This is a genomic window from Nocardiopsis quinghaiensis, assembly GCF_008638365.1.
Lineage (GTDB): Bacteria > Actinomycetota > Actinomycetes > Streptosporangiales > Streptosporangiaceae > Nocardiopsis > Nocardiopsis quinghaiensis.
Genome location: NZ_VWVU01000003.1, coordinates 1 through 57,294, shown reverse-complemented (window position 1 = coordinate 57,294; position 57,294 = coordinate 1). Strand labels below are relative to the sequence as shown.

Here is a 57,294-nt window from a genome sequence, read left to right as displayed (position 1 = left end):
TGGCGATGTCGTGGAGCAGGCGCCGGTCCTGCTCGTCCAGCGTCTCGCAACGTCCCAGGAAGTGGTCCACCATGGCCTCGACCCCCTCCTCCGGCAGGGTCCCGTGCTCGCGCAACTGCTCCTGGTAGGGGGCCATGGCCAACAGGAGGTCGGCGATCTGCGCGCTGGGCCCGGGAGGCCGGAAATCGGGGCGGCCGACCAGCACCTGGGGGTCGGGATCGACCAACAGGGCGTGCGTGGCGCTTCCGTCAGCGACGAGCTCGGCGCCCGCACCGGCCGCGCTGTCGGGGGCGACCACCAGGTCCACGCCCGTATCGGGCAGGACTGCGCGCGCCGCGGCCTCGATGTGCTCGGCCTGGTCGGCCGGGGCGAGCCGACTGGTGGGTCGCTGCTCCACCACCAGAGCGCGGACCCACGACGGTAGCGCCTCGGTGAGGCGCCGCCACACGCGCCGGTCACCAAGGTCGTGAACGAAGCAGACCACCGGGGTCTGGGCGTCAGGCATGTCGGCCCTCCTGGGGCGGGGCGCGGGCACGCGTCACCCTCGTGCCCGTGTCGGTCCGTTCCACACGCGAAGCCGGAGCGAGGTGGAACCGAAGTCGGTTCGAAGCCGCTCGTGCCACAGTCCTTCGGGCATCCGCGGGAAGCGGGTGCCCGTACCTAGGACGGAGAGTTCCCATGTTCAGGAGGTTACGAACCACTGCCCTGCTCGCGGCCGGGCGTGCGTGTCGGGGCAGCCCCGGCTTCGACGCCGGGACGGTGTACCCGCGCTGGTCCGGTCCCTCTGCGGGAGCTCGACGGCCCGGTAGCGCACGGCGGACGGGCGGGAGCCGACACACGAGGTCCCGCCGGTGGGTGCGTCCGTCGAGGGCGGGCGGAACCGGTTCGGAGCCGACCGGGCGAAGCGGTGCGGGGGCGGCTCGGCGACCGCCCCCACCGCCTCGGGTCCTTGAACGGATGGTCCGGCCGCGGGGCGGCCTCCGGACCGGTCCCCGTGTCCCGTGTCAGGCCGGCGTGCGCAGGGTCTCGGCGACCGGGGTGGTCGGGCGGCCGATCAGGCGGGAGAGCTCGCCGGTGGTCATGGACAGCTCGCCGTCGCGGATGTTGGCGTCCAAGGCGGCAACGAAGCGCGCGGTGCCCTCGTCCAGTCCGGCACCGGTCAGGGCCGCCACGTGCTCCTCGGTGGTGAGGTCGCGGTAGAGGACCTCGCGGCCGAGCAGTTCCCCCAGGGCCGCGGCGAGTTCGGCGTGGGTCCACGCGGTGTCGCCGGAGAGCTCGTAGACGGCGCCGGCGTGCGCCTTCGGGTCGCGGAGCACGACGGAGGCGGCCTCGGCCAGGTCCTGGCGCGAGGCGCTGGCGACCCGTCCCCCGCCCGCGCTGCCGACGAAGGCGCCCGTCTCGCGGGCCTGGTCCAGCTGCTGCTCGAAGTTCTCGTTGTACCAGCCGTTGCGCAGGACCGTGTACGCCAGGCCGGAGGCGGTGAGGATCTCCTCGGTGGCCTTGTGCTCGGGGGCCAGGACCAGCGTGGTGTCGGTGGCCTTGGGGGCGCTGGTGTAGACGACGTGTCCGACACCGACCGCCCCGGCGGCCTCGATCGCGTTACGGTGCTGGTCCACCCGCTTGCCGACCTCGCTGCCGGAGACCAGGAGGAGGGTGTCGGCGCCCTCGAAGGCGTCCCTGAGCGAGGCGGGGTCCCCGAAGTCGGCGCGGGCGGTACGCACGCCCCGGTCCGCGAGGCCGGTCAGCCCGCCGGCGTCGCGACCGGTGGCGGTGATCCGTTCGGCGGGGTGGCCCTTGGCCAGGATGTCCTCCACGACGAGGCGGCCCAGGTGGCCGGTGGCACCGGTGACGACGACGCTGCTCATGGGACTCCTTTCGTTCGGTCGGCTGCTCCGGCCGTGCGTGAGTGCCAACCACCCTGTTCACAGGCACATTCCAGAAGTGGGGTACCCACCTTTTGGTAAGTTGGCGCCATGCGCTCCTCCGGATTCCACGCCAACGCTCCGACCCGGGGCCAGGTGCTGTCCGCCGCCTGCCCCTCCCGCCGGCTGCTGGGCGACATCACCAGCAAGTGGGGCGTGCTCGTCCTCATCGCCCTGTCCCGGGGCCCCTCGCGCTGGAGCGAGCTGTTGCGGGCGGTCGGCGGGATCAGCGAGAAGATGCTCGCCCAGACCCTGCGCACCCTTGAGGAGGACGGCCTGGTCCTGCGCGAGGCCAGGCCGGTCGTCCCGCCGCACGTGGTCTACAGCCTCACCGGGGAGGGGTGGCAGGTCACCGGCCTGCTGGTGCCGTTGGTGGAGTGGGTGCAGGACCACGTCGGCGCCGACGACGCGGCGGAGCGGAACGGATAACCGCCGGGCTGGCCAGAGAGGTCCAGCGGCCCGCGCCGCGGACCCGCCCGAGCAGCCCGCAGGTGCTTCGACACCGTGTTCTCGGGCAGGGGCCTTCAGCAACACGGCGACGCGGTTCCCCGCGTCACCGACCGCAGGCCGAGGAGAGGAGTCCCGTGAGCGGACGCACCGAGGACACACCGCCGGAGGCCGAATTCCCGCGTCCCCGTGTACGCACCTCGCCGGGGAGGGTGCCCGGCCCCAGCAGGTCGGAGCTGGAGGCGGCCCGGAGCAAGGTGGTCCCCGACCTCCTGGCGGAGCACCTCGACGTGCTCTTCTGCGGGATCAACCCCGGCCTGGCCTCGGGTGCCCTCGAACACCACTTCGCCAATCCGGGCACGCGCTTCTGGCCCGCCCTGCACGGGTCCGGCTTCACTCCGCGCCGGCTGAAGCCCGACGAGGAGGACGCGCTCCTGTCTCTGGGCCTGGGGATCACCAACGTCGTCGACCGGACCACGGCCCAGGCGGACGAGCTGAGCCGGGAGGAGATCGTGGAGGGCGGGCGGACGCTGCGGCGCAAGGTCCTGCTGTGGCGTCCCCGGTGGCTGGCCGTGCTGGGCGTCACCGCCTACCGGCAGGCCTTCGGAGACCGCGGCGCGAAGGTGGGGCCCCAGGCCATGGAGATCGGCGGCACCCGGGTGTGGCTGCTGCCCAACCCCAGCGGCCGCAACGCCCACTGGCAGCTGGGGGCGCTCACCGAGGAGTTCGCACGCCTGCGGCGGGCCGCCGGGCTGCCGGAGCGCTCCCCCGACACCTGAGCCCACGGGTCTCCCCTTCCCGGCTCGGAGCATGCCGTGGGCGGTCCGGGGACACAGTTCCTGGGCGGCCGCGTCCGCGGCTTCGTGCCTCAGGAGCCGGCACGGCCCCGGCCCAGGCGGGCCAACCAGGCGGCCACGCGCTTCCACGGGGAGCGCAGGAGGAAACGCGCACCGGGAGCCCGCAGATGCGGCCGGACCGGTACTGGGGAGCGGTGGGCCCCGGGGGCCCGGACCGTGAGGAGATCCCCGGTGTACTGGACCTCCATACGGTCCCACGCCACCGGCTCGGGGAACGTGACCTCGCGCAGCAGCGCCCCGCTGGGGCGGAAGACCAGCAGCAGCCTCCGCCCGTCACGGACCAGGGCCAGGTGCGAGGGGGCGGCCGAGGGCCCCACGCTTACCTCGACCAGGTGGGCGCCGTCCTCCCGCCCCTGGTCGACACGGGCCACCTCCGGGAGTCCGTGGCCGGGCGAGGCCCCGGCACGCGGGGCACCGGTGAACACCGATGACGTGGACGGCATCTTGTGGAGGACATGGCGAACCCGGTTCCGCAAGCGATGGTCTAGCTCGGGGGCATCGATCTCGGCCACGAACCCGGCAGCTGTCATCAAAGTATGGATTCCGGTCACATTCGTGTAGCGGATACACCAAACAAACCCTGACAAAAAGAACCCCCTGGCAGAAGAGTCGACTACCGCGGGGGTCTGCCGCGCCAAGGGCTCTGATGCTGTCCTGCGCGAACTCCGCCGAGCAATGTCCGCCGAGGCTGAGACGATCAAACAGATCGAGTAACTCGCCTCGGCCAGGGATCTCGAAGCCTTTGCGCGAAGGGGTCCGCGGGTACCGGACTCGCGTGATCAATGTGCGGCCAGCGAATCTCGCCACCGTGGAGTATCCTCGATCGAAGCCCGATCCAGGAGATCACCCCCCGATGAAACTGCGCCCCATGGCCACCCAGGTCGACGTCTCCGGATCGACCATTCTCCGCGACCGCCCCCTGGACGAAATCCTCGATTTCTGCCGGGACGACTCCGACCGCTCCGGGAGCCTCATCGTCCACGGTCCCTCCGGGAGCGGCAAGACCACCCTGCTCACCCAGTCCAACGAGATCATGCGGCTGGTCACTCCTACCGCATTCGTCAACTGCAACGAATACCGCCCGGAGACCGTGCCGGACCTCTTCCGCGATATTCGGGACCAGTTGAGCGCCAAGATACCGGGACTGCCGCGTTGCCATTTTCCGAGGCTGGACCTGGTGCTCACCGCATTGCGAGACGATCTCACCCCCGTCAGTGACTACACCAGATTCTGGCCCGAACTGGTCAGACACTGGAGGCAGCAGGTACGTTCCAACCGCGGAACCCGACGCGAACGTCGCGACGGCGCCGCCACCTCCGTCAGCCTCGTGGTAGAGGTGAATCTGGTCTTCGTCAAGTTCCAAGTCGGCGCCGTCCGTCCGGTCGGCCCCGCCCTCGCGCTGCCGCGCAGGAAGATCGACACCGCCGTGGAGCAGTGGTTCAAGACCCGAGCCTGGGGCTCGCTCATCAACCCCTATCCGGAACACGCCGGAACCGAGAAGGCGGAGCGGGACCGCGAGACCGAGTGGAGGATCCAGACCAGCCACAACGAATGGCTCGTCCACGCCTTCCTCGCCGATCTGCGCGACCAGGCCGAAGACGCCGACCAGTACCGGCGCGTGGTCTTCCTGGACGACGTCGATGCTTTGAAGCAGCCGGCCAGCAGGGGCGGCGGGCTGCTCGCACTGTTCCGGTCCGCCCAGTCCTCGCCTGCCCACCAGGGTGCCGGTCGGACACCACTACTGCTGGTGAGCAGTACTCCCGAGAAGCCTCTCCTGACCAGGGCGAAGGCGGTCCCGGCCCCGGACTTCAGTCCCACCGAAGTACGCGAGCTGGCGGACCGCACACCGCACCGCATAGACGACTACTTCCCCGAGCTCATCTTCGGACTCACCGGGGGATACGTGGCCGCCACCAGCTATCTGCTCCAGGACCCGGCGATCGATGGGCTGCGCGCCTACAACGGACTCCAGCACCTGCTCCGGCAGAAGCGCGGCGGCGCCGAGGACGCCCCGACACTGAAGGAACACCTCGGCGACACCCTCATCAAGGCCCTGCTGAAACACTCCGAGCTCGACCTCGCGAGCCGGACGCTCGAAGCGCTGACCATCTGCTCGCTCGCCAAGGACCTCCAGGACGTCGACTACCTCATCCGGACCTACGACCTCGGTGAGGACCTCACCGGGCTCGACGACCGCCGCTGGCTGGCATGGAACGAGAACTCCGGGGCGGCACGCTCGGCCCGGGCACTGATGATGCGGTTGCTGCTGCGTCGCTGGCAGAAGGAACCGACATGGGTACGCTGCGACCGCGATGAAGCGTTCCGCCGGCTCGCGAGGCGGTCCGACGAGGGCACGAGCGGTCGCACCCCGAACTGGTACTACTACACACTCGGGTCCGGCGACCTCATGGCGGTGTGCCGGGAGCTCGACGCGCTGCTCGACCTGCCGAGCCGTGAGTCCGAGGTGCTCGACCTCATCCGCCACACCACGTCGGTACCGCAGCCGCCGATCGACGACCCCGGTGCGGACGGCTTCACTCCGCTGCAGCGATACGGATTCCTCGTCCGAAATCGGGGGCCTCGTCGGTCGGACGGAGCTCCACTGGGCCACCGGTTGTCGAGGATCCTCCGCATTGTCGCTGGCAAGTGGGTCATCGAGGACCCCTTCGAGAGCATGTACACCAGGGACGTGCACCTGCGCGTGAGGACCGCGTTCCAAGAACTGGGAGCCGTCTGCGAAGACTCCCACCCGTTCCAGTCCGAGGCCGAATTCCACGAGAACATCTCGCTGGAGCGCCCGGTGAACCCGCTCGACGCCGATATGGACTTCTGAGAAGGAGCATTCATGGAACAGGGCCGATCCCCCATCGGCGACCTCGAGTTCCCGCTCACCCGATCCGAACTCGTGCGCAGGATCGGTTCACCGCTCCAACGGCGGCGGTTCAGGCGAGCCCGGGCGGCCGTGGTCCTCTCGACGACCGTGGCGATCGCCGCCACCGTGGTCGGGGGTGTGTTCGGCTGGCCGCACCTGGTCTGCGGGACGGGCCTACAGCAGATCCGGGGCGAATGTGTCGGCGTCAACGACGGCTCCCATTCCTTCGACGCGGGTCTCGAGTGGATCACCGGCCGGATCCACAGCATGAACACCGAGGTCGAGGAGCTCGCCTCCTCCCGGGACGACATCGAGGCCTTCCGTATCGTGATGATGACTTCGTTCTCGCTCGGCGGGAACGCGGACCTGAGCGAGGAACAGATCATCCGCGCCGTCGAGGGGACCTATGTCGCGCTCATGCGACAGAACGGGTTCGCGGAGACCGGATCCGGCGTCGAGGTGGTCGCCGAGGAAAGCCGGATCTTCCAGCTCTACCTGGCCAACGAGGGGAGCGTGCAGCAAGGCACCGATGCGGTCGTCGACGACCTCGAATCGATGGTCGACGACGACATTCCCCTGTCCGTGGTCATCGGGCAGTCTTCGACCACCACCGAGACCGAGGAAGTCGCCCGGGAACTGTCCGAGCGCAGGATTCCCATGGTCGCCAGCTCCTCGACCTCCACCACGATCAACAATGTGCGCTCGCCCGGGCTCATCCGATCGGCTCCCAACAACGAGGACTTCGCGGCGGCTCTGCGCCACCACCTGGACCGTCAAGCCGAGTCGGACCAGGAACCTGTCAGGGGCCCGCTGCTCGCCGACGAGAACGAGGCCGACGCCTTCTCGCTGGATCTGGCCGATCAGTTCCGCCGATATCTCGATCCCTATCTCGTCCAGAACTCGCTGACGTTCCACGGCAGCGCCGGCTCGGGGAACACGACCGTCTACTTCGATCACATAGTCAACGAGATCTGCGCGGACCCAGGGACCAATGCGGTGTTCTTCGCCGGACGGTACTCCGACCTGGGGACCTTCCTTCGATCCCTGGAACGGCGAGGTTGCAGGGCCGAATCCGACGTCCCGATCACGGTGTACTCCATGGAGCTCGGGCTGCTTCCGGACATGGTCAGGTCCTACTCCGGCACGGAGTGCGAGCCCGCCGACGACGACTCGGCCCCGGAGCACTACCGCCTCGTCCAAGCGAGTGCCTTCGATCCCTCCTGGCTGGAGGAGGACGCTTGGAGCCCGGCGGGATTCCACGACTACGAAGCGGCCATCACCAAGACGGTGAAGGCCGAGACGGAAAGCACCTCCGCTCGGGAGGACTTCTACAGCGGCTACAGCCTGATCTACTACGACGCGGCCACGATCGCGACCCGCGCGACGCTGCTGGGCTTCGAGGCGAGCGACGAGGGTACCCTGGCCGCGAGCGTCCGGAACCACCTGTTCCGGGTCACCCGCGAACCGACCGGCAGCGGACGTCTGGACTATCTGGAGGAGTTGGAAGGCCGGGTGACGGGCCGACACATCCCGATTCTCAGTTCCGACTGCTCAGTGAAGACGTTGGACGCGGATCCGTTCCGGACACCCGACGTCCCCTACGACGAGCTGTACCCGGACCTGGCGGACTGATCGGCCGCCGACCCTTGCACCCCTTGACGTCGGTTCCGGTACCCCGAACCCCCACGCTGATCGAGTGGGCGCAGGCCAAGCCGTTTCCCACATGCCCGTTCCAGGCTGTCCGGGGTCCAAGCGTGGCGTGAGGTCGAGCGGGAACAGGGCCGCGCGCCGCTCGACCCGCTCCTCAGCATGGAGCGCGTCCAGACAGCGCTCCCAGTCATCCAGGTCCTGGGATGACAGCAGCACACCGAGCCGACCGTTGACGAAGCCGCTCTGCAGCACGATGTGAGCGGCGCAGTACCGTTCCTGGCCTCGTGGCAAAGGGTCGCCGTGCCCGATCTCAACGGCGATGCTCTGCCCAGGATCCGAGAACCGGAGGAGTTCCCACGTCCGTGCTTCGTCTGCCACGACTACCCCGTGAGTTCTCGATGGATCAGGTTGTCCCTGATCCTCTCGCACGGCAGTGACAGTGCCCCCGGCCTGCGGAAATTCCCTAGGGTGGTCGGTGGCTGCTCCGAACGACGACGAGAGCGGCTACAAGGGCCTGAAGGCGTGCCCCAGAAGGTCCGTGTCGTTGCCCTGGTCCGTAGCAAAACCAGAACACTCGCGACCGGCTCCTCCAGCGTGAGGCGGAGCAGCGTTCTCGCGAGAACCTCGCGAGGTGCCATCGGACACCACCAGGGGCCGATGTGTGCTCCGTTCGTGTTCCGCGGTTCCGCACTGGCACGACACCGGGCGGCACCTCTCGACACGAAACGATGGCGGTGATCGGAGGCTTCTCATCCGATGGTCGCAGGTTCGAATCCTGCCGGGTGCGCCACAAAACACCAGGTCATACTGGATGCGTTACCTCATCTTCGAGGAGCCATCGCACTGATGGGACCGAGGTGGGACCAGAACCAGGCCCCGCCGACCACACCCCTCGTATGTCGACCGGTCCTCCTGGCGTCCCGGAACATCAGCCACGCGGTCCGCTCCGCCGCTTCTCGCGCCACCTCCGGCAGCACGCTGGCATAGGTGTCCATGGTCAGCACGATGCTCGCGTGTCCCAGCACCGTCTGGACGACTTTCAGCTCCACTTGTTTCGTACCGGGTGTGATGGAGGCTCTGGCGCGTCCTGCGTTTTTCGGAATCGTCGATACCCGATAGCGTCATGACATTGGTGACGCGTCCACTGTAGAGCCGCGCCGCACCGGCGCGAAGGTCCGCTTTGAGGAGCTACCGAAGATGTTCCAAGGGCTGGCGCGGTATGTGCCCACGGTGAATGACGCGACAGTGCGCGGCATGATCTACCCCCGGCGGTCCCTGGTCCTGGTCGCCGGGGTACCCGGGGCCGGGAAGAGCACCCTGCTGCGGCGGCTGTTCGGGCTCCGCGGAAACGAGGAGCGGACCGTGCTCACTGCGGAGGGTGTGCGGGTGATCGACTCGCTACAGTCGCGGTACCAGCTGGGACCCTTGCTCGGTCGGGTCCCCTACCCACTGTGGCGCTGGGTGGTGCACGTACTGCACCTGGCCCAGGTGGCCGCGGCGCTGTGCGGCGGCCCGGTGGTGGTGCACGAGTGCGGAACGCGGAGCCCGGTCCGCGTGCTGCTCGCCCTGCTCTGCCGACTCCGCCGGTACGAGATGCACGTGTTGATGATCGACGCCACTCCGCAGGAGGCCCGGAACGGGCAGAACTCCCGGGGGCGGCGGGTGACCGAGCGCAGCCACCGGGCGCATTCGCGGCGCTGGCGACGGCTGCGCGCGGTCACCCGGCACAGGCCGGCGGCATTCGCACCGGGCGCGCGCAGTCTGCTCGCACTCGACCGGCGCCGGGCGCGGGAGCTGGCCTGGATCCGGTTCGGCCCCTGCGCGAATACCCGTAGTCCCCTGCACGCCGCGATGGAGCCGCCCCCTCCCCAGCTTGAACTCGTGATGTCCGATACCTAGTGGCACTGGCTGGTTGAACTCACGCAGTTCGGATCCTGGGTCTTCACCCACCGGGCCAAGGAGTCCGGACTGATGCCCTCGATGGGGTCGATCGGGGACTGCTACGACAACGCGGTCATCGAGTCGTTCTGGTCGCGCATGCAGGTCGAACTGCTGGATCGGCGCAGGTGGCGGACCCGGTTGGAGTTGGCCAACGCGATCTTCGAGTACCTGGAGATCTTCCACAACCGGCAGCACCGGCACTCGGCGATCGGCTGGCTGACACCCATAGAGTTCGAGAAGAGACAACCGAGCACCGTGGCCTGAGAATCCAGAAACACGGCTCCACCAAACTCAGTACACGCCACAGCCTCCATCACACCCGGGACGAAACACGGTCCCACCTTGTCAGGCGTCACGGACCCGGCGAACGTTCCCGGTCAACCCGCTGGAGGCCACCGACTTCACCTGTCGCTCGCCTCTGCTGGGATGCGGACGGCGAGCAATGCGGCATCGTCGTCATTGGTACCTGGCCGTGCGCGCTCCAGTAGGCGATCAGCGAAGGAATCCAGGGAGCGGTGCGCAAGGGCCGCCGCGTGCTGGCGCATGCGTCTCAAGCCTGTGTCCAGTGACTGCCCTCGGGCTTCGACCAGGCCGTCCGTGTAGAACAAGAGCGTCGATCCGGGCGGCAGGACAACGCGCGCATCGGCACGCGGCCGCGACACCCCCGCACCGAGAAGGACCCCGCTTCCCTCTTCGAGATAGTGGGTTATGCCGTCATGATGAATGAGCAGGGGCGGGGGATGACCAGCGCTCGCCCACAGCAGTTCCCACTGTCCGACCTCGTTGACCTTCAGATGGGCCAGGACGAGGGTGGCCATGAAGACATCACTGATGTGCTCGAGGGCTTGATCCAGGCGCTCGATCGTGCAATGAGGGGCTTGCTCCTGGGCCCAGGTATAGGCTCGGAGCATATTGCGAAGCTGAGCCATGCCGGCCGCTGCTTCCAAGTCGTGACCGACGACATCACCGATGACCAGAGCCGTGTCGCCGCAGGGCAGAGGGAACGCGTCGTACCAGTCACCGCCGACGTGTGAGACGTCCGGAGCAGGCAGGTACCGAGCTGTCATCTCCAATCCCGGCAGCTGCGGGAGTTGGGGCAACAGGTAGCGTTGCATGGTCTCGGCGACCTGGCGTTGGCGCTGGTAGTGGCGTGCGTTCTCCAGGGCGATGCCGATGCGCCGGGCGATGTCCTCGAGAAGAGCGAGGTCGCTCCGGGCAAAAGGATGATGCGAGCCCACGCGCCCCAGGGTCATAGCGCCCAGCACTTCGCGGGGCCCGCGGATGGGAGCGATGGCCGCGGTGTTGATACCTGTCACCTCGAACAGCTTGCGCTGCTCCACCGCGATACCCGTATCGGGCGGCCCAGAGTAGATTTCACGGTTGACGAGGGTGGAAGCGGCGCCTCGCAAGGCTTTGGACAGGGGCATACCCGAGGTTTCGGGCACCGGAGGCATCGGCCCCTGCAGGTCTTCGCGTACTGTGATTCTCCCGTTATCCGCGTGGGCCACCAGAGAGCGGGAAACCTCGTCGCCCTCGGCGATCAAGTCGATGACCACCCAGTCCGCGAGGCGTGGAAGTATCAATTCCACCACCCGCAGCAAAGACTTTTCCGCATCAACGTTGCTGATCAGATGTGCGGTGGTGTCGGCCAGCAGAGCCAGTCGTTCTGTTTCCGACAGTGTCCGGCGGGAGAAGGCGGACCGCGCGGGGTCCCCCTCGTCCTGCCCGACGGCCTGGAAGACGATCAGCTCGGCGACCTGAGAAGTGTCGGAGACACAGGGAACAGCGGACCACGCCACAGGAAGAAGCGTGCCGTCGCCTCGCTGGAACCAGGCCTTTCCGGCGCGGGAGAAAGGACTTGACAGCTCCCCATGGGAAACGTCGAGTTTTTTCTTGGCGACCATGTTCCCTTGGGCGTTACGGTGCAGCAGTTCCTGGGCGTCGTGCCCGAGCATGTCACTGGCGGAACGTGCCAGCAGTTGCAGAGCAGTGGCGTTGACCGCGACGAGGCGCTCCTTCTCGTCGACGGCGTACACGCCCGCGCTTACGCAGTCCAGCGCCTCTTCAAGGAACCGGCGTCGATCTGACACATCGGCCGAATCGCTGCATGTATCAGAATTATCGCTCACAGCGACTCCTTATCTCATGGACCCGCCCGCACACCTACCCTGGTCGAGGAGCGAGCGTACCCGGCGCCTACCCGATACGCCTACGAAGGGCCACCCTGCGCAGGCGGGAAACCAGAGACACTCATGTCTGTCTCGTGTGCGAGACAAGTCTCACGACGGCCAGTACTGGTGAGGCTCCGGCGTTCACGGCTCTTCTCCGACACCGGCCTACAGCCGACCATGAAAACCTCGAACAACTTACGATACGACAACCATGTGCAGTGATCTTGGCTCGCTTCGGTAGACGCAGAAGAGCGTGCGGCGTCGGTCCGCGTACCCTGGTCAACTCCCAGACTCCCGAGGCAGCCGTCGTCGCGGTGACCGGTGACCTGTTCGAACAGGACGTCTCCACCTGGCACTGGAAACACCCGTCCCCTGTCCTGCTCCGGGCAGATCGCGATGAGCGGCGGCGGTGAGCCCCAGCACGCCGGGGACATGGCGGCGCAGTTGGCGCTGAGCCCAGAGAACCTGAAGGCCGTTCTCGGCGAGGCTGGCACGTCCCTCGCGAACCTCGTCCGGCTCAACGTCTGCATCACCAGTCTCCCCGAGCAGGGCTAGGAGCAGCCACTGTGCAGGTCAGAGCTGGTCGAGCTACTCCCCCAGCCTTCCTAACGATCACCGAGTGACAACAGGCATCCCGGCAGTCTCCAGAACCTCCCCCTCTCCACAGAACACAGAAGTCACCAGGAGCCAGGCACAACCTGTCGCCGGGAAAGAGCCAGCCTGCGTCGTTCTCGATCGACTTCGACGACGGCCACCGCGAGCTTCTCACCGACCCGGACCACCTCCTCCGGAGCTTCCACCGGCACTTCCGTCAGCTCTCGCAGATGCACCAGACCCTCGACACCGTCGGCCACCTCCACGAAGACACCGAACGGCACGAGCTTGGTGACGCGCCCACACAGCACCCGCCCCTCCCGCACACTGTCGGCGAACACCTGGAACGGGTCGGGCTGCATCGCCTTCAGCGACAACCGGGCCTCTCCGTTGGATGTGTCGAAACCGAGGAACTCGCACGAGACACGCTGACCGACCCGAACGATGTCCGAAGCCGCGTCGAAACGGCACCAGGACAAACCGGAGTACGAGATGAACCCGACACCGGGGAAGGCGGGGTGGCCGGGCCCCTCGTCCAACGCCACGAACACGCCGAACGACTCGATCGACGCGATCACACCGGACAGGACCTCACCGCGGCGGAGCCCTTTGAGGAATGTCCACAGTCGCGGGTTCTCCGTCGCAGCCATCGACAGCCGAACCCGGCCCGCATCCCGATCGACGGCGATCACCTCAGCCGTGACACGCTGCCCGACCTCCACGACCCTGGCCGCGACCGCGAACCGGACCCAGGAGAGGTCCAACGGCCCGATCACACCCAGCGGGCGCCCAGGAAATCCGTCCAGGGCCACTGCCACGGCACCGTCGCGAGTCAGCTCGGTGACGGTCCCTCCGCAGTGGTCACCGATGTGAACCGTTGCCAGGAAAGCCTGAGCAGCCTGATCGTCCGACGCTTCGTACATGACGCCCCAGTCTGTCAGAAGAAGCCCCGAACCGGCCTGCTGATGTGCTTCGCACCGCAGTCGCGGCCACTGGACCTGAGATCGACGTACGTGGCGGCAACCGGGGAGTGGGTGGGGCGTCGAACGTGGAAACCCCCTGCGCTGAGGAGAGATCCGTGTCCCCCGTCCAGATCATCCGCACGGTGGCCATCGCTTTGATCGCCGGTGGCGGGGCCCTCGGGTTGGTCCCCGGCCGGCCGTGCGGGGCGGGCTGGTGGGCTCCGTCCAGCGGCGACGAAACCTACGGGTGGTTCGCCTACGGGGAGCCGCCGCCCAACATGGTGACCGGTGTGTGCTCCGTTCGTGCTCCGCGGTTCCGCACTGGCACGACACCGGGCGGCACCTCTCGACACGAAACGACAGCAGTGATCGGATGGATAGAGACGAAACGGCACCCTGCGGCACGTAGAGACACCAAAGCGCCGGACTTCTCATCCGATGACCGCAGGTTCGATCCCTGCCCGGCACACCACAAAACCCTCGGCTCACATCCCCGTACCATCGCGGATCAGCGACGTCCCTACCGAGGAGGTCGGCCTGGAACCGGGGGCCTGCCCACGCCTCGCTGGTCTGCCCGGAGTCGCGAAGCACCGGTTACGCGGTCCTCTCGGCCGCCTCCCACGCCATCTCCGGCACACCGACGCAGGCTGGCCGCGCGCGGGGCCCCACGTGCCACGGAACCTCGGTCCGCCCGCGCGGTCCCCCGCCCGGGCGGACCGACCGGGTCCGAATCGCCTATCCCCCTCCTCCGCCTGGCGGGTCGGCCTTCGGCCGCCACTTGCGCAACCGCCCGCACATACCGAAGCGCCGTGGTCCGGGCAGCGGTTCGGTACGCGCCAGGGCCGCCTCGTGCATGACGCCGGGATCGCCCCGGGCCAGCGACGCGAACTGCCGCCGGGTCAGCTCCAGCTCCTGTTCCACGTTCTCGCGCCAGATCTCCCGCCACTCCCCCACACGGGGGCGGACCACCTCCGCCGCGAGCCGGTGGAACTCCCGCAGGGCCGCCCCGCCGTCCTCCCCCACCGACTCGACGAGTTCCAGGTAACCCTCCACGGCCAGGTCGCGGCGGGTCGCGGCCCGGCGGGCGCGCTCCTCCTCGGAGGCGTCCTGGGACAGGTGGGCGGCGGCCTCGTAGGCGGCGCGGTCGGCCATCACCTCACGTGGGAAGGTGAAGACCGCGTCGCCCGCCTCCGGAAGCCCGGAGTTCTGCATGACCACGGTGATCTCGAGCCCTCCGTGGTTGACCAGGCGGTGCACGGTGCCCGGACCGAACCACAGGACGGTACCGACCGCCAGCGCGTCGGCCGCGACACCGTCCGGGGTGATGGTGTGCACCTCTCCGCTCCCGGCGACCACGACGTAGGCCTCCGACGACGCGGTGTGCACGTGCGGTGTGCCGCCGTGCAGACCGTCCGGGGCCTGCCGGTCGTAGACCTGGAGGTTGCTGACGGCGGTGCCTCCGGGGAAGCGGGGTGTCCTCATGGCGTGTACTCCCCGGCGAGTGCCTCGATCTCCTCGGTGGCGCACATCCGGTCGACGAACACCAGCCGGTGCCGGAGCTTGAGGACGTCGTCCGGATCGAGGGTGACCGTCTCGTCGAAGGACGGCGAGGGGCTGAACACGGGGAAGGGCTCCGAGCGCACGAACCACTTGACCGGCGTCGATCCGCTGGTCGTACCGGCGAAGCAGAGGATGGTCGCTCCGCCGTCGATCTCGTCGTGCCGCCCGGTGAAGGCGATCCAGTCCGCCCGGGTGCCCATGACCTCCGCGCCGGTGCGTCCGGTCGAGCTGAGCACGTCGCCTCCGGTCCACGACCGCGGGCCGCGCCAGAACAGTCCGGTGTAGCCCGCGGCGTCGCGGCCCGCGGTGGTGGGACTGCCCAGTTCGAGCGTCTCGCCCCGCACGTTGGTCAGCGAGGTCGCGAAGTCGAGCGCCCACAGCCCGCGGCCGGGGTCGACGGAGTGGAACCGGTGCGTGCGGGCCTCGGCGATCCACCGCTCACCGTCCGGGGTCCACCAGCTGAGGCGCTCGGTGAGGGAGACCTCGTCGTCGCGTTCGCCGACGTCCTCGAAGTGCTCGTGGCGGATGGAGCCGACGTTGTCGAGCCACTCGTAGCCGCTGCCGTGTACGTAGGTCGGACCGCCCCAGAAGTTCTGCCCGCTGACGTGGGACCAGGTCATCTGCAGGCCCTTGTGCCAGCGGTGGTCCCACGGCCGTGTGGCGCTCAGCGGTGCACCGCTGAGCGTGCGCAGCGGGTGCAGGAAGGGTTTGGGGGCTTCGACGGCCGGAGCGTCGGGCCTCAGTACGTAGCGCGCGATCTCGGTACCGTCCACCGTGACGGTGAGCGCGTCGTCGCCTCTGGACAGGGTGGGTTTCTCAGACACCGGTGCTCGGCTCCCTTCGGGTGAGGACGGACGCTGCGGCTCGTGCGTCGCCCCCGTACATGGAGTGGTAGAAACCGCTGGCGGGGGTCAGGTCCCGTCGCCGTACCGTCCCGCCGAGTACGGCGGACTGGTACATCCCGGCGACGAGTTCGAGCGCGCGCCGTCCGTCGTGGCCGCTGGCACGGGGGCGCTCACGGCGTTCCATCGCGTCGAGCAGCGATCTGAGCTGGGCCTTGTGCGAACTCGGCACGTTCTCCTCCGGCTGCCAGGAGGCGGCCGCCTCCGCGTCGGCGTGCGGTGCCGGCGTCCAGCGCCAGTGCGCGTTGTCGTAGCCGTAGAGGTGCTCCAACTCGACCGTGGCGTTCTCGAAGTCGAAGCGCAGGTAGCTGGTCTCCCGCGGTGAGAGCAGGCTGTTGGCCATGGAGACGGTCGCGCCCGACTCGCAGCGCACGATCGCCATCGACACGTCCTCCGTCTCGATGGACCGCGCGGTCGTGGACATCACGGACGTGACCTCGGTCCAGTCGCCGAGCAGCGAGAGCATGAGGTCCATCTGGTGGATGCCGTGCCCCATGCTCGGGCCTCCGCCCTCGGTGTCCCACCGACCGCGCCAGGGGGCCTCGAAGTACTCCGCGTCCCGGTACCAGAGGGTGTTGCACACGCCCACGAGCGGACGTCCGAGCGTGCCCTCCGAGAGGTGGCGGCGCAGGCGCTCGGCACCCGAACCGAACCGGTGCTGGAACACGTAGCTGGCGAAGGGGCCGTGCTCGCCCTCGTGGGCGCGGATCCGGTCGTACTCGGCGAGTGAGAGGGTCGGCGGCTTCTCGCACCACACCCAGGCACCGGCGTCCAGGCTCGCGGTCACCGTGTCCTTGTGCGCGGCGGGCGGGGTGCACACGATCACGAGGCCGGGCCGCTCGGCGGCGAGCATGGCCCCGACGTCGGTGTACCGGCCCCGGACACCCCATTCAGCCGCGGTCGCCTCCACGAGCGCCTCGTCGAGGTCGACCAGGGCGGTGACATCGACCCGGTCGCCCATGTCGGCCAGCGCGGGAAGGTGGACGCCCCTGGCGATTCCGCCGCTGCCGACGACGGCCACACGGATCGGGGGACTGGGTTCGGACACGGGCACCCCTGGGGACTCGAAAAAAGTGAACGTTCACTATCTGTGGCGGGGCCTAAGATAGTGAACGTTCACACTCTGGGTCAAGGGTGCTTCCGCGTACGAGAGAGGGTCCGATGGCAACGTCCGACACACCGCAGCGACGGCCGACCATCAAGGAGGTCGCCCGCGTCGCGGGGGTCTCCCACCAGACGGTCTCGCGCTACCTCCGTTTCAACGGAGGGCTCAAGGAGTCGACCAGGGCCCGGGTCGACGCCGCGATCAGGGAGCTCGACTACCGGCCCAACCTCATCGCGCGGTCGATGCGCACACGGCGGACCGGGCGCCTGGCGATCCTGCTGCCCAGCGTGAGCTCCTTCAGTCCGGACCGGACGCTCGCCGGCGCCATCGCCGTCGCTCGCGCGGAGGGTTTCGTGGTCGAGGTCCTGAGCGTGGACGGCGGCCCCGGGGCCCGGGGCGAACGCACGCTCGAACTCGCCGGCTCGGGGCAGGTGGAGGGCGTCCTCTCCCTGGCTCCGCTCGCTCCCGGCGGTGACCGGGGACCAGGCGCGGGCGCCCCCGTCGTCGTCTCCGCCGACTTCGACGACGACATGCGCGGCATCGGCGGGCTCGCCGACGGTTCGGTCGTGGCCGACCTCGTCGAGGGCCTGGCCGGGGCCGGCCACCGACGCTTCCTCCACGTCTCGGGCTCCCCGGAGTTCGCCTCGGCCCGAGGGCGCAGGCAGACGTACGTGACCACGATCGAAAGCCTCGGCCTGGAGTCCCACGGCGTGGTCGAGGGGGACTGGTCGGCCGAGTCCGGCCGCGAGGCCGTGCGCTCCCTGCCGGAGGGAAGCGGCGTCACCGCCGTCATCGCGGCGAACGACGTGGTCGCCGCCGGTGTGGTGCGCGGGGCCCTCGACCGCGGCTGGAGCGTTCCGGGGGACCTCAGCGTGACGGGCTGGGACGACAATCCGGTGGGCGCGTACCTCTCACCGGCGCTCACGACGGTCGACGTCGACCGCGAACGGCTGGGCGGCGACGCCATGCGGCGCCTGGTCGCCGCGATCCGGGGCACCGTGCCGGAGGCCTCGGACGCACCGCTCAACAGGATCGTCTGGCGTGAGTCCACCGGACCGGCGCCGAGGCAGGGGTGAACGGCACAGCAGCGTTCCCGGACGCACCCGGCCTTGCCCCTCCCGGCCACCCAGATCTACTATCTGCGTATGGATGCAGCTAGTAGAAAATGCGGACTCGACGAGAACAGCCCCTACGTCGAGTACGCCGTGGAGATCCTCACCCTGCTGGCCGACGCCACCCGGGTCCGGATCATCCTCGCCCTGCGCGGAGGCGAGCTGTCCGTCAACGAGCTGGCCGACCGCCTCGCCAAGCCCGGCCCCTCGGTCTCCCAGCACCTGGCCAAGCTCCGCATGGGCCGGGTGGTGGCGTGCCGCCGGGAGGGCAACCGGATGTACTACAGCCTGGCCAACGAGCACGCCCGCCAGCTGGTGGCCGACGCCGTCCACCAGGCCGAACACGTCCTGGACGTGGAACCCGCCCACCACCGCGCCAACGTCGCGCCGCCGGCCGAACGCACACGGGGCGGTGACGTGTGACCGCCAACACCGCCCCGCCGGTCCCCGCCGAACGCGCCCAGCCGCCTCCCCCTTCCCTGGTAGCCACGGGGACGCGCCTCGGCGAGGTGCGCTGGGCCGCCGCCGCGCTGGCCCTGTTCCTGGCCGGGTGGGCCGCCCAGTTCCTGGGCGCACCCGCGTGGCTGTGGTGGGGCCTGTACCTGGCCTGCTACGCCACGGGAGGGTGGGAACCCGCCCTGTCCGGCCTGCGCGCCGCCCGGGAGCGGACCCTGGACGTGGACCTGCTGATGATCGTGGCCGCCGTCGCCGCCGCCTCCATCGGCCAGGTCTTCGACGGTGCCCTGCTCATCGTCATCTTCGCCACCTCCGGCGCGCTGGAGGCCGTGGTCACCCAGCGCACCGCCGACTCCGTCAGCGCCCTGCTCACCCTGGCCCCCGAACGGGCCGTGCGCCTGACCGCCGCCCCCGACGGCGAGCGCGAGGAGGACGTCGACACCACCGAGCTCCGGGTCGGCGACACGGTCCTGGTCCGGCCGGGCGAGCGCGTGGGCGCCGACGGCACCGTGGTCGAGGGCGTGAGCGAGGTGGACCGGCAGGCCATCACCGGGGAGTCGGTCCCCGTCCCGCGCGAGCCCGGCGACGAGGTGCTCTCGGGCACCATCAACGGCACCGGCGCGCTGCGGGTCCGGGTCGACCGGGAGGCGCGGGAGTCGGTGGTCGCGCGCATCGTGGCCCTGGTCGAGGAGGCCTCGGCCACCAAGGCCAGGACCCAGCTGTTCATCGAGAGGGTCGAGCAGCGCTACTCGGCCGCCGTCGTCGTGGCCACACTGCTCGTGCTGGGCGTCCCCCTGCTGCTGGGCCAGGGCTTCGAGGAGGCGCTGCTGCGCGCGATCGTGTTCATGATCGTGGCCTCGCCGTGCGCGGTGGTGCTCTCCACCATGCCGCCGCTGCTGGCCGCGATCGCCAACGCCGGACGCCACGGCGTCCTGGTCAAGTCCGCCACCGTCATGGAACAGATCGGGCGGACCCAGGCGGTGGCCTTCGACAAGACCGGCACCCTCACCCGGGGTGTCCCACGGGTGACCGCGGTGGCTCCCGAACCCGGGCACGGCGCCGACGAGGTGCTCCTCCTGGCCGCGGCGGTCGAGCGCTACAGCGAGCACCCGCTCGCGCGCGCCGTCCTGGCCGCGGCCGGGGAGCGGGGGCTGGACGCGTCCCGGGCCCGGACGGAGGACTTCGCCTCGCTGCCCGGCCTCGGGGTCCGCGCCACCGTCGACGGCCGCGGAGTGCGGGTCGAACGGGCCGCCGCCGACCCAGACGGACCGGTGGGCACCCGGGTCACCGTGACGGCGGACGGACGGGTGCTGGGCGGCATCACCCTGTCCGACGCCCCGCGCCCCGAGGCCCGCGGCGCCGTGGCCGCGGTGGACGCCCTCACCCCAGCGCCGGTACTGCTGCTGACCGGCGACAACGCGGCCACCGCCGCGCACGTGGCCGCCGCCACCGGTATCCCACGGGTACACGCCGACCTGCTGCCTCAGGACAAGTCCGCCCTGGTGCGGGATCTGGAACAGGGGGGAACTCGGGTGCTGCTGGTCGGCGACGGCGTCAACGACGCCCCCGCCATGGCCGCGGCCACCACCGGGGTGGCCATGGGCCGACGCGGCTCGGACCTGGCCCTGGACACCGCCGACGCCGTCATCGTCCGCGACGACCTGACGACCCTGCCCCGGCTGATCGCGCTGTCGCGGCGCGCCCGTCGGTTCGTGGTCGCCAACCTGTGCGTCGCGGCGGCGTTCATCGCCGTCCTGGTCACCTGGGACCTGGTCGCCACCCTTCCACTGGCCCTGGCCGTCGCGGGGCACGAGGGCTCCACCGTGGTCGTCGCCCTCAACGGTCTGCGGCTGCTGCGCGCCCGTGCCTGGACGCGGTGATCCCGGTCGCCGCCCCTCCCGGGCTCGGGCCGGTTCGGACCGGTCCGGTTCAGTCGGTGCGGGCCGGCACGGGCGGTGGGGCCCGTCCCCCGGCACGGCCCCAGCCGCGGCGGGGCGGACGGGACGCGGGTCGGTCCCGGGGACAGGGGACCGGAAGCACGAACTCGGAGGCTCCGTCACGACTGCCCTCCAGGTGAGCCGGGTACCGGGGGGAAGGAGCGCAGGGAAGGGCGTCGCCCGCGCCGTACCGCCGGGAGCACGTACGGGCCCCGGCGGCGCGGGGGCCTCCCGGCCTCCGCGTATCCGCGTATCCGCGTATCCGCGGAACGCACCTTCGCCGGACGAGAGGCAGGACATGGCTGACGAACGAACACCCTCCCCCAAGGTCGCGGTGGGCGTCGACGGATCGGAGTCGGCACGCCGCGCGCTGGAGTGGGCGGCCGCCGAGGCCGAGCACAGGGGGGTGCCACTGTACGTCGTGCACGCCCTGTCCATGCCGCTGGTGGCGTCGGTCCACACCACCCCCACCCGCTTCCATCCCTCGCGCGAGATCGCCGAGCAGGGCCGCCGTTTCCTGGACGAGTCCGCCGAGCACGCGCGTGAGCTGCGGCCCGGGGTGAGGGTGGAGACGGAACTGGCCCTGGAGGAGCCGTCGCTGGCGCTGATGCTCCGCACCGGACGGAGGGACATGGTGGTCGTGGGCTCGCGCGGGCTGGGCTCGGTGCGCGCGGCGCTGGCGGGTTCGTCCGGGGTACGGCTGGCCGCCAGGGCGGAGTGCCCGGTGGTGGTCGTCCCCCACCACCGGGAACGCTCCATCCCGCACCCGGGGCCGGAGCGGATCGTGGTCGGCGTGGACGGCTCGGTGGACTCCCGGAACGCCCTGGACTTCGCGATGCACCGGGCCGCGACGCACGAGGGCTCCTCGGTCGTGGTGGTGCACAGCTGGGACGTTCCGCTGCCCTTCGACACCGGGTCCCTGACCGCCTCGGGGTGGGCCCCGCCCGACGACCTGCTGGAGCGCCACTCCGAGGAACTGGTGTCCGGGGTCCTGGCCGAGGTCGTGGACGACGCCACCGAGGGTGTGGACGTCAGCGCCGTGCGCACCCGGCACGCCCCGGTGGAGGCGCTGGTGGAGGCGGGCGCCGAGGCCGACCTGATCGTCATCGGCTCGCGGGGCAGGGGCGGCGTCCGCGGCATGTTGCTGGGCTCGGTCAGCCAGGGCGTCCTGCACGGCGCCACGGTGCCCGTCGCGGTACTGCCCAGGCACGCGGAGGCGGCCAACTGACCACTGGCGCCCGTGCCCGCCGGGATCAGCGCGGGGAGGCGTTCCTCCCGGCGGGAGCGATCTCGGCGATGAGCCCCTCGACGCGCTTCCTGATCTCGTCGCGGATGGGTCGGACCGCCTCCACGCCCTGTCCGGCGGGGTCGGTCAGGGTCCAGTCGAGGTAGCGCTTGCCGGGGAAGACGGGGCAGGTGTCGCCACAGCCCATGGTGACGCACACGTCGGAGGCCTCGACGGCCTCGACGGTGAGGATCTTGGGGTTCTGGTCGGTGATGTCGATGCCGACCTCGGCCATGGCCTCGACCACGGCGGGGTTGAGCGCGTCGGCGGGCGCGGACCCGGCGGAGCGGACCTCGACACGCTCCCCGGCCAGGTGGGCGAGCCAGGCGGCGGCCATCTGGGAACGGCCCGCGTTGTGGACGCACACGAACAGGACGGACGGCTTGTCGATGCTGGTCATGTCTACTCTTCTCGGATGCGGTGGTGGTGGCGGTCGGGACGGCCGACAGGTCAGGGGCTCACCGACATGCGCGTCGATCCCGTCGCGGATCGCGCGCGGACCGGCCGCTCGGAGCACCGTGGGGTCGGTGGTGGGCCGTTCACTTCGTATCAGCCGATGATGATGCGATAGTATCACCGCATGCTGATGTCAGTCGATGCTGATGCGATCAAGGCGGTGGCCGACCCGCTCAGACTGCGGATCGTGACCCTGCTCGCCCGCGAGACCCTGTGTACGACGCACCTGATGAACGAGACCGGTGCGCGCCAGACCAACCTGTCCAACCACCTGCGCATCCTGCGCGAGGCCGGGGTGGTGGAGACCGAGCCCTGCGGCCGTTTCACCTACTACCGGCTGCGCCCCGAAGCCCTGGAGTCGCTGTCCGGGGCACTCGCCGAACTGGCCCGGACCGCCCGCTCCACCTGCGCCCACGAGAACCGGAGGCCCTGCTGATGGCCGCGACCAACGAGAGGGCCGACGTCGCCGACTCCTCCGTCGTGGCGAAGCTGTCCACGCTGGACCGGTTCCTGGCGGTGTGGATCCTGCTCGCCATGGCCGTCGGCCTGGGCCTGGGGCGCCTGGTCCCCGGCCTGAACGAGGTCCTGGCAGCGCTGGAGGTCGGCGGGATCTCCCTGCCCATCGCCCTGGGCCTGCTGGTGATGATGTACCCGGTGCTGGCCAAGGTCCGCTACGACCGGCTGGACACCGTCACCCGCGACCGGCGGCTGCTGGTCTCCTCGCTGGTGGTCAACTGGCTCGTGGGCCCGGCGGTGATGTTCGCGCTGGCCTGGATCTTCCTGGCCGACCTGCCCGAGTACCGCACCGGACTCATCATCGTCGGCCTGGCCCGGTGCATCGCCATGGTCATCATCTGGAACGACCTGGCCTGCGGCGACCGTGAGGCCGCGGCCGTGCTCGTCGCACTGAACTCGGTCTTCCAGGTACTGGTCTTCGGACTGCTGGGCTGGTTCTACCTGGACCTGCTGCCCGGGTGGCTGGGCCTGGATACCGGCGGCCTGGACGCCTCCCCCTGGCTGATCGCCCTCAACGTGGTGATCTTCCTCGGCGTCCCGCTCCTCGCGGGGTTCGCCACCCGCACGCTCGGTGAGCGCCGTATGGGACGGGAGCGCTACGAGTCGGCGTTCCTGCCCCGGATCGGCCCGTGGGCGCTGTACGGGCTCCTGTTCACCATCGTGCTGCTGTTCGCGCTGCAGGGCGGCACGATCACCAGCCAGCCCCTGGACGTGGTACGTATCGCCGTCCCGCTGCTGGCCTACTTCGTCATCATGTGGTTCGGCACGTTCGCGTTCGGCAAGGCGATCGGGCTGGGCTACGGCCGCACCGCCACGCTGGCCTTCACCGCGGCGGGCAACAACTTCGAACTGGCCATCGCGGTGGCCATCGCCACCTTCGGGGTCACCTCCGGCCAGGCGCTGGCCGGGGTCGTGGGACCGCTGATCGAGGTGCCGGTGCTGGTGGGGCTGGTGTACGTGTCCCTGGCCTGGCGCAGGAGGTTCGCACCCGCACCGCGGTAGCGGCGGCGGTCGGGGCCCGCACGTGGTTCGGTGCGCGCGGGCCCGCGACGGCCGCGGGAATCGGAGTGAGGGCACGCGCGCACGCGCGCACGACGACGGGGAGAGCGGTGGAGACGAACGGCGCGGAGCACGTACACGACGTGGTGGTCGTCGGCGGCGGACAGGCCGGGCTGGCCGCCGGGTACTTCCTGCGGCGGGCCGGTCTGGACTTCGCCATCCTGGACGCGCGCGAGGAGCCCGGCGGCTCCTGGACGGAGTACTGGCACTCGCTGCGGCTGTTCTCCCCCGCCGGGCACAGCATGCTGCCGGGCTGGTGGATGCCCGCCGAGGAGGGCCGCGACTACCCCAGCGCACGGCACGTGGCCTGGTACCTGGCCGAGTACGAGCATCGCTACGGCCTGCCCGTGCGCCGCCCGGTCCACGTGGAACGGGTCGAGCGGGCGGACGGAGCGCTGCGGGTCCTCGCGCGGGAGGGAACGTGGCGGGCCCGGTACGTCGTCAGCGCCACCGGCACCTGGCTCGCGCCCCACGTGCCCGACGTCGCGGGACGGGAGGAGTTCGCGGGCGGGCAACCGCACACCGTCGACTACCGGGGCCCGGAGGAGTTCGCCGGGCAGCGGGTCGTCGTCGTGGGCGGCGGCAACTCCGCGGCGCAGATCCTCGCCGAACTCTCCCAGGTCGCCGAGACCACCTGGGTCACCCTTCGCCCGCCCCGGTTCCTGCCCGACGACGTGGACGGCCGCGCCCTGTTCGACATCGCCGCCCGGAGCCAGCGGGCCGGAGGAGACGGCGGCCGACCGGTGGAGGGCATCGGCGACCTGGGCGACATCGTGGTGGTGCCGAGCGTACGGGAGGCCCGCGAACGCGGCGCGCTCAAGGCCGAGCCGATGTTCGAGCGGCTCACCCGCACCGGGGTGGCCTGGGCGGACGGCACCGCCCTGGAGTGCGACGCGGTCCTGTGGTGCACGGGATTCCGGCCGGTCCTGGACCACCTCGCCCCCCTGGGACTGCGGGACGGCCGGGGCCGGATCGCCCTGGAGGGCACCCGCGCGGTGGCCGAGCCCCGCCTGTTCCTGCTGGGCTACGGCGACTGGACCGGACCCGCCTCGGCCACCCTCATCGGGGCCGGGCGCGCGGCCAAGGCCACGGTCGCCGAGGTCACCGGCGCCCTCGCGCAGGAGGGGTAGGGCGTCGGAGCCGCGGGTGCCGCCGCTCGGCGCCAGGTCAGGGCGCGGTGGGCCACCGGCGGCCCCGGGGCAGGATCCGCCGCAGCACGTGACGCGCGTCCCGGCCGACCCCGCGCAGGGTGGCCGAGGAGAAACTGCGCTGAAACTCCAGCCCCACGTACCCCAGCCCCGGAACGGTGGTGGAGACTCCGCCCCTGTGCTGCGGGCGCCCGCGCTCGTCCAGCGCCCCGGTGGGGGCCAGGGGGTCCAGGGCGGGCCGGTAGCCGGTGGCGAGCAGGACGGTGTCCACCCTCTCCACCGTGCCGTCGGCCCAGGTGGCCTTGTCGCCCTCCAGTCGGACGAACATCTCCCGCCGGTCGGGGTTGCCCGAGGCGAACGCCGTCCGGTAGCGGCCGTCGTCGCTGACCAGGGTCGGCCCCTTCTCCCACACCCGGCGCAGCGGGGCGGCGTCCAGACCGCTGCGCACGAACCACCAGTGGATGTCCCGGCCCAGGGGCCGCTGGTTCGCCCAGGCCACCGGCGACCGGGTGGCCAGGCTGACCCGGGCCGCCCCGGAGAGTTCGGCGGCGATCTGCACCCCGGAGTTGCCGCCCCCGACCACCACGACGCGCTGCCCCGCGAAGGGTGCGGGGGAACGGTACTCGGCGGCGTGCCGCACGGTACCGGTGAAGTCCTCCAGTCCCGGCAGGACCGGGCGGTGCGGGCGGGCGAAGCCGCCGGTGGCGGCGACCACCGCCGGGGCACGCACCCGGGACCCGTCGTCCGTGGTGAGAAGGAGGCCCTCCTCCGAGCGCTCGACCCGTTCCACCCGCCGGCCGCGGCGGATGTCGGCGTCCAGGTGGTCGGCGTAGTCGCGCAGGTAGTCCGTGATCTCCTCGCGTGACGGGTAGCGGTCCGGGTCGCCGGGCAGAGGCCGTCCGGGGAGGGCGGAGAAGCGCGCGGGGGAGAACAGCGTCAGGCCGTCGTAGTAGTGCGGCCACGAGCCGCCCACGTGGTCGGCGGCCTCCAGTAGCAGGGGGCTCACCCCGCGGCGGTTGGCGGCGTGGGCCGTGGCCAGGCCGGCCTGTCCGGCTCCGATGACCACCAGGGGCGCGTGTTCCATGGTCGAGCTCCTTCGTCGGTACGGGGAGGGGGTCCGTGCCGTCCCAACGTGGCGGCACGGTGGTGTGCGGTCGGATCAGGGCGGGGCCGGGAGCGGGCGGGGACCGCTGGCCAGCGCGGTCGCGGCGCCCGCGGCCGCCAGGGCTCCCAGCACGGTGAACGCCGCCGGGTAGCCGCCCAGGGGCCCGGCCAGGGCAGCGCCGAAGAGCCACAGGTCGCGTGCCGACGCCAGTACCGCCAGCGAGGGGACAGCGACCAGGGCGGCGGACGCCATGACCGGTCGTGGACCGCGGTGGTGCAGCCACCGCCCCACCGCGACCGTGCCCAGGCCGGCCATGACCTGGGAGGCCGAGAACAGCGCGGTGACCGTGGTCAGGGACCAGCCGGTGTCGGAGGAGATGGCCGGGGACAGGACCGGAAAGGCGTAGAACAGCACTCCGTAACTGGTGGTGACGGTGACGCACAGGGTCACCAGCCCCCGGTGTGTCCGCGCGGCGGTCAGAACCCGCGCGGGCACGCCGGACACGCCGGAGGCGCCGGAGGTCACGCGTGTCACGCCACCGGAGCCGACCGGCCCAGGTCGACCGTCTGCGGGGCGGGACCGCAGCAGCCGCCCTGTGCCTGGACCTCCTCCGGGGTGTCGGGCTCGTCGAACAGGCCCGCGCCGCCGCACACCCCCGTGTCGGGCAGGGTCAGCTCCACCCGGGCCGCGCCCTCCCGGTCACCGGCCAGATGGGCGGCGATACTGCGCACCTGCTCGTACCCGGTCAGGGTGAGGAAGGTGGGGGCACGCCCGTAGGACTTCATCCCCGCCAGGAAGAACCCCTCCTCCGGGTGCGCCAACTCCTCGGCCCCGTGGGGGTAGACGGTGCCGCAGGAGTGCACGTTGGGGTCGATGAGCGGGGCCAGTCCCACCGGTGCCTGCAGCGTGGTGTCCAACCCCAGCCGGATCTCCGACAGCGGGGACAGGTCGGGACGGAACCCGGTCAGCACCACGGCCTCCCCCACCGGTTCCAGCGCGCGGCCGCCCTCGTCCACCAGCACCAGGCGCCCGTCCCGCTCCGATCGGACCTCGGCGGTACGGAATCCCGTGACCACCCGGATGTGCCCGGCCTCCACGGCCTTCCTCGCGCGCTGTCCCAGGGCGCCGCGCGCGGCGAGCTGGTCGTCCGCGCCCCCGCCGAAGGCGTCGCCGACCTCCCCGCGCCGCAGCACCCACACCGCACGGGTGCCGGGCTCCTGCTCGGCCAGCGCGGCCAGGGAGACCAGGGCGGTCAGCGCCGAGTGGCCCCGGCCCACGACCGCCGTGGTACGGCCCGCGTGACGGGCACGCGCCCCGGGGTCTGCCAGGTCGGGAACGCGGTAGGAGAGGTGCTCGGTCACCGCCGCCTCGCCCAGCGCGGGCAGGCCGTCACCGCCCGCCGGGTTGGGCGATCCCCAGGTCCCGGAGGCGTCCACGACCGCGCGGGCCAGGATCCGCTCCTCGCCGTGGTCGGTGCGCACCCGGACGGTGAAGGGCTGCTCCTGCCGTCCGGCGTCGACCACCCGGTCCCGGCCCAGGCGGCTGACACCGGTGACCTCGGCGCCGAAGCGCACCCTCTCCCCCAGGACGTCGGCGAGCGGGGCCAGGTAGTCCTCGGCCCACTCCCGGCCGGTCGGATAGCCCTCGTCGGCGGGGCGCCGCCAGCCGGCGGCGGTGAGCAGCTTCTCCGCCGCGGGGTCGACCAGGTCGCGCCACATGGAGAACAGGCGTACGTGCCCCCACTCGCGCACCGCCGCTCCGGCACCGTCGCCCTTCTCCAGGACCAGGACGGGCAATCCGCGCTCGGTCAGCTCCGCCGCCGCGGCGAGCCCCACCGGACCGGCACCGATCACCACGACCGTACGCTCCTCGACCATGACACGCCCTTTCATCGACTGGTGTCTATGAAGAGAACCATATAGACACCGATCGATGAACGCAACATCGACTTTCATCGATATAGATCATCACCGATAATGGGGGTATGACCGTGACGAGCTCCGCCCCAGCACCCGCATCCGAGACGCTCCCCGCACAGGACGCCGAGACCTACGCGGCGTGGTTCGCCTGCCTGGCCGAACCGATGCGCGTACGCCTGCTGCACACCGTCGCCGCCCACCCGGGGTCGATCAGCGTGGGCGAACTCGCCCGCGCGGTGGACATCCGCCAGCCGACCGTCTCCCACCACCTGCGCAAGCTCGCCGAGGTCGGCTTCGTGACCATGACCCGGGCGGGCACCTCCACCCGCGTGGCCATCAACCCGACCTGCTGCACGGGCCTGCCGCACGCCGCCGACGCCGTCATGGGCATGCTCAACGCCCGCCCCTGCTGCCCCACCGACCTGCCCGCAGACGTCACCACCCGGGCCATGGCCGACGCCGACCTGGAGCGGGTGCGCGACATCTACGCCCAGGGCATCGCCACCGGGAACGCCACCTTCGAGACCGAGGTCCCCGGCGTGGACGCCCTCAGGGACGGGTGGGCCGACGGCCACCGCTGGGTCGCCGAGGCCGGGGGAAGGGTGGTCGGATGGGCCGCCGCCTCGCCCGTCTCCGCCCGCGGGGCCTACTCCGGGGTCGCCGAGACCTCCGTCTACGTCGCCGAGGGCGCACGGGGCCGGGGCGTGGGCAAGGCGCTGCTGTACCGGCAGGTCACCGAGGCCGACCACGCCGGGCTGTGGACCCTGCAGACCTCGGTCCTCCCCGAGAACCGCGCCGGCCTGGCCCTGCACCACCAGGCCGGTTTCCGCACCGTCGGCGTGCGCGAGCGCATCGCCCGGCACCACGGTGTCTGGCGGGACACGGTCCTGCTGGAGCGGCGGCGCCCGGAGGGGGAGGAGTGCTCCGCCGCCGCCTGCGGCTGCGCTCCCCAGGACGCCCCACAGCCCTGACCGGAGGCGACCGGTCCAGCGTGAACGGGGCGGCGGTCATCAGCGTCAGCGCCACAGCCAGGACCAGGGCCCGAAGGCCGCCACCCTCAGCTGGGGCGGCTGGGCACATCGGGCCAGGCCGCGCAGCCTCCGGTCCGCGACGGCGCTGAACCGGACCAGGACGCGCGGGGCACGTGAGGGCGCCGGCGCCCTGCCGATATCGGCGCTCACGCCCCGCCGTTCCCCTCCGGCCGGAACCGGTAGCCCAGGCCGGGCTCGGTGAGGAAGTAGCGCGGATGCGGCGGATCCGGCTCCAGACGCTGGCGGATCTTGGTCATGAACACCCGCAGGTAGTTGGTCTCACGCCCGTAGGAGGGGCCCCACACCTCGTTGAGCAGGTACTTGTGGGTGACCAGGCGGTCGGGGTCGCGTGCCAGGACCTCCACGATGTGCCACTGCCGCGGCGTCAGCCGCACCGGGGCGCCGTCCTTGACGACCTGTTTGGCGGCCAGGTCGATCGTGAAGTCCGCGGTGACCACCGGCTCCTCGTACTCGGGCGCCGTGGAGCGGCGCATGGCCGCACGCACCCGGGCGAACAGCTCGTCCATGCCGAAGGGCTTGATCACGTAGTCGTCCGCGCCCATGTCCAGCGCCTCGACCTTCATCGCCTCGGTGTCGCGCCCCGAGAGCACGACCACCGGCACGTCCGTCCATCCGCGCAGCCCCCGCAGGACCTCCAGGCCGTCCATCCCGGGCAGCCCCAGGTCGAGCAGGAGCAGGTCGGGGCGGTAACGGGCGACGAGCCTGAGCGCGTGCTCCCCGGTGTCGGCCAGGTAGGCGGTGTAGCCGCGGGCGCGCAGGTTCACCTCCAGCGTCCTGAGGATGAGGGGGTCGTCGTCGACGACCAGGACAGCCGGCGCCCCGCCGCCCTTGTCCGTGCCGGTCTCCGTGTCCATGCTGGTCCGTTCCTGCCCGTCCGGATTCCCCGGCCCCGGATGGGGCCTGTTCACGATGGTAGGAGCGCAGCACCGGAGCCTTCCGACGACGCGTGCGCCGGATCGGCTCCGGGGCGGCGCCGTCGGCGCGGGCAAGCGCGACGACGCTCTCTTGGCATCGGCGGAGCGGGAATCAGCGCCCCGTTAGCAGTCGAATGTTCGGAACCGCCCTCGCGGCCGGGGAGGATGGGGCGGGAAGGAGGTACACGATGACACGCGGCCACCTGCGCGTCTACCTGGGCGCGGCGCCCGGTGTGGGCAAGACCTACCGGATGCTGGACGAGGCGCACAGGCGCCGCGACCGCGGCGCCGACGTGGTGATCGGTTTCGTGGAGAGCCATGGCAGGACGCTGACGCAGGCCATGGTCGACGACCTGGATGTCGTTCCGCGCGCGGTGCTCACCTGCCGGGGGGAGCGGTTCGAGGAGATGGACCTGGACGCGGTGCTCGCCCGGCGCCCGCGGGTCGTGCTCGTGGACGAACTCGCGCACGACAACGCCCCGGGAGCGCGCAACGCCAAGCGCTGGCAGGACATCGAGGTCCTGTTGGAGGCGGGCATCACGGTGCTGTCGACGCTCAACGTCCAGCACCTGGAGTCCCTCAACGACGTCATCGAACAGATCACCGGAGTCCGCCAGCACGAGACCGTGCCCGACGCCTGGGTCCGCGAGGCCGACCAGGTCGAACTCGTGGACATGACACCCGAGGCGCTGCGGCGCCGACTGGCGCACGGGAACGTCTACGGCCTGGACAGGGTCGACGCCGCGCTGGGACGGCACTTCCGGATCGGTACGCTGACCGCCCTGCGCGAACTGGCACTGCTGTGGCTGGCCGGACGCGTGGACGACGAACTGGAGCGGTACCGTACCGAGCACGCGACGGCCTCGGAGTGGCACCCCCGCGAACGCGTGGTCGTGGCCCTGACCGGCGGTCCCGGCGGAGAGGCGCTCATCCGCAGGGCCGCCCGTATCGCGGGCCGCAGCCGGGGCGCCGACCTGCTGGCCGTGCACGTGTCCCTGGGCAACAGCCCGGTGGGCGCGGACCCCGCGCTGCTCGCCAGGCAGAGGATGCTGGTGGAGGATCTGGGCGGCACCTACCACCAGGTCCTGGGCGAGGACGTTCCCAGCGCGCTGATCGCCTTCGCCCGGGGTGTCAACGCCACCCAGCTGGTGGTGGGCGCCAGCAGGCGCGGCAGACTCGCCAACCTGCTGCGGCCGGGGGTCGGGGTGACCACCACGACCCTGTCCGGGCCGATCGACGTCCACCTGGTCACCCACGAGGAGGCGAACAGGCCACAGCGCCGCCCCAGGGCGGGGTCGGTCTCACGGCGCCGCAGGATCGCGGGGTACGCGCTGGTGGTCACCGCGCTGGCACTGCTGGCGCTGGGAACCGGCCTGCCCCGGGGCGAGGACTACCTCAGCAACGGGATCCTGCTGGTCTTGGCGACGGTGACGGTGGCGGCGCTGGTCGGCGGGCTGTGGCCCGCGCTGGTGGCGGCCTTCAGCGGGTCCGTGCTGCTGAACCTCTTCTTCACCGAGCCCTACCAGACCCTGTTCGTGAGTCACCCGCGCAACGTGCTCGCCCTGGTGGTGTTCGTGTTCGTGGCCGTGGCGGTGAGCGTCGTGGTCGACCAGGCGGCGCGGCGCACGCGGGAGGCGGCGCAGGCCAGCGCCGAGGCCCAGACGCTGGCCACCATGGCCGGGAGCGTGCTACGCGGTTCACGACCCCTGAAGGCGCTGCTGGAGCGGTTGCGCGAGACCTTCTCCCTGGAGTCGGTGGCCCTGCTGGAGCGCAGGCCCGGCATCTCCGCGCGCCCCGACAGCCGCCAGGACCCCGACACCTGGGAGGTGGTCGCCTCCGTCGGGGAACGGCCGTGCGAGGCCCCGGGCGAGAGCGACGCGGACGTTCCCGTGGACGAGTCGCTGAGCCTGGTGCTGCACGGGCGCCGGCCCCGCGCGGGCGACCGGCGCATCATCGAGGCGTTCGCCGCGCAGGCCGCCGTGGCCCTGCGCCAGGAGAGGCTGGCCAGGGAGGCGGCCACGGCCGGTCCTCTGGCGGAGGCGGACCGGATGCGCACCGCGCTGCTCGCCGCGGTCAGCCACGACCTGCGGGCTCCCCTGGCCTCGGCCAAGGCGTCGGTGACCAGCCTGCGCAGCCGGGAGGTGCGCTTCAGCGAGGAGGTCCAGGCCGAACTGCTGGCCACGGCGGACGAGTCCCTGGACCGGTTGTCCCGACTGGTGACGGACCTGTTGGACATGAGCCGGCTGCAGGCGGGTGTGCTGGGTGTGACGGTCACGGACCTGTCGCTGAGGGAGTCGGTGTTCTCGGCCCTGGACGAACTCGGCGGGCAGGGATGCGGGGTGCGGGTCCGGGCCCCCGAGGAGCTGCCCCCGGTCGTGGCCGATCCGGGCCTGCTGGACCGGGTGCTGGTGAACGTGCTGGGCAACGCGCTGCGCTTCAGCCCGCCAGACCGGCCGCCGACGGTCACCGCGTCCTGGACGGGCGAGCAGGTGGAACTCGTGGTCGCCGACCACGGCCCCGGGGTCCCCGAACAGGAGCGCGAACGCATGTTCGTCCCCTTCCAGCGGCTCGGGGACACCGACAACGAGAGCGGTCTGGGGCTGGGGTTGGCCCTCTCGCGCGGGCTGTTGGAGGCCATGGGCGGCTCGCTGGAACCGGAGACGACCCCGGGAGGCGGGCTGACCCTGCGTCTGGCCCTGCCCGCGGCGCAGACCCCCTCCCGGTGACGCAACGCGTGGCGGCGCGCTCCCACCGCCGGGGAACGGGCCGGGCCGACCGGCCGCGACCTGTCCGACTGGGCGGAGGGGCCGTCCGGTCAGCCCGGCAGGTCGAGGATCTCCCCTCCGGAGAGCCCGGGCCCCAGGGCGACGCCGCCGGGGCCTGCGCCGCCCCGCTGCGCGGCCAGCGGCTGACCGAGGATGCGCTGGCCCGCGCCCTGACCCGCGCGGTCCGGGACGCGGGCACCGTGGAGCGGGCCCGCGTCCTGGGCGGGCGGGTACGCGCCGAGGGCGGTGCCCACGCGGCCGTCCGCCTGCTGGAGCAGGTGGCCGGCCGGCGGGGCACCGCCTGATGCACGACACGTGCGGCGCGCGCCGGGTACGCCTCGAAGGTCAGCGCCGGCGGGACTCCAGGGCCTCGATGACCCGTGGGCGCAGTTCCGCGGCGCGGATGACGGCGTCGACGGAGCCGACCTCGACCGCGCGCCGGATGTCGTGCACACGGTCGAACTCCGTGGCCACCTCGCCGAGCTTCTCCACACGAACCGACGAGCGCAGCTCGTCCAGCTCCGCGGTCAACGCGGCGCGGTCCGTGCCGGAGGCGGCGGCGACACGGGCCTCCAGGTCCCGCACGCGCGGGTCGGCCGCGGTACGGGCGTTGACGTCGCCGGAGAAGACCACCGCGGCGGCGGGGGCGCCGCCGAGCACCGAGGCGAACGAGCCCTCCAGCGCGAGCACGGTCATGTTCGGGTTCAGCGCCTTCGAGAACACCACGAACGCGCCGCCGTGGTAGCGCGAGATCACGCAGAACACGATGGGCCCGCGGAAGTTCACGATCGCGCGGCCGATCTCGGCGCCGTACTCCAGCTGCAGCCTGCGCATCGACTCCGGTGAGCCGTCGAAGCCCGACAGGTTCGCCAGCACCACCAGCGGCCGGTTGCCGCTGGCCGCGTTGATCGCCCGCGCGGCCTTCTTCGACGACCGCGGGAACAGCGTGCCCGCGGTGTAGGTGTCCGGGCCGTCGGTGGGCGGGAAACCGCGCCGCTGCACCGACCGCGACTCGATGCCGAGCAGGCACACCGGTGCGCCGCCGAGATGCACGTCCTGCACCACCGCGGTCTCCGCGTCGGCCATGCCCGCCCAGCGCTCCAGCACCGGGTGGTCCTGGTCGGAGAGCGCCCGCATCACGGTCCGGATGTCGAAGGGCTTCTTGCGGTCCGGGTTGGCCTCGGCGGAGAAGATCTCGCCGACGGTGGCGAAGTCGCTGCCCTCCACGGTGTGCGGGAAGTCGGAGACGTCGCGGTCGACGGGGTCGTTCGTCTCCGCCAGCCGCGGCACCTCCTCGCCCGGTGCGACGTAGGTGTGGTCGTAGTGCGACATCAGCACGTCCCGCGCGGCGGTCAGGTTCGGCGCCCAGTACTGCGCCTGCCCGTTCGGGCCCATCACCCGGTCGTAGCCGCCGATGCCGAAGTTGTCCTCGGCCGACACGCCGCCGGAGAAGTCGAGCGACTGCTTGCCCGTGAGCACCATCGCCGAGTCCGGCGTCATCACCAGGATGCCCTTGGTGTGCATGAGCATCGTCGCCTCGGCGTTCCAGTACGGCTGCGCGCCGACGTTGATGCCCGCGACCACGATGTTGATCTCGCCGCCGTCCTGGGTGAACTCCACGATCCGCTTGAGCACCGCGGCCACCCAGTCCATGTTCTCGGTGCCCGACTCCATGGAGATCCGGGCTCCGGCGGAGAGCGCGTACCACTCCAGCGGCACCCGCGTCCGCTCGGCCAGGTCCAGCGCCGCGATCACGCGGCGGCACTCCGGCTCCGACAGCGCGCCGAGCGACTTCGTCGGGTCGCCGAGCAGTACCACCCTGGTGACGCCCTGGGGGTGCCGCGGGGTCGGCGTGGTGACCACGCCCGCGACGATCGCCGCGGTGTTGCGCCCCCTGGGCCGGTCGACCGGCACCAGTGCGTGGTCGTCGTCGAGGTCGTGCTCGACGAAGTCGCCGAGCAGGCCGGTCAGCTCGTAGGGGTACACCGTGTTGCGGCTGCTCGCGCGCAGCACCTTCTGCCGGTAGTCGTCGACGGGCTCGATCGGCTCGTCCGACGGCTCGCTGACGGTCAGCTCAGTGCCGCCGGCGGCGTCGAAGGAGATGCGCACGGCGACCTTGGACAGCTCGCCGGTCACACGGTCGCGCTGTCGCGCGATGAACAGGATCTCCTCCAGACCGGCGCCCGCGGTCGTCGGCAGCACGCGCCCGCCGAGCATCTCCAGCTCCGCGCGGGTGATGTCGATCGGCGGCCAGACGTAGACCACGATCCGGTTGGTGTTGAAGCGCTTCCTCGACGTCCGCTGCGCCTGCGCGCGGCGGATCGAGTCGAGGCAGGCGGCGATGGTGTTCTCGGCCGTCGGCAGCGCGACCAGCCTGCCGTCGTGCTCGCGCAGCTCGGTCAGGTCGCGCACCTGCGCGAACGCCACGAGGCGGTCGTCCGAGGGGTTCTCCCGCGCCACGCACTGGAAGAGGTAGACCTCCTCGTCCGCGGACGGCAGCCGGGTCAGGTCGAACTCGCTCAACCGCTCCAGCTGCATGCGCTGGGCGATGTAGGGGTGCAGGCCGCGGATCAGCCGGTCCTCGGCCATCCCGGCGCCCGACGGGCGGAACGTGAAGTGGTGGTGCATCACCGCGCCGCCCCTGCCCGCGACGGTGGTGGTGATCCGGCGGACCCGGTCGGGCAGCGGGTACACGCTGAGGGCCTCGTGCAGGGCGGCCGCCATCGCGTCGGAGTCCTCCGGCTGCTTCTCCCAGGCGAGGTAGATGTCGGCGTCGACCGCCTCCTCGCCGTTGGCCAGTTCCGCGAGCCCGCGCAGCGCGCTGCCCAGCGCGTCGAAGCCCACCGCGGAGGAGGCCACGCGTGAGCCCTCGCGTTCGGCGACCACGAACGTGCAGTCCGCGACCTCGCTGGTGTGGACACTGGTGAGGCCCTTGTTGCCGTAGTAGCGCCGGGTCAGCACCTCCAGCATGACCGCGTTGTCCAGGTCGTCGCGGACGAGCCGCTGGCCGAGCAGCCGGACCAGCGGCTCGGTGCTGCGCACCATCTCGGCGACGCGCTCGGCGCGGTCCGGCGCGTCCGGGTGCGCGTCCAGGTGGCGCAGGTGCTTGCGGACTCCGGCGTAGACGCGGGCGCGGTTGCGGCGCAGCAGCGGCTGTCCGAACCAGGCGAACACCACGCCGCGCGCGAGGTCGGCGACCACGGGGAAGCGGACCTGCGTCGCGGCCACCAGCCGCTCCAGCGCGAGGCCGACGGGCTCGCGCAGCGCCTCGTCCGGCGGCGGCTCCCGCAGCCACGTGCGCAGCAGCGTCGTGACGACCGTGACGTCGGCGGACACGCGCTGCTGGGCGAGGAAGATCCGGAACACCGCGGCTTCGAGCTCGGGGGACCGCTCCAGCTCGGTGACCCCGTAGTGCCCGAGCACCCTGGCGAGCTTGGCCTGGAAGGACGCCGGCAGCCCGGCCCGCTCCACGTCGAGGCTCTGCAGGTAGGTGTGGAAGTACTCACGGGGGCTGTGCACGTGGTTGTCGCCGTCGCCGTCCTCACCCGCGAGCCGGTTGCGGCTCAGCTCGGCGAGGTCGGTGAGCACGTCGACGAGTTCCAGCTCCTCGGCCAGCGGCCGGTGGCCGCCACGGGCGACCGCCCGGCGCGCGGCGAGGTAGTCGTCGAGCACCCGGCGTTCGTCGTGCGGGTCGACGTCGAAGCCCAGCAGCAGGCTGCGCAGGTCCTGCCGGCCGCGTGTGAGCCGCTCCCGCGCCGGAGCCTCCTCGGACGCGGCCGGCAGGTCCAGCTCGACTGACCCGGTGGCCGAGGAGCCCTCGGCCTCGGCGTCCTCGGCCAACGGCTCCAGCCGCAGCAGCGGGGCACCGGTCTCCACCTGGCTGCCCACGGACACGACGCATTCCCTCAGCCGTGCCCTGAACGGCGCCCGCAGCACCGTCTCCATCTTCATGCTCTCCAGCACCAGCACCGGCGCGTCCGCCTCGACCTCGGCGCCGACCTCCAGCGGCGTGGCGACGACGAGCGCGGGCGCGGGCGAGCGGACGACGCCGCCCTCGTCCCGGCTGACCCGGTGCGTCACGCCGTCCACCTCGACCAGGTGGATCGGCCCGTGCGTGTCGGTGAGCAGGCGGTACCGGGTGCCGTTGACGACGATCCGCCCGGTGTACCGGTCGAAGCGGTTGAGCTCGACGTCGGCGGTACGGACGTCCGCACCCGCCTCGACGCCCACCCGGAACCGGTGCGCGCCGATCCGCGCGACGCGCACGCGGTAGCCGACTCCACGCAGCTTCAGGTCCAGCGGACGACCGCTCTCGTGCTGCACCTGCGGGCGTCCGCCGAACGCCGTCGACAGCAGCCGCTGCCGCTCGACGCGCTCCTCCTCCTCGTAGGCCTCGATGGCGGCGGCCGCCAGCGCGACGGCGGAGTGCCGGTGCGAGACGAGCCCGCCCTCGCCGCGGACGCGGTCGATCCAGCCGGTGTCCGCGCTGGCGTCGATCACCTCGGGCTGGTCGAGCAGGTCGAGTACGAAGCTCTTGTTCGTCGCGCCGCCCTCGATGACCACGGTGGTCCGCGCCATCGCCCGGCGCAGCCTGCCGAGCGCCTCCCCGCGGTCACGGCCGTAGGCGATGATCTTCGCGATCATCGAGTCGAAGTCGGCGGGGATGGTGTCGCCCTCGCTGACACCGGTGTCCACGCGGATACCCGGTCCGGCGGGCAGGTCCAGCCGCACGATACGGCCCGGGGAGGGCGCGAAGTCGCGGTCGGGGTCCTCGGCGTTCAGCCGGGCCTCGACGGCGTGCCCGCGCTCCACCGGCCGCTCGCCCTCGAGACTGCCGCCGGACGCCACGTGCAGCTGAGCCTTGACCAGGTCGAGTCCGGTGGTGGACTCGGTGATCGGGTGCTCGACCTGCAGACGGGTGTTGACCTCCAGGAACGCGAACAGCTTCTCGCCGGGGTGGTAGAGGAACTCCACGGTCGCCGCGCCGCGGTAACCGACCGCGACGGCCAGCCTCTCGGCCGAGACCTTGAGCTCGTCCGCCTGTGCGGAGCTGAGCACCGGCGACGCCGATTCCTCGATGATCTTCTGGTTGCGCCGCTGCACCGAGCAGTCGCGGACGCCGAGCGCCCACGCGGTGCCCTCGCCGTCGGCGATCACCTGCACCTCGACGTGCCGGGCACCGGTGACCAGGCGCTCCAGGAACACGACGCCGCTGCCGAACGCCCGCGCGGCCTCCTGGCTGGTGCGCTCGTAGGCGTCGGCGAGCTCGGTCTCGTCCGTGACCACACGGATACCGCGCCCGCCGCCGCCCGCGGTCGCCTTCAGCATCAGCGGGTAGCCGATCTCGGCCGCCGCCGCCAGGGCGGCGTCCAGGGTCTCGACCGCGCCGCGGCTCCACGGCGCGACCGGCACGCCGACCTCCTCGGCGATCAGCTTGGAGCCGATCTTGTCGCCGAGCTTGCGCATGGCCTCGGCGCTCGGTCCGACGAAGGTGACGCCGATCCTCTCGCACAGCTCCGCGAACGCCGGGTCCTCCGCGACGAAGCCCCAGCCGACCCACGCGGCGTCGGCACCGGTCTCCACCAGCGCGCGCTCCAGCACCTTCAGGTCGAGGTACGGACGCGCGGACGCCGGACCGAGGTCGTGGGACAGGTCCGCTTCACGGACGAATGCGGCCGTGCGGTCGACGTCGGTGTGCAGAGCGACGGTCTCGATCCGTTCCCCGGTCTCCGCGGCTATGTCCCGTACAGCGTGGATGAGCCGCATGGCGGCCTCACCACGGTTGACGATGGCGATACGACTGAACAACCCGACCGAGCCTCCTGTAGACCAGCGATGTGCGAAACCGCGACACGACGGACACGGCACTGTCCAACCCTCTCGTCTCCTGGTCCGCAGCGCCATGTCGAAGACAACGCACTCTGGGCGGTCCCAGTTGTGGAGAACGACCAAAAGCCACCTGGTAACCGTCCCTGACCGGGCCGAGAAGGAAAGCGGCGTCACGCTTCCACCTCGGCTGTGGCGCGGAACGGGCCCGAGCCGACCAGCACGTACCGGAGACGGAGGAGAGGACCGGCCCTACACCGCGTGCAGGGAGCGCCAGGTCCGCCTCAAAAGTACCGCCGACGCCACGGCGGCCTCGCGCACGACCCCGCGCAACAGGGCGGCGCGCACCGGGTCCTGGCCCGACGTGGGCTCGTCCAGGAACAGCAGGTCGGGCCGGTTGACCAGGGCCCGGGCCAGGTTCAGGCGCATGCGCATCCCCTTGGACAGGTCGTCGACCCGCCGGTCGGCGGCGTCCGACAGGTCCACCCGGGCCAGGAGTTCGTCCGGCTCCTCGACCGGGCCCCGGTAGAGCGAGGCGAAGGCCGCCAGGTTCTCCCGTGCGGTGAGCCTGCCGAACGCCGCGGACAGCTCGAATCCGACCCCCACGCGCTCGAAGTAGTCCTGTCCCCACCGGCGCAGCGGGCGCCCCAGGACCCGCACCTCGCCCCCGTAGCGGCGCAGGAGGCGGGTCAGCACCCGCTGGGTCGTGGACTTCCCGGCTCCGCTCGGGCCGAGGAAGCCGAAGACCTCCCCCGGGACACCGAGAAGCTCATCCACTCGACGGCGGGCGCCCCACTTCCCGGGTAGCGCACCCTCAGATCCTCGACGGCGACGACCTGCTCGGCCATGGACCTCTTCTCCCGGGGGCGGGGCACGGCCTCGGCGGACCGGTGGGTCCGAGTCTTCCACCTCTCCGCACGGCGTGCCACGGGCATGCCGCCCGCGCGCCTCAAGTCGCCCCCGGTCCGTCGGCACCGTTCCCCGCCGCCTCGCCCAGAGCGTCGTGCCTGGTCGCGGGCGAGGCCCGGCTCCCCGCGAGGTAGCCCGCGCGGGCCAGCGCGTTGCCTCCCACAGCGGCCGTGGCCAGCTGCACGAGCAGGGCCAGAACGACCTTGAGCGCGTTCTCCCACGAGGGGAACTGCAGCAGCAGGCCGAACAGCACCAGGGCCGTGCCCAAACCGCTGGCCATGTTGATCCCGTGCAGGCGCGCGTAGAAGTCGCGCAGCCGCAGCAGGCCGAACGTCCCCACCGCGAAGACGAGCGCCCCCGCCACCGCACAGACCACACCGAGCACCTCCAGGAACGTGCTCATCGCTTGCCTCCCGCGATCAGTCGGGCCAGGGAAAGGGCGGTCACGAAGCCGAGCAGGGTGCACGCGAGTACGAGGTCGACCACCAGCTCGGCCCCCAGCCGCATGCCGAGGAGGGCCACGACGCCGACGAAGCCGAAGAAGACCACATCGGTGGCGGCGCCCTGGTCGGCCCTGGTCGGTCCGGTCAGGATGCGGTAGGCGGCCGTGGCCATCGACGCCACGACGAGCACCAGAGCGATGTCGACGGGATTCACCGCGCGCCCCCCTTCCCGGGCACGGGCCGTCGTGCGGGGGCACCGCCCGCGCGCGTCACGCCCAGCAGGCGGTCCTCCATCGTGTGGACGTGGTCCCGGAGGCCCTGGTCGTCCTTGGCGTACATCCCGTGCACCCACAGGGTGGGTGGGTCCTTCCGGACCGCCACCGTCACCGTCCCGGCGGTCAGGGAGACCATGTTGGCGACCGCCGTGATCTCCAGATCGGTCCGGCACCGCAGCGGCACCTCGACGAACGCCGGGGTGGACGCGCTGCCCGGGGTGAGGATGTCCCAGCCCAGACGGGCCGAGGACGTCACCACCTGGAAGCCGTAGAAGAAGGGGAACCACAGGATTCCGGCGCCCCTGCGCAGGAAGGAGGTCATCGACTCGTCACCGCCTCGACGTAGGTGGAGGTGTCCACAAGGTGCGCGGCCGCCTGCGCGCTCAGGTCCAGCAGCACCTGGCTCCCCAGACCGAAGCCCAGCGACACGGCGGTCAGGACCAGGGCCGGGAGCACGACCGCGGGACGGACCCCGGGCTTCGCCGGAGCGCCGGCGGTCACCGTCCCGGGGGCGCCCGCCCCCTCGGACCCGGACGCCGGCCCGTGGTCCTCCCCGTCCTCGGGGTCCTTGCTCCAGAAGACGCCGTCCCAGATCTTGAGCATCGACATCAGGGTGATGAGGCTGACCACGACGGCCACCGCGGCAGCCATCCACCGGCCGTCCTCGAAGGCGGCCGTGATCAGGACGAGCTTCGCGACGAATCCGGAGAAGGGAGGCAGCCCGGCCAGGGACAGCGCCGCGCCCAGGAACGCCAGGGCCAGCAGGGGCTCGCGTCGGGCCAGCCCGCCGAGCCGGTCCAGCTCCCCCGTGCCGTACGTGTGCTCGGCGGCACCGGTGGACAGGAACAGGGACGCCTTCACCACCATGTTGTGGACCAGGTAGAAGATCCCCGCCATGAGGCCCAGCTCGGTGAACAGGGCGACGCCGAGCAGGATGTAGCCGATCTGGCTGATCATGTGGAACACCAGGATCGAGCGGGTGGACTTCTCCCCCACCGCGCCCAGGACCCCGACCAGCATGGTCACGCTGAACACCAGCACCCCGACCCACAACAGGGAGGAGTCGCCGTCGAAGACCACCGCGTACAGGCGGTAGACCGCGTAGATGGCGACCTTGGTGTGCAACCCCGAGAACAGTGCCGTCACGGCGGGCGAGGGCGCGGTGTAGGAGCGCGTCAGCCAGCCGTGCACCGGCACCACGGCCGCCTTGACGCACAACGCCAGCAGCACCACGCCCATCCCCGACGCCACCAGCGGTGACTCCTGGGCGGCCCCGGCCAGTTCGCCCAGCTGCACGGTCCCGGCCACACCGTAGACGAGCGCGACACCGGCGAGGAAGGTGGTCGAGGTCAACAGGCTGACCGTGACGTAGGTCCGTCCGCCCCGAACGCCGCGGAGCGTGCCCGCGATCGTCAGCAGCCCGTAGGAGGGCACCAGCAGGACCTCGACGAACACGAACAGGTTGAACAGGTCGCCGGTGAGCAGTGCCCCGTACACCCCGGCCGAGAGCACCAGGACCAGTGGCGAGAAGAGCCGCCGGTCGGCCTCTCCGGTGGCCACGGCGAAGACCGAGCAGACCAGGATCAGCAGGGCCGTGGTGGTCACCATCAGCGCGCTGAAGGCGTCGACCACGAACGGGATGGCCACACCGTCGCGCCACAGGCCGAGGTCGTGGGCGTACACCTGCCCGTTCCTGGTGAGCTGGACCAGGCACGTACCCGCTGCCAGGGCGCCCGCGCCGATCGTCAGCAGCAGGGCCCGGCGCAGCCACCGGGGTCCCTCCAGGACGGTGAGCAGGGCGGCGCCCAGGATCGGGACCGCGACCAGCAGAGGCAGCGCGGCGTTCACGAGGCTTCCTCCGTGTCGTCGTCCTCACTGGCCGCGGCGAGGGTGAACATGTAGATGGTGATGGAGAAGGTGATGACGATCGCGGTCAGCACGAAGGCCTGCGGCAGCGGGTCCGCCGCCTCCTCGGCCGGAGCCGTCTCCAGTAGGGGCCGGCCGCGCCGGAACGTGCCGCCCGCTGACAGCAGCAGCAGGTTCACGCTGTGCCCCAGCAACACGAACCCCAGGATGATCCGGACCATGTCGCGCTGCAGGATCAGGTACACGGCTCCGGTGACCAGGACACCGATCGCGATGGGCAGGGTCATGGGGTACCTCCTGAGGACGACGCGTCACGGCCCCGCTCCCGGGCGTCGGCCCCCTCGCCGAAGCGCCTGTCGGGGCGTTCCAGTCCCAGCTGGTTGAGCGCGGTCAGCAGCACACCGACCACGGTGAGGTAGATGCCCGCGTCGAAGACGAGGGCGGTGGTGACGTGGACCTCGCCCCAGGGCACCGGGAGGCCGGTGTGCAGCGGGCGCAGGAACGAACCGTCGACGTACCCGAGCAGCCCCGCGCCGACGGCCACGGTGACGCCGCTTGCGATGGTGGCCAGGTAGGACAGGCGGATACGGGTGACCGAGTCGCTGGGCGCGGTCAGGTAGACCAGGGCGAAACCGGCCCCGCCGACCAGCCCGGCGATGAACCCGCCCCCGGGGGCGCTGTGGCCCCGCAGCAGCAGGTACACCGACCACAGCACCAGCAGCGGGAGCAGCCAGCGCGTCACGGTGCGCATGATCACGGTGTTGTCGTCGGCCTCCCAGGCGGGGCTCGCCATCGACACGCTCAGGCGCGTGCTCCACTTGCCGAGGATTCCGGCGGAGTGCAGGGTGGCGGTGACGATCAGACCCGCCACGCTCAGGACGGTGAGCTCTCCCAGGGTGTCCATGGGCCGGTAGTCGACCAGGATGGTGTTGACCACGTTGGTGCCCCCGGTTTCCTCCGGGGCGTTGGACAGGAAGTACTCGGCCACCGAGGACAGCTCCCTGCGCCCGGTGAACACGTAGGCGCCCAGTCCCGCGGCGGTCCCGGTGGCGACCGCGACGGCGGCGAACACGGCCCTGCGCGCACGGGGGACCCGGTGGAACTCCCGGGGCAGGCGGCGCAGCACCAGCACCGCGATGACCACGGTCAGGATCTCCACCAGCAACTGGGTCAGCGCCAGGTCGAGCGCGCCGAGGAGGAGGAACCACAGCGCGGTGCCGAACCCGGCGACACCGACCAGGGCCAGAGCCGCCAGACGCGAACGGGTCAGGACCGCTGCGGCCACGGCGGCGGTGAACAGCGCCACCAGGACCCAGTCCTGGGGGTGCGAGACGGACTCGGGCCGGACGCCGTAGTCCAGGTCGGCGGTGAACACCGCCACGGCGAGCAGGACGACCAGGACGATCGGGGCGGCCAGGTGGCGGGTGGGCGTGTCGGTGCGCGTCAGGTCCCCGATCCGCTCGCCTGCAGTGGTCACACCCGAGTACAGCCGCTCGAAGACCGTCGTCCCCTGGACGGGGAAGAGGCGCCTTCCGGCCAGGACCGCGCCGGAGGCGGTGCGCCAGGCCAGGAACGCACCGAGCAGCAGGCTGGCGACCGACATCCCCAGCGACGGGGTGAGTCCGTGCCACAGCGCCAGGTGCGCCTCGGTCCCGGCGTGGGCGGCGTCGGAGGCGGCGGCGCCGGCCACCGGGTTCAGCAGCGGGACGGCCAGCCCCAGTGCCAGGCCACCCGCGGACGCGATCACGGGCGCGGCCAGGAAGAGCCGGGGAGCCTCCTCGGGAGCGTCCCGCCCGGGGGTCCGCGGGCCTCGGCCGGTGAAGACCGGATACACGAACCGGAATGCGTAGGCGAAGGTCAGGGACGCGGCGACCACCGCGACCGTTCCGGCCACGGGCCCGGCCCAGGCGGGGCCGGGAGCCTCCAGGAACGCCTCGAAGAGCTTCTCCTTGCTGACGAAGCCCAGCAGCGGCGGAACCCCGGCCATGGACAGAGCGGCCAACGCGCTCAGCGCCGTGGTGACCGGCATGGCCCGGCGCAGACCGCTCAGCTCACTCACCTCCTTGGCCCCCGCCTGGTGGTCGAGGATGCCCACCGCCATGAACAGCGCCGACTTGAACAGCGAGTGGGCCAGGACGTGCACGGCCGCCGCGATGAGCGCCAGCGGGGTACCGACGCCGACCACCGCGACCAGGAAGCCCAACTGGCTGATCGTGGAGTAGGCGACCAGTTCCTTCAGATCGTCCTTCTGCAACGCGAACACGGCACCGATCACGGCGGTCGCCAGTCCGAAGCAGATCAGGGCGGCGTTCCACACCGCCAGGTCGCCGAAGGCGGGCGAGAACCGCATCGCCAGGTACACGCCCGCCTTGACCATCGCGGCGGCGTGCAGGTAGGCGCTCACCGGAGTACTGGCGACCATGGCGTCGGGGAGCCAGTAGTGGAAGGGGAACTGCGCCGACTTGGTCAGGACGGCGAGGACGACCAGCGACGCCACGGCGACGGCGAACCCGGGATCCTGGGTCCAGGAGGTGTCGGCCAGGATCTCGCTGAGCCTGGTGGTGCCGGTGCGCACCCACAGCAGCATGACGGCGGTGAGCAGCGCCAGACCACCCGCCGTGGTCAGCAGGAACGTGCGCACCGCGGGCCTGCCCGCCTTCGGCCCCGGCAGGCCGATCAGGGCGAAGGAGCAGATCGTGGTGAGTTCCCAGAAGACGTAGAGCAGGACGATGTCGTCGGCCAGGACGAGCCCCGTCATCGCCAGGGTGAAGGCTCCCATCAGGAAGTAGAAGCCGCCCTGCCGCCCCGGAGGGAGGTAGCGGGCGGAGTAGACCAGGACCAGCGCGCCCGCACCGAGGACGATCACGCAGAACAACCAGGCCAGACCGTCCATCCGCAGGTGCAGGCCCACACCGATGGCGGGCATCCAGGGCAGGGCGGCCTCCAGGACCTGGCCCTCCACCAGCACCTGGCGGCCCCGTGCCAGGACCAGTCCGGTCAGCAGGGCGAGCACCGCGGCCACGGGCCATCCGGTCTCGCGGCCGAGCACGCGGTCCACGGCCGGGGCCGCCAGGGTGACCACGGCGAGTACGACGACAAGGAGGAGGAGCACACCGCCGTCCTTTCACGATCTCCGGTCCCTCCTCGAACATGCGGGCATGCCAAGGACGGCCGCGCCGTCCCGGGGACGACGCGGCCGACGGTCACCGAACAGAAGAAGACACGGGCCCCATGCTCAGGCCGCAGCGGACGTCCCGAACCCCGGACACGCCGGGCACACGGCTAAAAGCACGAATTTTCAGAGCATGGTGGACACGACGGCGGCCCCCGCCACGCGGGAGGAGGGCACTCGGACAGGGGGAGGGGCTCCCCGCGGGAACCGGCGCCCCCGCCGACCGACGAGGCGGCGCAGAAGGAGGGACCGTCTCCGTGGGCCGGTGGTCCCGCATCTCCGTGCAGGGCCCGAAGGCGCCGGGCACCGTGCCCGTGGGCCGCGCCCGCGAATCGCGACCGCGCCGAGGGCTACCCCTCCAGCGCCCGCCGGGCGACATGGCCGGGCACCTCCACACCCGGTGCCAGACCCGGGTCCGGCTCCGGTTCCCCGAACACCTGCCGCACCGGCAGCACACCCGCCCACACAGGCAGGCCGTGGTCCTCCTCCTCGTCCACCGGCGGCCCGGTGCGCACCTTCACCGACGCCTCCTCCAGCGACAGCGCCAGCACGCGCGTGGCCGCCATCTCCTTGGCGTTCGGCCGGCGGACCACGTCCCACTGTCCAGGAGCCAACTGCTCGGTCAGCGCGCGCATCCCCTCCCACCGCTCCCGCTCGTCCGTGACCACGCGCGGCACACCGTAGACCACGGCGGAGCGGTGGTTGACCGAGTGGTGGAAGGCCGACCTGGCCATCACGACACCGTCCAGCAGAGTCACGGTGACGCACACCTCGCCGCCCGCGCGCAGCGACCGCGCTCCGGTGGAGCCGTGCAGGTAGAGGGTGTCGCCGACGCGCCCGTACCCGGTGGGCACCACCATGGGCGCGCCGTCGACGACCACCCCCAGGTGGCAGACCATCCCCGCGTCCAGCAGGGAGTACAGGTCCGCGTGGTCGGTCCGGGCCTTGTGCTTGCCGCGGCGGAGTCTGGTGCGTTCTGTGGTGGAGAGCATGGCGCTAGCCTAGGAAGCAAGTGGACACCCCACCATGGCCACTTCTTCCCGAAAGCGAAGGACCACTTTGCCCCGGCGCCTCGTCGAACCGGCCTTCCACCTGGAACGCTCCGCCCCCGAGCCCCTCACCGTCCAACTGTCCGACGCGCTGCGCGAGGCCATGTCCGGAGGGACGCTCGCACCCGGCGAGCGCCTGCCCTCCAGCCGGGGCCTCGCCGCACAGCTGGGCGTCAGCAGGACCGTGGTGACCGAGGCCTACCAGCAGCTCTACGCCGAGGGCTGGCTCGAAGGACGGCACGGCTCGGGCACCTTCGTCACCGAACACGACGTCCTACCCGTCGCCGTGTCGCCCCCGGCGGAGGCCGTCACGCCCCGCTGGTCCCGGGAACAGGCCCGGCGGCTCGGCATGACCGACCTGCGCCCGGGCGCGCCGTGGGTGCGCGACCACGACCGCGCCGCCTGGCGCAGGGCCTGGCGGCACGCGGCCGAACAGGCCCCGGACGACGACCCCGACCCCCGGGGTCTGCCCCGCCTGCGCGAACTCCTCGCCGGACACCTGCGCCGGACCCGGGGTGTGCGCATCGGGCCGGAGAACGTCATGGTCACCCGTGGCACCGGCAACGGCCTGGACCTGGTCGGGGCCGCCCTGCTCGGCGCGGGCACCCGCGCGGGTGTCGAGGAGCCCGGCTACCAGAAGGCCCGCACCATCCTGGCCGCGCGCGGGGCCCGGGTGCTCTCCTGCCCGGTCGACCACGACGGCATCCTCACCGAGGAACTGCCCGGCGGCCTGTCCGTCGTCCACACCACCCCCGCCCACCAGTACCCGCTCGGCGGACGGCTGCCCATCCCGCGCCGCGAACGCCTCCTGGCCTGGGCCCGCGCGAACGGAGCCATGGTCGTGGAGGACGACTACGACGCCGAGTTCCGCTACGACGTGGCTCCCCTGCCCGCCCTGTACGGCCTGGACCCCGGCCGGGTCATCCTGCTCGGCACCCTCTCCAAGAGCCTGTCCCCCGACGTGGGCATCGGCTGGATCGTCGCCGAGCCCCCGCTGCTGGAGCGCCTGGCCCAGACCCGGCACGGCCTGTCCGACCGCACCAGCGTGCCGGTCCAGGCCGCGACCGCCCTGCTGCTGGAGCGCGGCGACCTCGACCGGCACCTGCGCCGGATGCGCCTGGAGTACGCCCGCCGCCGCAGGATGCTGATCGACCTGCTCGGACCCCGCCTGACCGGGGACACCGCGGGTCTGCACGTACTGCTTCCGCTGCCCGCCCGCGCCGTGGCCCCGGTGGTCGCCGAGGCCGCCGAACGGGGCGTCCTGGTGGACGACACCTCCCGCAACAGCCACGGTGTCCCGACCGTGCACGGACTGGTCCTGGGCTACGGCACGGCGCACCCCGCCGACCTGCGCCGCGCCTGCGCGGTCCTCAACGAGGTGATCGCCCGCCACACCGGGAACGGCCCGGACCGACGACGCGGTGGAGGATAGCCCCTCCCGGGAACCGGCCCCCGGCCCCGGCACCAGGTCCTCGTACCGGGGAAACGAGCGGCCCCGGACTTCTGGGTGTTCGGAGCGGTCCGAGCGTGCTTTTCCGGCTGAGACCGCCACGAAAGCGACACCTCGGGTACCGCCTACCCTTCCCGAACGCCCCCTGCGCCCACAGCGGCCGAGGGATCGGTGTCCATCCGCGCCCCAGCACGCCACCAGGGCCAGGTCAGCACTGCCCCGAGCAGCGCTCCGGCGCTGTTGAGGAGCACGTCGTCCACTGAGGTGACGTGCCCGGTGCCCAGGACGTACTGAAGTACCTCCACACCCACCGACACCGTCGCCGCCACGGCCGTCACCCGCGCGAACCCCGCCAACCGGTGTCCCCACGCCAGCGGGAGCAACGCTCCCAACGGCATGAACAACGCGATGTTCCCGCCGTTCTGGTAGAGCCCGGTCATACCCCCGAACCCCGAGCTCGACATGTCGGAGAAGGGTACGAGGGAGATCGCGCCACCACTACCCGGGTTGAACAGGGTGAGGACGAGTATGGGAAACAACGTGGCCAGGGGCAGCACGTCGAGCACGCTTTCCGGGACCGCCCGCTTCCACGGACGGCCCCGCCACACCCGAACCCAGGCCACCACAGCGGCCAGCAGTGCGACGAGGGGGGAAAGGACGACGGAAGATTCCAGCACGGTCGTCACCGAGGAAAAACCCATGCGGGCCACTCCACCACACCGCGGCAGTCGCCATGGGGCCATCGACGGGGATCACCGTGGCTCAGAGGCTGCCGATGGTGGTGGGGTGGTTACGGTGAACCTTTCCGGTCGCCCCGTTCGGTGACGGACGCGGCGGAAGAACCACCGTCCCGGCCGTGACGCACGGCGGGACGATGGTTTCTCGCATCCAGGACTCTCCCAGCCGGGTACCGGGCGGCCCGTGGGAAGCGGGAACGAACGTCCTGCTCCCCGGTACGGGGTCCCGCGGAAGAACGGAACGGGCGCTACAAGCCGTCCTGGGAACAAGCAAGCAGGTTCGGCGACAAGCTAGCTCTCGGCCCAGACACCCAGTTCGTTGCCGCTGGGATCGGTGAAGTGGAAGCGGCGCCCGCCGGGGAAGGTGTAGGGGCCCTCCACCACGCGCCCGCCCGCGGCCGCCACGGCCTCGGCGGACCGGTCCAGGTCGGTGGAGTACAGCAGCACGAAGGGACCGCCCGGTCGCACCTGCTCACCCAGGGCGAGTCCGCCCACCTCGGGTGCGTCCGCGCCCCGCGGGTTCCGGATCCCCGTGTACTGGGGCCCGTAGTCGTTGAAGCTCCACCCGAACGCGTCGGAGTAGAAGCGCCGTGCCCGGTCCAGGTCGGTGACCGTGAGCTCCAGGTAGTCGATGGCGTGGTGCCGGTGTGATGCCTGTGTCATGCGCCGATGGTCCATGACGACTACGACAGTCCGAAGGACGCGCACCGGGGCATCCTTGCGTGATCGGGGGTGACATGGGGGTTCTCAGCTCAGATAGTGCCGTCTCACGTAAGGATGCATATGAGCCAACCTTCACCTTTACGACGTAGATTCCCCTTTGAGGCAGAACAGGCCAAGGACCCGCCCTACGGGTCGCACGCTCCCGCTCCGCGCGATGCCCCCGAACCGTCAGCCGCACGTGCGCAGCTACTCGGTCCGGCGGTTCGACACCGACGCGCTGGAGACGGACATCGAGTTCGTCGACCACGGCGACGCCGGTCCGGCCTCGGCCTGGGCGTCCCGCGCCGTCCCCGGCGACGAGGCGGGAATGCTCGCCGACGGCGTGTACCACCTGCCCTCCGAGGACACCGACTGGCAGCTGCTCGTGGGTGACGAGAGCGCCGTACCCGCGCTGGTGTCGATCCTGGAGCAGGCCTCCGAGGACCTGAGGGCGCTGGTGTACCTGGAGGTGCCCTCCGCCGACGACGTGCGTCCGCCCCCGGCCTGCCCGGGGCGGAGGTGCGCTGGCTGCCCCGCACCGACCCGCACGCGGTGCCCGGGCAGCTCGCCCCGGACACGGTCCGCGCCGCCGAACTGCCCGAGGGCCGCCCCCACTGCTTCGTGGCCGGGGAGAACGCCCTGCCCACCGGGCTGCGCCGCTTCCTGGTACGCGAGCACGGCGTCCCCAAGGACGACATCGCCTTCATCGGCTACTGGCGCCACGGCCGGTCCGCCATGGACTGAGGACGCGCGGCCGGGGACCGCACCGTACGGCCGGCCGGCGGTCGGCGGCGGTCGGCGCGGTGTCCGGTACCGCGGCCGCCCCACCGGCGTCAGCGCCCCGGCACGCGCCTCAGCAGGAGCCCGCCGGGTTCCACGGGCTGAACAGCCCGGCCGGGTTCTCCTGCCAGAGCCACACGTGCAGCGAGTAGTTGACCGGCAGGCCCGGGGCCTGCGGCTCGGAGGGCCCGTCGAAGGGCTGTCCGAAGAGGTGGGGCCGGTCGTCGTCGGTGGAGACGTCCTGGTCCTCGTCGGCGTAGAAGTACTCCACCGCGACGAGCTCGCGGCCGCCGTAGCCGTCGGGCTGGTAGACCAGCGCCTCGGGTGCACGCGCGTCCAGCTCCCGGTCGATCCGGTCCCATCTGACGTAGTGGTGGCCCATCACGCCCTCGGAGCTCTCCACGCACTCCCCGTCCGGCAGGTAGCCGTCGGCGACCGCCCTCTCCTCGTCCACGTACTCGTCCAGGGCCTTCTTCGTCGAGGCCAGTTCCCGGTCCACCGTCCCGTCCGCGTGCGCGCCCACCGGCGCGGGCACCGCCAGCACGGTTCCTACCAGCGCGGTGGCGGCAAGGCGGGTGAGGGCTGGCGACATCGTTTCCTCCCGGCTGCGTGCACCCTGCGCAGGCGCGTCCCCCGGATGCGGACCGGGGCGGGTCGCCGCGTACGGAGGCGGCGCCCGTCCTGCGGGTCCCCGGACGGGGGCCGCGGGTGTGCGTACGACAGACAGGCTCTCGGCGCGCACCCTGACGGAGCCGCCCGACACAGTGGCCCTTGAGGAAAAACCGACGCGGAATTGACCGGGCATGGGCACCGCCTCGAAGGGTGTGCCGACCGTGCGGCCCCGGGAACCGCACGGTCGGGAACGGACGGCCCTCCCCCAGCGCGCGAAGGAGTTCTCCCGGCCCACCGCGGCCCCGCCCCTCAGGCCGGCGTGCCCCGCCAGCTGCGCCACAGGCCGGAGTAGCGCCCCCCGGCGGCGACCAGGTCGGCGTGCGTGCCCTGCTCGACGATCCGCCCCCCGTCCATGACCACGACCCGGTCGGCCGTCTCCGCCTGGGTCAGCCGGTGCGCCACCACCAGGGTCGTGCGTCCGGCCGTGGCCGCGGCGGCCGCCCGCTCCAGGCGCCGGGCGCCCGAGCTGCCCGCCTCGGCGGTGGCCTCGTCCAGGACGGCCACGTCCGGGTCGGCCAGGACCAGGCGGGCCAGGGCCAGGTGCTGGGCCTGCTCGGCGGTCAGGGCGTGCCCGACCTCGCCGACCACCGTCTCCAGGCCCTCGGGCAGGGCGCGCACCCACTCCAGGGCGCCGACCGCCTCCAGCGCGGCCTCCGCCTCGGCCTCGGTGGCCCCGGCACGGGCCAGGCGCAGGTCCTCCAGCAGGGTTCCGGCGAACACGTGGGTCTCCTGACTGACGAGGAAGACGTGTTCGCGCACCCGCCGCTCCCCCAGTTCCTCCAGGGGGATCCCGCCCAGGTACACGCTTCCGGCCGTGGGCGTGCGCAACCCGCCGACCAGGGCGGCCAGGGTGGTCTTGCCCGCGCCGCTGGCCCCGACCAGGGCCACGCGCTCGCCCGGGGCGACCTCCAGCGACACCTCCTCCAGGGCGGGCGGACCGCCGGTGCCGTAGGAGTGGGTGACCGCGTCGACGCGCACCGAAGCACCCGCCGGGCCCTCCTCGGTCTCCGGCCCCGCCTCCACCGGAAGGTCGGCCACACCCGCCAGGCGGGCCAGGCTCGCCCCGGCCGACTGCACCTCGTTGAAGTTCATGACCAGGAAGATCATCGGTCCGAACAGGCGGTGGAAGTACAGGGCGGCGGCGGTGACCATGCCGACGGTGGCCAGGTCGCCGCGCACCAGCCAGAACCCGACCACCAGCACGGAGGTCAGTCCGACGCACTCGGCGCCGTTGAGCCGGGAGCCGAACCGGGTGAAGAGCCGGAACACCGCGACCGTGATGTCCATGGCGTCGCGGGACCGGCCGCGGACACGGTCCTCGTGCTCGTCCTCCAGGCGGTAGGCGCGCACGGTGCGCCGCCCGCGCAGCGCGCCCATCATCGCGTGCGAGCGCTCGCCCATGGCGACGCGCTCGCGGGCGTAGTAGGGGCCCGAGCGCGGCAGGTACCAGCGCACCGCCAGCACGTACACCGGCAGGGAGAGCATTCCGGCCAGGCCCAGACGCCAGTCCAGGGCGGTCATGCCCGCGGCGGTCAGCAGCACGGTGGCCAGGGCCACGACCACGTCGGGGCCGGTGCGGGCGATGCTCATGGTGACCACGGCGACGTCGTCGCCCACACGGGAGAGCAGGTCGCCGATGCGGACCCGTTCCAGGCGGGCGGCGGGCATGCGCAGCACGCGGTCCATGACGCGTTCGCGCAGACGGGCCAGGACGGTCTCGCCGACCCGGCTGACCAGCCAGCCGCCCACACCCACCAGCAGGCCGCCGAGCACACCCGTCACGGCGATCAGGGCGGCCGAGGACAGCACGGTGTCCAGGCTCCTGCCCGCGGAGATGTGGTCGACCATCCGGCCCAGCACCCACGGGGCGACCAGTCCGGCGGCGCTGCCCGCGAGCACGGTGGCCAGGGCCAGAGGGGTGCTCCAGCCGGTGCGGCGCACCCCGTCGCCGAGTACCGCCCAGGTGCGGCGGGCCGAGGCGGTGGGCAGCAGTCCACCGTGTTCGTTCGCCGCTGTCTCCATGGCCTCCGTGGTCTCCGGGGCCTCCGCCGCCGTGCTCATCGCAGCACCGCCTCTCCGTAGTGCCGGTCCTCCTCGACCAGGCGCGCGTGTGTCCCCGTGCGGTGGACCCGTCCCTCGACGAGCACCACGACACGGTCGGCGCGGGCCAGCAGCGCCGGGCTGTTGGCCACGACCAGGGTCGCCCCGGCCGGGGTCCGTCCCTCCCGGGCGGCGGTCACGCCCCGGGCGATGGCCTCCTCGGTGACCGCGTCCACGGCGGTGGTGGGGTCGTGCAGTACCAGCACGGGGGGGTCGGCGACCAGGGCCCGGGCCAGGGCCACACGCTGGCGCTGGCCGCCCGAGAGGTTGGCGGCGCGGTCGGCGACCGGCCGGTCCAGGCCCTCGGTGTGGCCGCTGACCAGGTCCTCGGCCGCGGCGGCGCGCAGGGCGTCCATGAGCCGCTCCTCGTCGGCCCCCGCTCGGACCGCCAGGTTGGAGCGCAGGGTGCCCTCGAACAGGGCGGCGCCGTGCTCCTCCACCAGGACCGTGCCGCGCAGGGCGTCCAGGCCGAGTTCGCGGACGGGCACACCGCCCACCGCGAGCGTGCCGCGCACCCGTTCGGGGTCGGCCCGGCCCGAGAGCAGCTCCAGCAGCGCCTCGGCGTCGCGGGGGTCGGTGGTGAGCACGCCCACCAGCTCTCCTGGGGCGAGTTCGAGGTCCACGCCGCGCAGGGTGCGGTAGTCGACTCCGGACAGGGACACGGCCGGGTCGTCCCCGCAGGAGCGGTCACCCGGGGTGAGGGCGTCGGGCGCGTTGAGCAGGCGTACCAGCCGCTGGGCGGAGGCGCGTGCGGTGGCGAACAGCTGGCCGACCATGCCCAGTCCCTGGACGGGTTCGGCCAGGAACTGGGCCAGGCCGATGACGATGACGAGTTCGCCGACGCTGAGGCGGCCGTTGAGCGCCATCCACCCGGCCACGCCCGCCACGCAGGCGAGGAAGAGGGCGCTGGCGGCGGTGACCAGTCCCCGGTAGAGGCCGTTGCTGGCGGCGGCGCCGACCGAGGCGTCCAGGGCGCGGGCGCTGGCCGCGCGGTAGCGTGCGGCGGCGTTGTGCCGGGCGCCGATGCCCATCAGGACGCGCAGACCGCTGACCAGGTCGGTGGCCAGGGCCGTGGCCCCGGCCGCGGTGGCCTGCTTGGCCTCGCTGCGCCGGGTGATCCGGGCGGCGGGAAAACGCAGCAGGAGCATGAGCAGGGGAACGCCGACGAGCACTCCGATGCCGAGGGGGACGTCGACGGTCAGCAGGGCGACGGTGGTGACGATGATGGCGACCACGACGGCGATCGACGCCGACCAGGCGCGCACGTACTGGGCCGCCTGTTCGGCGTCGGAGGTGGCCACCGAGAGCACCTCGCCCGCGCGCAGGCCGCTGCGCTCACCGCGGGGGTCCAGGGCGCGACGGGCGGCCTCCACCCGCAGCAGGTGGGCCTCGTTCTCGGTGGCGCGCAGGGAGAAGCGGGCGCCGGTGCGGTAGGCCAGGGCCAGGACGGTGAAGAGCACCGCCATGCCCGCGACGCAGACCGCCAGGGCGCGGACGTCGCCGGGGACGACGGCCCAGTCGATGGTCAGGCCGATGGCGACGGGGACGAGGGCCTCGGCGACCTGGTGCAGGGAGAGCAGGACCACGCCGAGGGTGACGTGGCGGCGGTTGCGTCGCAGGGTGCGCCCGCGCAGGGCGCGCACGCTGGCGGGGGCGGCCTGGGGATCGGGGGCGGGAGGGGCGCCCGGAGCCGGCCGGTCCCGTTCGGCGTCGGCGGGGGCGGGGGCGACGGCACTCACGCGGCGCGTCCCCTCGGTGCGGGGCGCGCGACCCCGTACGGACGTGTGCTCATCCGGTGTTCTCTCTCCTGCCGTGTCGTGCCTGGGCCGGGCTGGTGTACCGGTCGGTACCGCCGGGTGGGCCGTGTCCCCGCTCTCCTGGCCGGTGGACGCGGCCCGGCCGCGGCGTCCACCGCGTCCCCGGGAAACGGGCCCTGAATCGCCACATCGACCTTGGTTAGGCTAACCTTTCCCGGAATGACAACGGTCACCGCGGCCGGAAACCGGCAAACCGGATTCTCCATGACCCTCCGCCGCGGAACAACCAGAGGGGCCCTCGCCTTGCGTATCAGGCATCCGAGCCGCCGCACCATGATCCGGACCAGGGTGGCGCGCACCGAGCGCACCACCGACCACTTCCTCACGGTGACGCTCACCGGGGAGGAGTTGGCCGAGTTCGAGTTCCTGGGCCTGGACCAGTGCACGAGGATCCTCTTCCCCAGGCCTGGCCAGGACCGGCTGCACCTGCCGGCCGCCGCCGAGGACGACGGATGGGTGGCCGCGTTCCGCGCCATGCCCGACGACCGGCGCCCGCACGTGCGCAACTACACCGTCCGCCGCTTCGACCCCGAGGCGCTGGAGATGGACATCGAGTTCGTCGCGCACGGGGACGAGGGCCCGGCCTCGGCGTGGGCCCTGGGCGCCCGCGAGGGCGACGAGCTGGGGCTGTACCCGGAGGGGGTCTACTACCTGCCCTCCGAGGACAGCGACTGGCACCTGCTGGTGGGCGACGAGAGCGCCGTGCCCGCGCTGCTGTCCATCCTCGAACAGGCACCCGAGGGCCTGCGGGGACAAGCGTTCCTGGAGGTGCCCTCCAGCGCCGACGTCCGCCCCGTGCGGGCCCCGTCCGGGGTGGAGGTGCGCTGGCTGCCCCGCACCGACCCGCACGCGGTGCCCGGACGGCTGGCCCTGGAGACCGTGCGCGGGATCGACCTGCCCGAGGGCCGCCCCTACTGCTTCGTGGCCGGGGAGAACGTCCTGCCCACCGAGCTGCGCCGCACACTGGTGCGCGAACACGGCGTCCCCAAGGACGACATCACCTTCATCGGCTACTGGCGCCACGGCGTGGAGGCCTACCCGTGACGACGCGACGCCTCCACGCGGGCCCGCGCACGGGCTTGCGCAACGCCGCCGACTCCTCCAACATGGCTTTTGCTTAGGCAAGGCTAAGCTTAATTACCCGACCGAATGAGGCTCCATGAACCGCGGTCCCCTGACCCGCGGCGGCTCGATCGCCGCCGGTGCGCTGTCCCTCCTGCTGCTCGCCGCCTGCGGTGGCCAGGCCGCCGACTCCGGGGAGGGCGGGTCGGACGGCGCGGCCGCCGAGGGCTACCCGGTCACCGTCGAGACCCTGTTCGGCGACGTGACGATCGATGACAAGCCGGCCAACGTCGTCGCCACGGGCTGGTCCGACGCCGAGACCGCCCTCGCCCTGGGCGTGCAGCCGGTCGGCGTGGCCGACTGGCAGGGCTACGGCGGCACGGGCGTGGGCCCCTGGGCGGCCGACCTGTTCGACGAGGAGCCGGCCGAGGTCGGCACCATGGAGCCCAACCTGGAGGCGATCGCCTCCCTGGAGCCCGACGTCATCCTCGACACCCGCTCCGACAACAGCCAGGAGCGCTACGACCTGCTCTCGCCGGTGGCACCGGTGGTGGGCCCGCCGCCCGGTGTGGAGGTCACCTACGGCACCACCTGGCGGCAGCAGACCCGCCAGGTCGCCCAGGTGCTCGGCGAGGAGGAGAAGGGCGAGGAGATCGTCGAGGACCTGGAGGACCGCTTCGCCCAGATCCGCGAGGACAACCCCGGGTTCGCGGACATGACCATCGCGGTCGGCGCGTACTACGACGGCCAGTACGGCGCCTACGTCCCCGGCGACTCACGGGTGGACCTGCTCCAGGACCTCGGGTTCCAGTACGAGTCCGAGATCACCGAGATGGCCGACGGCGCGTTCTACGCGGACCTGAGCCCGGAGCTGGTGGAGGTCCTGGACGCGGACCTGACCGTCATCTTCCCCATCGGCGGCACCGCGGAGTTCCTGCACGAGGACCCGGTCCTGCAGAGCATCCCCTCCGCCGAGGACGGCCGCCTGATCATCCTGGACGACATGGAGCTGGCCAACGCCTTCTCCAGCGGCTCGGCCCTGGGCACCTCCTACGCGCTGGACGGGATCGTCCCGTTGATCCAGGAGACCCTGGAGGGCTGACGCCCCGGACGGAGCCGGGCCCCGCGAAGCGTGTGCTTCGCGGGGCCCGCGCCGTTTCCCGGCCGGTTTCGGGTGCCGTCGGCGGGTGCCGCCCCTCCGCCGTGACGGACGGAAACGACGTACAGCGAAAACCTCACATACCTCTCAAGTCACATGCACCCCACGAGAATGTTCCCGAAATATCGCCAACACCCCTTGTTCGTGCATGTCCGCGTACGTACAGTAACTTAACATCCATTCAGTGGACGCCCGCCCACGCAGGGTCCCCCCGCCACGGCCCGTACGGCACCCGCTAATCCGCACGTGTCCCGGCGGTCGGCGGCCCTGTCCCCTACTCCCGAAGGACGCCATGAGCACGAGGAAGAACGTCCGACGCGCCACCGCCGCCTCCACGGCGGTGGCCGCCTCCGTCGCCCTCACCGCGGCGGTCCTCACCGCACCGCACTGGAGCGGGAGCACCCCGGCCGAGGCCAACGCCGACCTGAGCGCCGCCCCCGGCGACCTGGTGTGGCAAGACGACTTCGAGGGCCCCGCCGGCAGCGCACCCAACCCCGCCAACTGGAACCACGAAACCGGCGACCACGGCTGGGGCAACAACGAACTCCAGAACTACACCGACAACCGC

General features: G+C 71.8%; 47 protein-coding genes and 4 pseudogenes (1 of these 51 only partly in view). 22 read left to right on the top strand and 29 right to left on the bottom strand.

Translation table 11 applies throughout. From position 1 onward, the window contains the following. Positions 1 to 505, bottom strand: the 5' portion of a protein-coding gene (locus FYX01_RS09040; protein WP_150239538.1) for a hypothetical protein. It extends 302 nt beyond the left edge of the window; only the first 505 of its 807 coding nucleotides appear in the window; its start codon is at positions 503 to 505; its stop codon lies off the left edge, out of view. A 499-nt stretch (positions 506 to 1,004) separates the two neighbouring features. Continuing rightward, positions 1,005 to 1,865, bottom strand: a complete 861-nt coding sequence (locus FYX01_RS09035; protein WP_150239536.1) for an SDR family oxidoreductase — start codon at positions 1,863 to 1,865, stop codon at positions 1,005 to 1,007. Positions 1,866 to 1,973: 108 nt separating this feature from the next. On the opposite strand from FYX01_RS09035, the gene FYX01_RS09030 reads away from it, so the two are divergent. Beyond that, positions 1,974 to 2,351: a winged helix-turn-helix transcriptional regulator gene (locus FYX01_RS09030; RefSeq protein ID WP_150239535.1), complete on the top strand. Its 378-nt coding sequence runs from the start codon at positions 1,974 to 1,976 to the stop codon at positions 2,349 to 2,351. Between the two features lie 254 nt (positions 2,352 to 2,605). Continuing rightward, positions 2,606 to 3,148 (top strand): G/U mismatch-specific DNA glycosylase, encoded by a 543-nt coding sequence (mug, locus tag FYX01_RS09025; RefSeq protein WP_150240046.1) that lies wholly within the window; start codon positions 2,606 to 2,608, stop codon positions 3,146 to 3,148. 89 nt (positions 3,149 to 3,237) lie between these two features. On the opposite strand, the gene FYX01_RS09020 is transcribed toward mug, so the two are convergent. Further along, positions 3,238 to 3,669, bottom strand: coding sequence for a hypothetical protein (locus tag FYX01_RS09020; RefSeq protein ID WP_150239533.1), 432 nt, complete (start codon positions 3,667 to 3,669; stop codon positions 3,238 to 3,240). A 410-nt stretch (positions 3,670 to 4,079) separates the two neighbouring features. On the opposite strand from FYX01_RS09020, the gene FYX01_RS09015 reads away from it, so the two are divergent. Together FYX01_RS09015 and FYX01_RS09010 are read left to right on the top strand one after the other, a co-directional pair. Then, entirely contained in the window at positions 4,080 to 6,059 is a 1,980-nt protein-coding gene (locus FYX01_RS09015) for an ATP-binding protein (protein WP_190394245.1), read from the top strand. A 12-nt stretch (positions 6,060 to 6,071) separates the two neighbouring features. Continuing rightward, positions 6,072 to 7,730, top strand: a complete 1,659-nt coding sequence (locus FYX01_RS09010) for an ABC transporter substrate-binding protein (RefSeq protein ID WP_150239529.1) — start codon at positions 6,072 to 6,074, stop codon at positions 7,728 to 7,730. Here the strand turns inward: FYX01_RS09010 and FYX01_RS27215 are convergent. Continuing rightward, positions 7,650 to 8,126, bottom strand: a complete 477-nt coding sequence (locus FYX01_RS27215; protein ID WP_223830361.1) for a DUF5959 family protein — start codon at positions 8,124 to 8,126, stop codon at positions 7,650 to 7,652. The two genes, FYX01_RS09010 and FYX01_RS27215, sit on opposite strands and share 81 nt — an antisense overlap. An 819-nt stretch (positions 8,127 to 8,945) precedes the next feature. Here FYX01_RS27215 and FYX01_RS09000 point away from each other — a divergent pair. Next, a complete protein-coding gene (locus tag FYX01_RS09000) occupies positions 8,946 to 9,647 on the top strand; it encodes an AAA family ATPase (RefSeq protein ID WP_150239527.1) in 702 nt (233 codons plus the stop codon). Positions 9,648 to 9,719: 72 nt separating this feature from the next. Beyond that, positions 9,720 to 9,953, top strand: a complete 234-nt coding sequence (locus tag FYX01_RS08995) for an integrase core domain-containing protein (RefSeq protein ID WP_150239525.1) — start codon at positions 9,720 to 9,722, stop codon at positions 9,951 to 9,953. 137 nt (positions 9,954 to 10,090) lie between these two features. Here FYX01_RS08995 and FYX01_RS08990 read toward each other — a convergent pair whose 3' ends face one another. Then, the gene (locus FYX01_RS08990) at positions 10,091 to 11,818 is read right to left on the bottom strand and encodes a GAF domain-containing SpoIIE family protein phosphatase (RefSeq protein WP_150239523.1); all 1,728 of its coding nucleotides are present in this window, start codon (positions 11,816 to 11,818) and stop codon (positions 10,091 to 10,093) included. A gap of 363 nt (positions 11,819 to 12,181) precedes the next feature. On the opposite strand from FYX01_RS08990, the pseudogene FYX01_RS26545 reads away from it, so the two are divergent. Continuing rightward, positions 12,182 to 12,400, top strand: a pseudogene (locus tag FYX01_RS26545) (RidA family protein); the annotation flags it as partial. Between the two features lie 137 nt (positions 12,401 to 12,537). Here the strand turns inward: FYX01_RS26545 and FYX01_RS08980 are convergent. The 4 genes from FYX01_RS08980 to FYX01_RS08965 form a co-directional block, all read right to left on the bottom strand. Beyond that, complete coding sequence (locus tag FYX01_RS08980) at positions 12,538 to 13,377, bottom strand: S1 RNA-binding domain-containing protein (RefSeq protein WP_150239519.1); 840 nt, start codon at positions 13,375 to 13,377, stop codon at positions 12,538 to 12,540. Positions 13,378 to 14,151: 774 nt separating this feature from the next. Then, complete coding sequence (locus tag FYX01_RS08975; RefSeq protein WP_150239517.1) at positions 14,152 to 14,898, bottom strand: cupin domain-containing protein; 747 nt, start codon at positions 14,896 to 14,898, stop codon at positions 14,152 to 14,154. Further along, entirely contained in the window at positions 14,895 to 15,800 is a 906-nt protein-coding gene (locus FYX01_RS08970) for a DUF6807 domain-containing protein (protein WP_150239514.1), read from the bottom strand. Before FYX01_RS08970 ends, FYX01_RS08975 begins: the two co-directional genes overlap by 4 nt. Beyond that, on the bottom strand, positions 15,793 to 16,926 hold the full coding sequence (locus FYX01_RS08965; protein WP_150239512.1) for a Gfo/Idh/MocA family protein: 1,134 nt from the start codon (positions 16,924 to 16,926) through the stop codon (positions 15,793 to 15,795). Before FYX01_RS08965 ends, FYX01_RS08970 begins: the two co-directional genes overlap by 8 nt. Positions 16,927 to 17,039: 113 nt before the next feature. On the opposite strand from FYX01_RS08965, the gene FYX01_RS08960 reads away from it, so the two are divergent. The 4 genes from FYX01_RS08960 (at position 17,040) to FYX01_RS08945 (ending at position 21,716) form a co-directional block, all read left to right on the top strand. Further along, positions 17,040 to 18,059, top strand: coding sequence for a LacI family DNA-binding transcriptional regulator (locus tag FYX01_RS08960; protein ID WP_150239510.1), 1,020 nt, complete (start codon positions 17,040 to 17,042; stop codon positions 18,057 to 18,059). A gap of 69 nt (positions 18,060 to 18,128) precedes the next feature. Continuing rightward, the gene (locus FYX01_RS08955; protein ID WP_150239508.1) at positions 18,129 to 18,518 is read left to right on the top strand and encodes an ArsR/SmtB family transcription factor; all 390 of its coding nucleotides are present in this window, start codon (positions 18,129 to 18,131) and stop codon (positions 18,516 to 18,518) included. Then, positions 18,515 to 20,431, top strand: coding sequence for a heavy metal translocating P-type ATPase (locus FYX01_RS08950; protein WP_150239506.1), 1,917 nt, complete (start codon positions 18,515 to 18,517; stop codon positions 20,429 to 20,431). The genes FYX01_RS08955 and FYX01_RS08950 overlap by 4 nt, the downstream gene beginning before the upstream one ends. A 355-nt stretch (positions 20,432 to 20,786) precedes the next feature. Continuing rightward, a complete protein-coding gene (locus FYX01_RS08945) occupies positions 20,787 to 21,716 on the top strand; it encodes a universal stress protein (protein ID WP_150239504.1) in 930 nt (309 codons plus the stop codon). A gap of 25 nt (positions 21,717 to 21,741) precedes the next feature. Here FYX01_RS08945 and FYX01_RS08940 read toward each other — a convergent pair whose 3' ends face one another. Beyond that, complete coding sequence (locus FYX01_RS08940; protein ID WP_150239502.1) at positions 21,742 to 22,173, bottom strand: arsenate reductase ArsC; 432 nt, start codon at positions 22,171 to 22,173, stop codon at positions 21,742 to 21,744. 180 nt (positions 22,174 to 22,353) lie between these two features. Between FYX01_RS08940 and FYX01_RS08935 the strand changes: the two genes are divergently transcribed. From FYX01_RS08935 to FYX01_RS08925, 3 genes are all read left to right on the top strand, one after another. Beyond that, a complete protein-coding gene (locus FYX01_RS08935) occupies positions 22,354 to 22,665 on the top strand; it encodes an ArsR/SmtB family transcription factor (RefSeq protein WP_150239500.1) in 312 nt (103 codons plus the stop codon). Beyond that, positions 22,665 to 23,747, top strand: coding sequence for an ACR3 family arsenite efflux transporter (gene arsB, locus FYX01_RS08930; RefSeq protein ID WP_150239498.1), 1,083 nt, complete (start codon positions 22,665 to 22,667; stop codon positions 23,745 to 23,747). The genes FYX01_RS08935 and arsB overlap by 1 nt, the downstream gene beginning before the upstream one ends. A 107-nt stretch (positions 23,748 to 23,854) precedes the next feature. Next, positions 23,855 to 24,934 carry an ArsO family NAD(P)H-dependent flavin-containing monooxygenase gene (locus FYX01_RS08925; protein WP_150239496.1) on the top strand — a complete coding sequence of 360 codons (1,080 nt, stop codon included), beginning with the start codon at positions 23,855 to 23,857 and terminating at the stop codon, positions 24,932 to 24,934. Positions 24,935 to 24,971: 37 nt separating this feature from the next. Here the strand turns inward: FYX01_RS08925 and FYX01_RS08920 are convergent, their stop codons facing one another. From FYX01_RS08920 to FYX01_RS08910, 3 genes are all read right to left on the bottom strand, one after another. Then, a complete protein-coding gene (locus tag FYX01_RS08920) occupies positions 24,972 to 26,036 on the bottom strand; it encodes a flavin-containing monooxygenase (protein WP_150239494.1) in 1,065 nt (354 codons plus the stop codon). A 75-nt stretch (positions 26,037 to 26,111) separates the two neighbouring features. Continuing rightward, positions 26,112 to 26,582 (bottom strand): MFS transporter, encoded by a 471-nt coding sequence (locus FYX01_RS26075; protein ID WP_223830360.1) that lies wholly within the window; start codon positions 26,580 to 26,582, stop codon positions 26,112 to 26,114. A 5-nt stretch (positions 26,583 to 26,587) separates the two neighbouring features. Then, a complete protein-coding gene (locus FYX01_RS08910; RefSeq protein ID WP_150240044.1) occupies positions 26,588 to 27,934 on the bottom strand; it encodes an FAD-dependent oxidoreductase in 1,347 nt (448 codons plus the stop codon). Between the two features lie 107 nt (positions 27,935 to 28,041). Between FYX01_RS08910 and FYX01_RS08905 the strand changes: the two genes are divergently transcribed. Beyond that, positions 28,042 to 28,947: a helix-turn-helix domain-containing GNAT family N-acetyltransferase gene (locus FYX01_RS08905; RefSeq protein ID WP_150239492.1), complete on the top strand. Its 906-nt coding sequence runs from the start codon at positions 28,042 to 28,044 to the stop codon at positions 28,945 to 28,947. Between the two features lie 45 nt (positions 28,948 to 28,992). Here FYX01_RS08905 and FYX01_RS26070 read toward each other — a convergent pair whose 3' ends face one another. Both FYX01_RS26070 and FYX01_RS08900 read right to left on the bottom strand, forming a co-directional pair. Further along, positions 28,993 to 29,157, bottom strand: a complete 165-nt coding sequence (locus FYX01_RS26070) for a hypothetical protein (protein ID WP_190394243.1) — start codon at positions 29,155 to 29,157, stop codon at positions 28,993 to 28,995. Continuing rightward, positions 29,154 to 29,882, bottom strand: a complete 729-nt coding sequence (locus FYX01_RS08900) for a response regulator (protein WP_150239490.1) — start codon at positions 29,880 to 29,882, stop codon at positions 29,154 to 29,156. The genes FYX01_RS26070 and FYX01_RS08900 overlap by 4 nt, the downstream gene beginning before the upstream one ends. A gap of 248 nt (positions 29,883 to 30,130) precedes the next feature. Between FYX01_RS08900 and FYX01_RS08895 the strand changes: the two genes are divergently transcribed. Together FYX01_RS08895 and FYX01_RS08890 are read left to right on the top strand one after the other, a co-directional pair. Then, positions 30,131 to 32,668 (top strand): DUF4118 domain-containing protein, encoded by a 2,538-nt coding sequence (locus tag FYX01_RS08895; RefSeq protein ID WP_150239488.1) that lies wholly within the window; start codon positions 30,131 to 30,133, stop codon positions 32,666 to 32,668. Further along, on the top strand, positions 32,665 to 33,012 hold the full coding sequence (locus tag FYX01_RS08890) for a hypothetical protein (RefSeq protein WP_150239486.1): 348 nt from the start codon (positions 32,665 to 32,667) through the stop codon (positions 33,010 to 33,012). The genes FYX01_RS08895 and FYX01_RS08890 overlap by 4 nt, the downstream gene beginning before the upstream one ends. Before the next feature lie 40 nt (positions 33,013 to 33,052). Here FYX01_RS08890 and FYX01_RS08885 read toward each other — a convergent pair whose 3' ends face one another. The 9 genes and pseudogenes from FYX01_RS08885 to FYX01_RS08845 form a co-directional block, all read right to left on the bottom strand. Next, complete coding sequence (locus FYX01_RS08885; RefSeq protein ID WP_150239484.1) at positions 33,053 to 38,515, bottom strand: ATP-binding protein; 5,463 nt, start codon at positions 38,513 to 38,515, stop codon at positions 33,053 to 33,055. Between the two features lie 324 nt (positions 38,516 to 38,839). Next, positions 38,840 to 39,381: pseudogene (locus FYX01_RS08880) on the bottom strand (ABC transporter ATP-binding protein); the annotation flags it as partial. 101 nt (positions 39,382 to 39,482) lie between these two features. Beyond that, entirely contained in the window at positions 39,483 to 39,845 is a 363-nt protein-coding gene (gene mnhG, locus FYX01_RS08875; RefSeq protein ID WP_150239482.1) for a monovalent cation/H(+) antiporter subunit G, read from the bottom strand. After that, positions 39,842 to 40,057, bottom strand: coding sequence for an MrpF/PhaF family protein (locus FYX01_RS08870; RefSeq protein ID WP_394350450.1), 216 nt, complete (start codon positions 40,055 to 40,057; stop codon positions 39,842 to 39,844). Before FYX01_RS08870 ends, mnhG begins: the two co-directional genes overlap by 4 nt. Before the next feature lie 38 nt (positions 40,058 to 40,095). Next, positions 40,096 to 40,482: a Na+/H+ antiporter subunit E gene (locus FYX01_RS08865; protein WP_150239478.1), complete on the bottom strand. Its 387-nt coding sequence runs from the start codon at positions 40,480 to 40,482 to the stop codon at positions 40,096 to 40,098. Beyond that, the gene (locus tag FYX01_RS08860; RefSeq protein WP_150239476.1) at positions 40,479 to 42,008 is read right to left on the bottom strand and encodes a monovalent cation/H+ antiporter subunit D family protein; all 1,530 of its coding nucleotides are present in this window, start codon (positions 42,006 to 42,008) and stop codon (positions 40,479 to 40,481) included. Before FYX01_RS08860 ends, FYX01_RS08865 begins: the two co-directional genes overlap by 4 nt. Further along, positions 42,005 to 42,313, bottom strand: coding sequence for a sodium:proton antiporter (locus FYX01_RS08855; protein ID WP_150239474.1), 309 nt, complete (start codon positions 42,311 to 42,313; stop codon positions 42,005 to 42,007). Before FYX01_RS08855 ends, FYX01_RS08860 begins: the two co-directional genes overlap by 4 nt. Continuing rightward, a complete protein-coding gene (locus FYX01_RS08850; protein WP_150239472.1) occupies positions 42,310 to 45,138 on the bottom strand; it encodes a DUF4040 family protein in 2,829 nt (942 codons plus the stop codon). The genes FYX01_RS08855 and FYX01_RS08850 overlap by 4 nt, the downstream gene beginning before the upstream one ends. 410 nt (positions 45,139 to 45,548) lie before the next feature. After that, positions 45,549 to 46,190: a pyridoxamine 5'-phosphate oxidase family protein gene (locus FYX01_RS08845; protein ID WP_150239470.1), complete on the bottom strand. Its 642-nt coding sequence runs from the start codon at positions 46,188 to 46,190 to the stop codon at positions 45,549 to 45,551. 67 nt (positions 46,191 to 46,257) lie between these two features. Between FYX01_RS08845 and pdxR the strand changes: the two genes are divergently transcribed. Then, complete coding sequence (pdxR, locus tag FYX01_RS08840) at positions 46,258 to 47,679, top strand: MocR-like pyridoxine biosynthesis transcription factor PdxR (RefSeq protein ID WP_150239467.1); 1,422 nt, start codon at positions 46,258 to 46,260, stop codon at positions 47,677 to 47,679. 143 nt (positions 47,680 to 47,822) lie between these two features. Here pdxR and FYX01_RS08835 read toward each other — a convergent pair whose 3' ends face one another. Then, positions 47,823 to 48,374: a VanZ family protein gene (locus tag FYX01_RS08835; protein ID WP_190394242.1), complete on the bottom strand. Its 552-nt coding sequence runs from the start codon at positions 48,372 to 48,374 to the stop codon at positions 47,823 to 47,825. A gap of 351 nt (positions 48,375 to 48,725) precedes the next feature. Next, entirely contained in the window at positions 48,726 to 49,097 is a 372-nt protein-coding gene (locus FYX01_RS08830; RefSeq protein ID WP_150239463.1) for a VOC family protein, read from the bottom strand. A 205-nt stretch (positions 49,098 to 49,302) separates the two neighbouring features. Between FYX01_RS08830 and FYX01_RS08825 the strand changes: the two are divergent. After that, a pseudogene (locus tag FYX01_RS08825) lies at positions 49,303 to 49,880 on the top strand (siderophore-interacting protein); the annotation flags it as partial. A gap of 109 nt (positions 49,881 to 49,989) precedes the next feature. Here the strand turns inward: FYX01_RS08825 and FYX01_RS08820 are convergent. The 3 genes from FYX01_RS08820 to FYX01_RS08810 form a co-directional block, all read right to left on the bottom strand. Then, entirely contained in the window at positions 49,990 to 50,508 is a 519-nt protein-coding gene (locus FYX01_RS08820) for a hypothetical protein (RefSeq protein ID WP_150239461.1), read from the bottom strand. Between the two features lie 329 nt (positions 50,509 to 50,837). Beyond that, positions 50,838 to 52,610: an ABC transporter ATP-binding protein gene (locus FYX01_RS08815; protein ID WP_150240042.1), complete on the bottom strand. Its 1,773-nt coding sequence runs from the start codon at positions 52,608 to 52,610 to the stop codon at positions 50,838 to 50,840. Between the two features lie 35 nt (positions 52,611 to 52,645). Further along, entirely contained in the window at positions 52,646 to 54,427 is a 1,782-nt protein-coding gene (locus tag FYX01_RS08810) for an ABC transporter ATP-binding protein (RefSeq protein ID WP_150239459.1), read from the bottom strand. A 351-nt stretch (positions 54,428 to 54,778) separates the two neighbouring features. On the opposite strand from FYX01_RS08810, the gene FYX01_RS08805 reads away from it, so the two are divergent. The 3 genes and pseudogenes from FYX01_RS08805 to FYX01_RS08795 form a co-directional block, all read left to right on the top strand. Beyond that, on the top strand, positions 54,779 to 55,549 hold the full coding sequence (locus tag FYX01_RS08805) for a siderophore-interacting protein (protein ID WP_150240040.1): 771 nt from the start codon (positions 54,779 to 54,781) through the stop codon (positions 55,547 to 55,549). Positions 55,550 to 55,664: 115 nt separating this feature from the next. Continuing rightward, positions 55,665 to 56,669 (top strand): ABC transporter substrate-binding protein, encoded by a 1,005-nt coding sequence (locus tag FYX01_RS08800; protein WP_150239457.1) that lies wholly within the window; start codon positions 55,665 to 55,667, stop codon positions 56,667 to 56,669. A gap of 349 nt (positions 56,670 to 57,018) precedes the next feature. Beyond that, positions 57,019 to 57,294, top strand: a pseudogene (locus FYX01_RS08795) (glycoside hydrolase family 16 protein); the annotation flags it as partial.

Bases quoted from the DNA above. Each gene is read 5' to 3' on its own strand.
- FYX01_RS09035 (WP_150239536.1), bottom strand. From the start codon at position 1,865: ATGAGCAGCGTCGTCGTCACCGGTGCCACCGGCCACCTGGGCCGCCTC.
- FYX01_RS09030 (WP_150239535.1), top strand. From the start codon at position 1,974: ATGCGCTCCTCCGGATTCCACGCCAACGCTCCGACCCGGGGCCAGGTG.
- FYX01_RS09020 (WP_150239533.1), bottom strand. From the start codon at position 3,669: ATGCCGTCCACGTCATCGGTGTTCACCGGTGCCCCGCGTGCCGGGGCC.
- FYX01_RS09015 (WP_190394245.1), top strand. From the start codon at position 4,080: ATGAAACTGCGCCCCATGGCCACCCAGGTCGACGTCTCCGGATCGACC.
- FYX01_RS09010 (WP_150239529.1), top strand. From the start codon at position 6,072: ATGGAACAGGGCCGATCCCCCATCGGCGACCTCGAGTTCCCGCTCACC.
- FYX01_RS09000 (WP_150239527.1), top strand. From the start codon at position 8,946: ATGTTCCAAGGGCTGGCGCGGTATGTGCCCACGGTGAATGACGCGACA.
- FYX01_RS08995 (WP_150239525.1), top strand. From the start codon at position 9,720: ATGCCCTCGATGGGGTCGATCGGGGACTGCTACGACAACGCGGTCATC.
- FYX01_RS08980 (WP_150239519.1), bottom strand. From the start codon at position 13,377: ATGTACGAAGCGTCGGACGATCAGGCTGCTCAGGCTTTCCTGGCAACG.
- FYX01_RS08975 (WP_150239517.1), bottom strand. From the start codon at position 14,898: ATGAGGACACCCCGCTTCCCCGGAGGCACCGCCGTCAGCAACCTCCAG.
- FYX01_RS08960 (WP_150239510.1), top strand. From the start codon at position 17,040: ATGGCAACGTCCGACACACCGCAGCGACGGCCGACCATCAAGGAGGTC.
- FYX01_RS08955 (WP_150239508.1), top strand. From the start codon at position 18,129: ATGGATGCAGCTAGTAGAAAATGCGGACTCGACGAGAACAGCCCCTAC.
- FYX01_RS08945 (WP_150239504.1), top strand. From the start codon at position 20,787: ATGGCTGACGAACGAACACCCTCCCCCAAGGTCGCGGTGGGCGTCGAC.
- FYX01_RS08940 (WP_150239502.1), bottom strand. From the start codon at position 22,173: ATGACCAGCATCGACAAGCCGTCCGTCCTGTTCGTGTGCGTCCACAAC.
- FYX01_RS08935 (WP_150239500.1), top strand. From the start codon at position 22,354: ATGCTGATGTCAGTCGATGCTGATGCGATCAAGGCGGTGGCCGACCCG.
- arsB (WP_150239498.1), top strand. From the start codon at position 22,665: ATGGCCGCGACCAACGAGAGGGCCGACGTCGCCGACTCCTCCGTCGTG.
- FYX01_RS08920 (WP_150239494.1), bottom strand. From the start codon at position 26,036: ATGGAACACGCGCCCCTGGTGGTCATCGGAGCCGGACAGGCCGGCCTG.
- FYX01_RS08910 (WP_150240044.1), bottom strand. From the start codon at position 27,934: ATGGTCGAGGAGCGTACGGTCGTGGTGATCGGTGCCGGTCCGGTGGGG.
- FYX01_RS08905 (WP_150239492.1), top strand. From the start codon at position 28,042: ATGACCGTGACGAGCTCCGCCCCAGCACCCGCATCCGAGACGCTCCCC.
- FYX01_RS08900 (WP_150239490.1), bottom strand. From the start codon at position 29,882: ATGGACACGGAGACCGGCACGGACAAGGGCGGCGGGGCGCCGGCTGTC.
- FYX01_RS08895 (WP_150239488.1), top strand. From the start codon at position 30,131: ATGACACGCGGCCACCTGCGCGTCTACCTGGGCGCGGCGCCCGGTGTG.
- mnhG (WP_150239482.1), bottom strand. From the start codon at position 39,845: ATGAGCACGTTCCTGGAGGTGCTCGGTGTGGTCTGTGCGGTGGCGGGG.
- FYX01_RS08870 (WP_394350450.1), bottom strand. From the start codon at position 40,057: ATGGCCACGGCCGCCTACCGCATCCTGACCGGACCGACCAGGGCCGAC.
- FYX01_RS08865 (WP_150239478.1), bottom strand. From the start codon at position 40,482: ATGACCTCCTTCCTGCGCAGGGGCGCCGGAATCCTGTGGTTCCCCTTC.
- FYX01_RS08855 (WP_150239474.1), bottom strand. From the start codon at position 42,313: ATGACCCTGCCCATCGCGATCGGTGTCCTGGTCACCGGAGCCGTGTAC.
- FYX01_RS08845 (WP_150239470.1), bottom strand. From the start codon at position 46,190: ATGCTCTCCACCACAGAACGCACCAGACTCCGCCGCGGCAAGCACAAG.
- FYX01_RS08830 (WP_150239463.1), bottom strand. From the start codon at position 49,097: ATGACACAGGCATCACACCGGCACCACGCCATCGACTACCTGGAGCTC.
- FYX01_RS08820 (WP_150239461.1), bottom strand. From the start codon at position 50,508: ATGTCGCCAGCCCTCACCCGCCTTGCCGCCACCGCGCTGGTAGGAACC.
- FYX01_RS08815 (WP_150240042.1), bottom strand. From the start codon at position 52,610: ATGGAGACAGCGGCGAACGAACACGGTGGACTGCTGCCCACCGCCTCG.
- FYX01_RS08805 (WP_150240040.1), top strand. From the start codon at position 54,779: ATGATCCGGACCAGGGTGGCGCGCACCGAGCGCACCACCGACCACTTC.
- FYX01_RS08800 (WP_150239457.1), top strand. From the start codon at position 55,665: ATGAACCGCGGTCCCCTGACCCGCGGCGGCTCGATCGCCGCCGGTGCG.